The organism is Nocardiopsis moroccensis (assembly GCF_055763695.1).
The window spans coordinates 4,279,816-4,337,163 of record NZ_CP199747.1 but is presented as its reverse complement, the minus strand read 5'-3'; the positions used below and the strand labels follow the sequence as shown (position 1 = coordinate 4,337,163).

Annotated in this window: 48 protein-coding genes (2 of these 48 cut by a window edge); 21 read left to right on the top strand and 27 right to left on the bottom strand. The window is 71.4% G+C overall.

Annotated features, from left to right (window positions below; translation table 11 throughout):
- The 5 genes from scpA to ACUKCB_RS19160 form a co-directional block, all read left to right on the top strand.
- Window positions 1-2,003, top strand: the 3' portion of a protein-coding gene (gene scpA, locus ACUKCB_RS19180; RefSeq protein ID WP_473036971.1) for a methylmalonyl-CoA mutase. 247 nt of this gene lie to the left of the window's left edge; 2,003 of the gene's 2,250 nt are visible here — the last part of the coding sequence; its start codon lies off the left edge, out of view; the stop codon is at window positions 2,001-2,003.
- A complete protein-coding gene (gene meaB / locus ACUKCB_RS19175) occupies window positions 2,000-3,022 on the top strand; it encodes a methylmalonyl Co-A mutase-associated GTPase MeaB (protein ID WP_473036970.1) in 1,023 nt (340 codons plus the stop codon). The genes scpA and meaB overlap by 4 nt, the downstream gene beginning before the upstream one ends.
- A 351-nt stretch (window positions 3,023-3,373) precedes the next feature.
- Window positions 3,374-3,745, top strand: a complete 372-nt coding sequence (locus ACUKCB_RS19170) for an STAS domain-containing protein (protein WP_191275438.1) — start codon at window positions 3,374-3,376, stop codon at window positions 3,743-3,745.
- A gap of 364 nt (window positions 3,746-4,109) precedes the next feature.
- Window positions 4,110-5,093, top strand: coding sequence for a LacI family DNA-binding transcriptional regulator (locus ACUKCB_RS19165; protein WP_473036969.1), 984 nt, complete (start codon window positions 4,110-4,112; stop codon window positions 5,091-5,093).
- A 112-nt stretch (window positions 5,094-5,205) separates the two neighbouring features.
- Window positions 5,206-7,173, top strand: coding sequence for a glycoside hydrolase family 31 protein (locus tag ACUKCB_RS19160; protein ID WP_473036968.1), 1,968 nt, complete (start codon window positions 5,206-5,208; stop codon window positions 7,171-7,173).
- On the opposite strand, the gene ACUKCB_RS19155 is transcribed toward ACUKCB_RS19160, so the two are convergent.
- Entirely contained in the window at window positions 7,163-9,199 is a 2,037-nt protein-coding gene (locus ACUKCB_RS19155) for a beta-galactosidase (RefSeq protein ID WP_473036967.1), read from the bottom strand. The two genes, ACUKCB_RS19160 and ACUKCB_RS19155, sit on opposite strands and share 11 nt — an antisense overlap.
- 48 nt (window positions 9,200-9,247) lie before the next feature.
- On the opposite strand from ACUKCB_RS19155, the gene ACUKCB_RS19150 reads away from it, so the two are divergent.
- The 3 genes from ACUKCB_RS19150 (at window position 9,248) to ACUKCB_RS19140 (ending at window position 14,895) form a co-directional block, all read left to right on the top strand.
- Window positions 9,248-11,473, top strand: a complete 2,226-nt coding sequence (locus tag ACUKCB_RS19150) for a glycosyl hydrolase family 95 catalytic domain-containing protein (RefSeq protein WP_473036966.1) — start codon at window positions 9,248-9,250, stop codon at window positions 11,471-11,473.
- Between the two features lie 148 nt (window positions 11,474-11,621).
- On the top strand, window positions 11,622-14,399 hold the full coding sequence (locus ACUKCB_RS19145; protein ID WP_473036965.1) for a cellulose binding domain-containing protein: 2,778 nt from the start codon (window positions 11,622-11,624) through the stop codon (window positions 14,397-14,399).
- A gap of 211 nt (window positions 14,400-14,610) precedes the next feature.
- Entirely contained in the window at window positions 14,611-14,895 is a 285-nt protein-coding gene (locus tag ACUKCB_RS19140; RefSeq protein ID WP_473036964.1) for a type II toxin-antitoxin system Phd/YefM family antitoxin, read from the top strand.
- A 5-nt stretch (window positions 14,896-14,900) separates the two neighbouring features.
- Here ACUKCB_RS19140 and ACUKCB_RS19135 read toward each other — a convergent pair whose 3' ends face one another.
- The 3 genes from ACUKCB_RS19135 to ACUKCB_RS19125 are packed head-to-tail and all read right to left on the bottom strand — an operon-like array spanning window position 14,901 to window position 18,488.
- Complete coding sequence (locus tag ACUKCB_RS19135) at window positions 14,901-15,812, bottom strand: carbohydrate ABC transporter permease (protein ID WP_473036962.1); 912 nt, start codon at window positions 15,810-15,812, stop codon at window positions 14,901-14,903.
- A complete protein-coding gene (locus ACUKCB_RS19130) occupies window positions 15,809-16,834 on the bottom strand; it encodes an ABC transporter permease (RefSeq protein WP_473036961.1) in 1,026 nt (341 codons plus the stop codon). The genes ACUKCB_RS19135 and ACUKCB_RS19130 overlap by 4 nt, the downstream gene beginning before the upstream one ends.
- The gene (locus ACUKCB_RS19125; RefSeq protein ID WP_473036960.1) at window positions 16,827-18,488 is read right to left on the bottom strand and encodes an extracellular solute-binding protein; all 1,662 of its coding nucleotides are present in this window, start codon (window positions 18,486-18,488) and stop codon (window positions 16,827-16,829) included. Before ACUKCB_RS19125 ends, ACUKCB_RS19130 begins: the two co-directional genes overlap by 8 nt.
- 201 nt (window positions 18,489-18,689) lie before the next feature.
- Here ACUKCB_RS19125 and ACUKCB_RS19120 point away from each other — a divergent pair, with 201 nt between their 5' ends.
- The 3 genes from ACUKCB_RS19120 to ACUKCB_RS19110 all read left to right on the top strand — a co-directional run bounded on the left by ACUKCB_RS19120 (window position 18,690) and on the right by ACUKCB_RS19110 (window position 24,882).
- Window positions 18,690-21,536, top strand: coding sequence for a glycoside hydrolase family 3 C-terminal domain-containing protein (locus ACUKCB_RS19120; RefSeq protein ID WP_473036959.1), 2,847 nt, complete (start codon window positions 18,690-18,692; stop codon window positions 21,534-21,536).
- A 144-nt stretch (window positions 21,537-21,680) separates the two neighbouring features.
- Entirely contained in the window at window positions 21,681-24,164 is a 2,484-nt protein-coding gene (locus tag ACUKCB_RS19115) for a PEP/pyruvate-binding domain-containing protein (protein WP_473036958.1), read from the top strand.
- 67 nt (window positions 24,165-24,231) lie between these two features.
- A complete protein-coding gene (locus ACUKCB_RS19110) occupies window positions 24,232-24,882 on the top strand; it encodes a hypothetical protein (RefSeq protein ID WP_473036956.1) in 651 nt (216 codons plus the stop codon).
- Between the two features lie 109 nt (window positions 24,883-24,991).
- Here ACUKCB_RS19110 and xylA read toward each other — a convergent pair whose 3' ends face one another.
- Together xylA and ACUKCB_RS19100 are read right to left on the bottom strand one after the other, a co-directional pair.
- The gene (gene xylA, locus ACUKCB_RS19105; protein ID WP_473036955.1) at window positions 24,992-26,149 is read right to left on the bottom strand and encodes a xylose isomerase; all 1,158 of its coding nucleotides are present in this window, start codon (window positions 26,147-26,149) and stop codon (window positions 24,992-24,994) included.
- A 109-nt stretch (window positions 26,150-26,258) separates the two neighbouring features.
- Complete coding sequence (locus ACUKCB_RS19100) at window positions 26,259-27,497, bottom strand: ROK family protein (RefSeq protein WP_473036954.1); 1,239 nt, start codon at window positions 27,495-27,497, stop codon at window positions 26,259-26,261.
- Window positions 27,498-27,572: 75 nt separating this feature from the next.
- On the opposite strand from ACUKCB_RS19100, the gene ACUKCB_RS19095 reads away from it, so the two are divergent.
- The 3 genes from ACUKCB_RS19095 to ACUKCB_RS19085 all read left to right on the top strand — a co-directional run bounded on the left by ACUKCB_RS19095 (window position 27,573) and on the right by ACUKCB_RS19085 (window position 30,101).
- A complete protein-coding gene (locus ACUKCB_RS19095; RefSeq protein ID WP_473036953.1) occupies window positions 27,573-28,154 on the top strand; it encodes a GNAT family N-acetyltransferase in 582 nt (193 codons plus the stop codon).
- Between the two features lie 25 nt (window positions 28,155-28,179).
- Window positions 28,180-28,650, top strand: coding sequence for an NUDIX hydrolase (locus tag ACUKCB_RS19090; RefSeq protein ID WP_473036952.1), 471 nt, complete (start codon window positions 28,180-28,182; stop codon window positions 28,648-28,650).
- Window positions 28,651-29,036: 386 nt separating this feature from the next.
- Entirely contained in the window at window positions 29,037-30,101 is a 1,065-nt protein-coding gene (locus ACUKCB_RS19085; protein WP_473036352.1) for an IS110 family RNA-guided transposase, read from the top strand.
- A 58-nt stretch (window positions 30,102-30,159) separates the two neighbouring features.
- Here ACUKCB_RS19085 and ACUKCB_RS19080 read toward each other — a convergent pair whose 3' ends face one another.
- The 4 genes from ACUKCB_RS19080 to ACUKCB_RS19065 form a co-directional block, all read right to left on the bottom strand.
- Complete coding sequence (locus ACUKCB_RS19080; protein ID WP_191275397.1) at window positions 30,160-30,420, bottom strand: DUF6504 family protein; 261 nt, start codon at window positions 30,418-30,420, stop codon at window positions 30,160-30,162.
- 117 nt (window positions 30,421-30,537) lie between these two features.
- Complete coding sequence (locus ACUKCB_RS19075; protein ID WP_473036951.1) at window positions 30,538-31,464, bottom strand: M48 family metallopeptidase; 927 nt, start codon at window positions 31,462-31,464, stop codon at window positions 30,538-30,540.
- A gap of 107 nt (window positions 31,465-31,571) precedes the next feature.
- Entirely contained in the window at window positions 31,572-32,258 is a 687-nt protein-coding gene (locus ACUKCB_RS19070; protein ID WP_473036950.1) for a DivIVA domain-containing protein, read from the bottom strand.
- 32 nt (window positions 32,259-32,290) lie between these two features.
- Window positions 32,291-32,416 carry a hypothetical protein gene (locus tag ACUKCB_RS19065; RefSeq protein ID WP_473036949.1) on the bottom strand — a complete coding sequence of 42 codons (126 nt, stop codon included), beginning with the start codon at window positions 32,414-32,416 and terminating at the stop codon, window positions 32,291-32,293.
- Between the two features lie 505 nt (window positions 32,417-32,921).
- On the opposite strand from ACUKCB_RS19065, the gene ACUKCB_RS19060 reads away from it, so the two are divergent.
- Window positions 32,922-34,202, top strand: a complete 1,281-nt coding sequence (locus tag ACUKCB_RS19060) for an LPXTG cell wall anchor domain-containing protein (RefSeq protein WP_473036948.1) — start codon at window positions 32,922-32,924, stop codon at window positions 34,200-34,202.
- 105 nt (window positions 34,203-34,307) lie between these two features.
- On the opposite strand, the gene ACUKCB_RS19055 is transcribed toward ACUKCB_RS19060, so the two are convergent.
- The gene (locus tag ACUKCB_RS19055) at window positions 34,308-35,219 is read right to left on the bottom strand and encodes an N-acetylmuramoyl-L-alanine amidase (RefSeq protein WP_473036947.1); all 912 of its coding nucleotides are present in this window, start codon (window positions 35,217-35,219) and stop codon (window positions 34,308-34,310) included.
- 678 nt (window positions 35,220-35,897) lie between these two features.
- Here ACUKCB_RS19055 and ACUKCB_RS19050 point away from each other — a divergent pair.
- Window positions 35,898-37,085 carry a hypothetical protein gene (locus tag ACUKCB_RS19050; protein ID WP_473036946.1) on the top strand — a complete coding sequence of 396 codons (1,188 nt, stop codon included), beginning with the start codon at window positions 35,898-35,900 and terminating at the stop codon, window positions 37,083-37,085.
- Window positions 37,086-37,295: 210 nt separating this feature from the next.
- Here the strand turns inward: ACUKCB_RS19050 and bldC are convergent, their stop codons facing one another.
- Window positions 37,296-37,499, bottom strand: a complete 204-nt coding sequence (gene bldC / locus ACUKCB_RS19045; RefSeq protein ID WP_013155387.1) for a developmental transcriptional regulator BldC — start codon at window positions 37,497-37,499, stop codon at window positions 37,296-37,298.
- Between the two features lie 706 nt (window positions 37,500-38,205).
- Window positions 38,206-39,039: a DUF8083 family protein gene (locus tag ACUKCB_RS19040; protein WP_473036945.1), complete on the bottom strand. Its 834-nt coding sequence runs from the start codon at window positions 39,037-39,039 to the stop codon at window positions 38,206-38,208.
- A gap of 253 nt (window positions 39,040-39,292) precedes the next feature.
- On the opposite strand from ACUKCB_RS19040, the gene ACUKCB_RS19035 reads away from it, so the two are divergent.
- Window positions 39,293-39,520 (top strand): DUF3073 domain-containing protein, encoded by a 228-nt coding sequence (locus ACUKCB_RS19035; protein WP_191275385.1) that lies wholly within the window; start codon window positions 39,293-39,295, stop codon window positions 39,518-39,520.
- A 154-nt stretch (window positions 39,521-39,674) separates the two neighbouring features.
- Here the strand turns inward: ACUKCB_RS19035 and purM are convergent, their stop codons facing one another.
- From purM to ACUKCB_RS19020, 3 genes are all read right to left on the bottom strand, one after another.
- Window positions 39,675-40,739 (bottom strand): phosphoribosylformylglycinamidine cyclo-ligase, encoded by a 1,065-nt coding sequence (purM, locus tag ACUKCB_RS19030; protein ID WP_473036944.1) that lies wholly within the window; start codon window positions 40,737-40,739, stop codon window positions 39,675-39,677.
- 117 nt (window positions 40,740-40,856) lie between these two features.
- Window positions 40,857-42,353, bottom strand: a complete 1,497-nt coding sequence (gene purF, locus ACUKCB_RS19025) for an amidophosphoribosyltransferase (RefSeq protein ID WP_473036943.1) — start codon at window positions 42,351-42,353, stop codon at window positions 40,857-40,859.
- Window positions 42,354-42,418: 65 nt separating this feature from the next.
- The gene (locus tag ACUKCB_RS19020; RefSeq protein WP_473036942.1) at window positions 42,419-42,871 is read right to left on the bottom strand and encodes a sterol carrier family protein; all 453 of its coding nucleotides are present in this window, start codon (window positions 42,869-42,871) and stop codon (window positions 42,419-42,421) included.
- A 454-nt stretch (window positions 42,872-43,325) separates the two neighbouring features.
- Here ACUKCB_RS19020 and ACUKCB_RS19015 point away from each other — a divergent pair, with 454 nt between their 5' ends.
- Complete coding sequence (locus ACUKCB_RS19015) at window positions 43,326-43,943, top strand: DUF47 domain-containing protein (RefSeq protein ID WP_473036941.1); 618 nt, start codon at window positions 43,326-43,328, stop codon at window positions 43,941-43,943.
- A gap of 42 nt (window positions 43,944-43,985) precedes the next feature.
- On the opposite strand, the gene ACUKCB_RS19010 is transcribed toward ACUKCB_RS19015, so the two are convergent.
- The gene (locus ACUKCB_RS19010) at window positions 43,986-45,545 is read right to left on the bottom strand and encodes a PucR family transcriptional regulator (RefSeq protein ID WP_473036940.1); all 1,560 of its coding nucleotides are present in this window, start codon (window positions 45,543-45,545) and stop codon (window positions 43,986-43,988) included.
- Between the two features lie 169 nt (window positions 45,546-45,714).
- Here ACUKCB_RS19010 and ACUKCB_RS19005 point away from each other — a divergent pair, with 169 nt between their 5' ends.
- Window positions 45,715-46,971, top strand: coding sequence for an NAD(P)/FAD-dependent oxidoreductase (locus tag ACUKCB_RS19005; protein ID WP_473036939.1), 1,257 nt, complete (start codon window positions 45,715-45,717; stop codon window positions 46,969-46,971).
- A gap of 72 nt (window positions 46,972-47,043) precedes the next feature.
- Complete coding sequence (locus ACUKCB_RS19000) at window positions 47,044-47,502, top strand: GreA/GreB family elongation factor (protein ID WP_473036938.1); 459 nt, start codon at window positions 47,044-47,046, stop codon at window positions 47,500-47,502.
- Between the two features lie 64 nt (window positions 47,503-47,566).
- Here the strand turns inward: ACUKCB_RS19000 and ACUKCB_RS18995 are convergent, their stop codons facing one another.
- From ACUKCB_RS18995 to ACUKCB_RS18950, 10 genes are all read right to left on the bottom strand, one after another.
- The gene (locus ACUKCB_RS18995; RefSeq protein ID WP_473036937.1) at window positions 47,567-47,872 is read right to left on the bottom strand and encodes a helix-turn-helix domain-containing protein; all 306 of its coding nucleotides are present in this window, start codon (window positions 47,870-47,872) and stop codon (window positions 47,567-47,569) included.
- Window positions 47,869-48,219: a type II toxin-antitoxin system RelE/ParE family toxin gene (locus tag ACUKCB_RS18990; RefSeq protein WP_473036936.1), complete on the bottom strand. Its 351-nt coding sequence runs from the start codon at window positions 48,217-48,219 to the stop codon at window positions 47,869-47,871. The genes ACUKCB_RS18995 and ACUKCB_RS18990 overlap by 4 nt, the downstream gene beginning before the upstream one ends.
- Window positions 48,220-48,394: 175 nt before the next feature.
- Window positions 48,395-49,336: a hypothetical protein gene (locus ACUKCB_RS18985; protein ID WP_473036935.1), complete on the bottom strand. Its 942-nt coding sequence runs from the start codon at window positions 49,334-49,336 to the stop codon at window positions 48,395-48,397.
- Between the two features lie 314 nt (window positions 49,337-49,650).
- Entirely contained in the window at window positions 49,651-50,616 is a 966-nt protein-coding gene (locus ACUKCB_RS18980) for a nucleoside hydrolase (RefSeq protein ID WP_473036934.1), read from the bottom strand.
- Window positions 50,616-51,395: a phosphate ABC transporter ATP-binding protein PstB gene (gene pstB, locus ACUKCB_RS18975; RefSeq protein WP_452540680.1), complete on the bottom strand. Its 780-nt coding sequence runs from the start codon at window positions 51,393-51,395 to the stop codon at window positions 50,616-50,618. Before pstB ends, ACUKCB_RS18980 begins: the two co-directional genes overlap by 1 nt.
- Window positions 51,396-51,414: 19 nt before the next feature.
- Entirely contained in the window at window positions 51,415-52,494 is a 1,080-nt protein-coding gene (gene pstA, locus ACUKCB_RS18970; protein ID WP_473036933.1) for a phosphate ABC transporter permease PstA, read from the bottom strand.
- A complete protein-coding gene (pstC, locus tag ACUKCB_RS18965; protein ID WP_473036932.1) occupies window positions 52,491-53,456 on the bottom strand; it encodes a phosphate ABC transporter permease subunit PstC in 966 nt (321 codons plus the stop codon). Before pstC ends, pstA begins: the two co-directional genes overlap by 4 nt.
- 305 nt (window positions 53,457-53,761) lie before the next feature.
- A complete protein-coding gene (gene mshD / locus ACUKCB_RS18960) occupies window positions 53,762-54,739 on the bottom strand; it encodes a mycothiol synthase (RefSeq protein WP_473036931.1) in 978 nt (325 codons plus the stop codon).
- 140 nt (window positions 54,740-54,879) lie between these two features.
- Window positions 54,880-56,010 carry a hypothetical protein gene (locus ACUKCB_RS18955; RefSeq protein ID WP_473036930.1) on the bottom strand — a complete coding sequence of 377 codons (1,131 nt, stop codon included), beginning with the start codon at window positions 56,008-56,010 and terminating at the stop codon, window positions 54,880-54,882.
- 285 nt (window positions 56,011-56,295) lie between these two features.
- Window positions 56,296-57,066, bottom strand: coding sequence for a winged helix-turn-helix transcriptional regulator (locus ACUKCB_RS18950; protein ID WP_473036929.1), 771 nt, complete (start codon window positions 57,064-57,066; stop codon window positions 56,296-56,298).
- A gap of 108 nt (window positions 57,067-57,174) precedes the next feature.
- Here ACUKCB_RS18950 and ACUKCB_RS18945 point away from each other — a divergent pair, with 108 nt between their 5' ends.
- Window positions 57,175-57,348, top strand: the 5' portion of a protein-coding gene (locus ACUKCB_RS18945; protein WP_473036928.1) for a MoaD/ThiS family protein. It continues 84 nt past the right edge of the window; 174 of the gene's 258 nt are visible here — the first part of the coding sequence; it begins with the start codon at window positions 57,175-57,177; its stop codon lies beyond the right edge, outside the window.

Here is a 57,348-nt window from a genome sequence, read left to right as displayed (position 1 = left end):
TGTACGTCAACCAGCCCTGGACCATCCGGCAGTACGCCGGCTTCTCCACGGCGCAGGAGTCCAACGCCTTCTACCGCCGCAACCTGGCCGCCGGACAGAAGGGTCTGTCGGTCGCCTTCGACCTGGCCACCCACCGCGGCTACGACTCCGACCACCCCCGGGTGGCGGGCGATGTGGGCATGGCCGGAGTGGCGATCGACTCCATCTACGACATGCGCCAGCTGTTCGACGGGATCCCGCTGGACCGGATGAGCGTGTCCATGACCATGAACGGCGCGGTGCTGCCCGTCCTGGCGCTGTACATCGTGGCCGCCGAGGAGCAGGGGGTGCCGCCCGAGAAGCTGTCGGGGACCATCCAGAACGACATCCTCAAGGAGTTCATGGTCCGCAACACCTACATCTACCCGCCGCAGCCCTCGATGCGGATCATCTCCGACATCTTCGCCTACACCTCGCAGCGGATGCCGCGGTTCAACTCCATCTCGATCTCCGGCTACCACATGCAGGAGGCCGGGGCCACCGCAGACCTGGAACTGGCCTACACCCTGGCCGACGGGGTGGAGTACATCCGCGCGGGCCAGCGGTCCGGCCTGGACGTGGACGCGTTCGCGCCGCGGCTGTCGTTCTTCTGGGCGATCGGGATGAACTTCTTCATGGAGGTCGCCAAGCTCCGCGCCGCCCGCCTGCTGTGGGCGCGCCTGGTCAAGGACCTGGGCGCCGCCAAGGACAAGTCGCTGAGCCTGCGCACCCACTCCCAGACCTCGGGGTGGTCGCTGACCGCCCAGGACGTGTTCAACAACGTGGCCCGCACCTGTGTGGAGGCCATGGCCGCCACCCAGGGCCACACCCAGTCCCTGCACACCAACGCCCTGGACGAGGCGCTGGCCCTGCCCACGGACTTCTCCGCGCGCATCGCCCGCAACACCCAGCTGCTGTTGCAACAGGAGTCGGGGACCACCCGGGCGGTCGACCCCTGGGGCGGCAGCTACTACGTGGAGAGCCTCACCCAGCAGCTCGCCGAGAAGGCGTGGGCGCACATCCAGGAAGTGGAGAAGGCCGGGGGGATGGCCGCGGCGATCGACGCGGGGCTGCCCAAGATGCGCATCGAGGAGGCGGCCGCCCGCACCCAGGCGCGCATCGACTCGGGCCGCCAACCGGTGATCGGTGTCAACAAGTACCGGCCCGAGACGGCCGACGACATCGAGGTGCTCAAGGTCGACAACACCCGGGTGCGCGCCGAGCAGCTGGACAAGCTCCGCCGCCTGCGCGCCGAACGCGACGACCACCGGGTGCGGGCCGCCCTGGACGCCCTGACCGAGGCGGCCGGGCGGGAGTCCAGGGCCGACGCGGAGCTCACCGGCAACCTGCTGGCCGCGGCGGTGGACGCGGCCCGAGCCAAGGCCACGGTCGGGGAGATCTCCGACGCGATGGAGAAGGTGTTCAACCGCCACTCGGGTCAGATCCGTACCATTCAGGGTGTGTACAAGGACGAGGCGGCCGGGAACGCCGACGCCGCCGGGCTGATGGACCGGGTGGGCGCCCGGGTGGAGGAGTTCGCCGAGGCCGAGGGGCGCCGCCCCCGCATCCTGGTGGCGAAGATGGGCCAGGACGGCCACGACCGGGGGCAGAAGGTCATCGCGACCGCCTTCGCCGACCTGGGGTTCGACGTCGACGTGGGCCCGCTGTTCCAGACCCCGGCCGAGGTCGCCGCCCAGGCGGCGGAGGCCGACGTGCACGTGGTCGGGGTGTCCTCGCTGGCGGCCGGGCACCTGACCCTGGTGCCCGCGCTCCGGGAGGAGCTGGCCGCGCTGGACCGCGAGGACATCATGATCGTGGTGGGCGGGGTGATCCCGCCGGGGGACTTCGCCGAGCTCCGGGAGGCCGGTGCGGCCGCGATCTTCCCGCCGGGCACGGTGATCGCCGAGGCCGCGATCGACCTGCTCGACCAGTTGGAGGAACGTCTGGACCCGGAGCACCCGGGTTCCGCCCGGGAAGGGGAGTGAGCGTGGCGGTGCGCGGGAGGCGCCCGGTGGACGTGGACGCCCTGGCCGAGGGCGTCCTCTCCGGGCACCGGCCGACCCTGGCCAGGGCGATCACCCTGGTGGAGTCGCGCAGACCGGACCATGCGCGCGCCGCCCAGGAGCTCCTGGTGCGGCTGCTCCCGCACACCGGCAGGGCGCGGCGGGTCGGGATCACCGGGGTGCCGGGGGTGGGCAAGTCGACCTTCATCGACGCGCTCGGCACCCGGCTGACCTCCGCCGGGCACCGGGTCGCGGTGCTGGCGGTCGACCCCTCCTCGACCCGCACCGGCGGCAGCATCCTCGGGGACAAGACGCGCATGGCCGACCTCGCCGTGGACCCGAACGCGTTCATCCGGCCCTCGCCGACGGCGGGCACCCTCGGTGGGGTGGCGCGGGCGACCCGGGAGACCATGCTGCTCATGGAGGCGGCCGGGTTCGACGTGGTCCTGGTGGAGACCGTGGGCGTGGGCCAGTCCGAGGTCACGGTCGCGGCGATGGTCGACTGCTTCCTCTTCCTCACCCTGGCGCGTACCGGCGACCAGCTCCAGGGCATCAAGAAGGGGGTGCTGGAGCTGGTGGACGTGGTCGCGGTGAACAAGGCCGACGGGCCGCACGCCGACGACGCCCGCAAGGCCGCCCGGGAGCTGTCCCGGGCGCTGCGCCTGCTCCACCAGGTCCACCCCCGGTGGCGACCGCCGGTGCTCACCTGCAGCGGCCTGACCGGGGACGGGCTGGACGAGGTGTGGGAGACGGTGCTGGAGCACCGGCGGGTGCTGGAGGGGGACGGCTCCCTGGCCGAACGGCGCAGCGCCCAGGGGGTGAGCTGGATGTGGGACCAGGTCCGCGACCAGCTCATGGACACGTTCCTGCGGGACCCGGAAGTGGCCGGGCTCATCCCGCGGATGGAGGAGCAGGTGCGTTCGGGCGGGACCACGGCCACCCTGGCCGCGCGCACACTGTTGGATTCGTTCACCCGGGGTGACCGCCCCCGGGAGGGATGAACGGAACGTGACCGGTCCGGGGGTGACGGAACGGACGTGCGCGGGGCGATCGGTAGTACCGGGCGTCATGTCGTGAAATAACCCACGGTAAAAGGGTGATACCGGGGCATTGGACGGGGGTTCTTGCCCATGAGGCGAAAATTTCTTGCCCGATGGCATTCCCGTGGGGGCGGTTCGCTTATACCGTGTGTGTCCAACGACTTACCAGGCCGCTCGGGCGCGCAGGCGTTCCCCTCACCGGACCGGCTCTGTGGGAGTGGAGCCGGGTCCGGTAGTCGTTCCCGGCCGGGCTGCGTATGGTTAAGCGAAGGGGCCCCGCACCATCTGAACGTGGGGCCGGGAGGAGTGAACGTGCACAGGCTCGGGCTGAGCACGCGGTTCGAAAGCCGCAGCGTCATCGTCGCGATCGAGGGAGAACTCGACATCGCGACCGCCGCCGACCTCCAGGAACACATCAGGACCGCGATCGAGGACCACGGTCCGTGGCTGATCCTGGACCTGTCCGCCCTGGACTTCATGGACTCCAGTGGGCTGAACGTCATCATCAACGCCTACCGGAACGTCCGTGAGCTGGACGGGTCCCTGTCGTTGGCGGCTCTCAACGAACGCGTCACCAAGGTCGTCCGCCTGGTCGGCCTGCACCGTCAGGTTCCGGTCCACCAGACCGTCGCCACCGCCGTCGCGGCGATGGAGGCCCTGGAGGCCAAGCGCCAGGCCGGTTAGCCGCCGACCGTCTCCGCCAGCCGTTCCGAGCGCCCTGCCCCGGGGCGTCACAGCCACAGTCGAGCCCGCCTCCTCACCCGTGCGGACACGGGTCCCTCTCGCCTGCCCCGGTGCGCCCGGGTTCGTGACCCAGAACGGACACCGCGCCCGAGCCGACTCCCCGCCCCCTGCCCGACGCCCTGAGCCGCGTCCGGTCCGGCGCTGCGCTTGGCCGGGGCCTACGACGCCGGCACGGGCGGAGCCCGGAAGGGCCCGCAGATCCCGGGTAGGCTCGTTCCGGCCGGGGCCGCCCAGGGCATTGCGCCAGGGTGGCCGGGTGCGTAACATTCCATCGAATCGATTCGACAACTGACGGGACGGCACGGTGCGGATCTCCGATGTGGCCCGGCACGCCGGGGTTTCGCCGAGCACGGTCTCCTACGTCCTCAGCGGAAAGCGGTCGATCTCGGAGTCCACCACCCGCCGGGTCCGGGAGAGCATCGAGGCCCTGGGCTACCAGCCCCACGCGGGGGCGCGCTCCCTGGCCAGTCGCCGCACCAGCGTCATCGCCCTGGTCGTCCCGCTGCGGGACGACGTCCACGTCCCCGTGGCCATGCGGTTCGCGGTCTCCGTCGTCACCGCCGCCCGCACCCACGACCACGACGTCCTCCTGCTCACCCAGGGGGAGGGCCCGGACGGTCTGCGCAGGGTCGCGGGCAGCGCCATGGTGGACGGCGTCATCGTGATGGACGTGGAGGCCGACGACGCGCGCGTGCCGGTCCTGCGCTCCCTCGGCCTGCCCTCCGTGCTCATCGGGGTCCCCGAGGACACCGAGGCCCTGACCTGTATAGACCTCGACTTCTCCGCCGCGGGTGCGCTCTGCGTGGACCATCTGGCGGACCTCGGCCACACGGACGTCGCCTTCGTCGGCCAGCCCCCCTCGGTCTACGAGCGGCGCACCGGTTTCGCGGAGCGGACGCTCGCCGGCTTCGAGGCCGCCGTGGCGCGCCGGGGCCTGCGAGCCACCAGCCATCCCTGTACGCCCGAGTCCGCCCGCCACGTCGCGGACACCCTCCAGCGCGAGCGCCCGGACCTCACCGGCGTCATCGTGCACAACGAGCCCTCCGTCGGGCCGCTCCTGGACGCCTTCGCCGAGCACGGTCGGAGCGCTCCGGAGCTGTCCGCCCTGGTGATCGGCCCTTCGCCCCTCGTTCCCCAACCGCTGACCTCGGTGGACCTGCCCGCCGAGGAGCTCGGCGGACGCGCGGTCCGTCTGCTCGTGGACAAGATCGACGGCCTCGGAGAGCCCGGGGTCACCCTGCTCGAACCCGGTCTGACCGACCGGGGCAGCACCGCGCACCGGACCTGAGCCCCGACCGGGCCTTCCACCACCCGACCCGCCCACCGCCCCTCCCACCCCCGAGCCAGGCCCGTTGTCGAAGCGCTTCGACACTCCTGCCACCCCTACAGGAAGGACCGACGTGTTCAACGAGATCGAGGACGGCTTCGAGTGGCGCGGCAGCCACCAGGTCCTACGCGCCCAGGCGTGGGGGACCGACGGCATCCGTGTCCGCTCCGCCCTGTCCAACATCCGCGAGGACCTGCCCGGCGCACTGACGGAACGCCCCCCGGGGGCGGCCGAGGTGCGTATCGGTGACACCGCCGTCCTGGTCAGCGGATCCCTCACCCTGGAGGTGAGCGCCGACGGCATGCTCCGCTTCACCCGCGGTGACACGGAGCTGCTCGCCGAGGAGCGCGCCCACTTCTGGTGGCCCGGCCCCCGCGTCTACACCTCCACCGGCAACGGCTACTACCGGATCGAACAGCGCTTCCGCGCCTACGAGGACGAGCGCATCCACGGCCTCGGCCAGCACACCCACGGGTTGTTCGACCAGAAGGGCGCGGTCATCGACCTCGTCCAGCGCAACGCCGAGGTCACCATCCCCTTCCTGGTCTCCTCCCGCGGCTACGGGATGCTCTGGAACAGCCCGGCCACCGGAAGGGTCGAGCTCGCCGACAACGGGACCCGCTGGGTGAGCGACAGCGCCCGCCAGATCGACTACTGGGTCACCACGGGCGACGGCCCCGCCGACATCCTGTCCCGCTACGCCGACGCGACCGGTCACCCCCCGATGCTGCCGGAGTTCGCCTCCGGCTTCTGGCAGTCCAAGCTCCGCTACCGCACCCAGGACGAGCTCATGGCGGTGGCCCGCGAGTACCGGCGCCGCGGCCTGCCGCTGTCGGTGATCGTCAGCGACTTCTTCCACTGGACCCACCTGGGCGACTGGAGGTTCGACACCCGGGAGTGGCCCGACCCCGCGGCCATGGTGGCCGAACTCCGCGAGATGGGCGTGGAACTCATGGTGTCCGTGTGGCCCTCGGTGAGCCCGCTCAGCGAGAACCACGCCGAGATGCTCTCCAACGGCTACCTCGTCGCCACCGAACAAGGACCCCCCGTGCACGCGGACTGGGCCGACAAGGGGGTGGACTCCCAGGTGCAGGTGTCCTTCTACGACCCCACCAACCCCGAGGCGCGCAGGTACCTGTGGGAGCGGATCCGCCGCAACTACCACTCCCTGGGCATTCGGGTCTGGTGGCTCGACGCCTGCGAACCCGAGCTGAAACCGGGCCACCCGGAGAACCTGCGCTACCACGCCGGCCCCGGCACCGAGGTGGGCAACATCTACCCGCTCGAACACGCGCGCGCCTTCCACGAGGGGATGCTGGCCGCCGGCGAGGAGGAGGTGATCACCCTGTGCCGCTCGGCCTGGGCGGGCAGCCAGCGCCACGGCGCCGCCCTGTGGTCGGGCGACATCGCCCCCACGTTCGCCTCCCTGCGCACCCAGGTCCGGGCCGGGCTCAACGTCGCCATGTCCGGCCTCCCCTGGTGGACGACGGACATCGGCGGTTTCCACGGCGGTGACCAGGACTCGCCCGAGTACCGCGAGCTGATGGTCCGCTGGTTCCAGTACGGGGTCTTCTGCCCGCTGGCCCGGTTGCACGGATACCGGGAACCGTTCTCGCACGACCTCTACCCGCAGATGTCCGGCGGCCCCAACGAGGTGTGGTCCTACGGCGAGGAGGTCTACGGGATCCTGCGCGAACTGCTGTTCCTGCGCGAGCGGCTGCGCCCCTACGTGATGGAGCAGATGCGCGCCGCCCACGAGCGGGGGTTGCCGCCCATGCGCCCGGTGTTCGTCGACTTCCCCGAGGACCCGAACACCTGGGGCGAGGGCGACCAGTTCCTCCTGGGCCCGGACGTGCTGGTCGCCCCGGTCACCGAGTACGGGGCCCGGACCAGGGACGTCTACCTGCCGGCGGGGGCGTCCTGGACCGACCCGTGGACGGGGCACGTCCACCAGGGCGGCAGGGTGGTCACGATCGACGCGCCGCTGGACCGGGTTCCCGTACTGCTGAGGGAGGGGGCCGACCTCCCGATCACGGGCTGAGCCGACCGTGCAGCACCGCCACGCCGCCGCCCCGCACCGTCAGGCCCTCGGCCGCCGTGTCGGTCAACAGGTCCACGGCCCCGGGGGCGAGTCCCAGCCCGGCCGGGTCGACCCGGTACGGGGCGTCGGCGTGGTTGAGCACGAAGACCCAGGTGAGGGACCCTTCGACGCGCCGCACCAGCTCCACGCCCGGGTCCGAACCGAACGGGGACCCGGGCTCGGGCCGCAGGTCGGCGGCGGTGGCGTCCTGCCCGGCGCCCGCCGCCCCGACCCCGGCCAGCAGAGCGCCCAGGGCCGTGTCGTCCAACCGGACGGACAGGTACCAGGCGCTCCCCGCGCCCCGGCGGTTCCGGGTCAGGACGGGCTCCCCGGCGCAGGGGCCCGACCGGTGGACGGCCACCGCCTCGGCGCCGGTCGTGCGGACCGCCTCCGTCCAGCCGCGGACCGGGCCGAGGTCGGTGTCGAACAGCTCGGTGTCCGGGGCGGGGCGCAGCTCCTCCACCCGGACACCGAGCAGGTCGCGCAGCGCGCCCGGGTAGCCTCCGGTGCGCACGGTTCCCTGCGGGTCGGCGATACCGCTGAACGGGGTCACCACCAGGGTCCCGCCCCGCTCCACGTAGTCGGTCAGGTGTGCGGCGGCCTCGTCGGAGAGCAGGTAGAGCGAGGACACGACCAGCAGCGGCACCGACGGCAGCGGCCGGTCGGGGCGGACGAGGTCCACCGTGCGGCCCGACCGCCACAGCACGCGGTGGACCTGCCGTACCGCGCTCAGGTGGTCGAGTTCGGAGTCGGGCAGGGAGGCCGCGCCCATCGCCCACCAGGACTCCGGGTCCCAGGTCAGGGCGGCGTCGGCAGGGACGGGGGCCTCGGCCGCCCCGGAGACCCTGGGCAGCAGGGAACCGAGCTCGCACACCTCACGGAAGATCCGCGAATCGGGACCGGCGTGCGGGACCATCCCCGCATGCCACTGCTCGGAGCCTCCCCGGGAGGCCCGCCACTGGAAGAACATGGCGCCCCGGGAGCCCCTCGCCACGTGGGACAGGCTGTGCCGGACGATCTCCCCGGGGGCCTTGGCGACGGTCCGTCCGGGGGTGTACACGACCCCCGCGGCCTGCTCCATCAGCAGCCAGGGGCGGCGCCCTCCGGGGACGCGGGCGGCGTAGGAACGGGCGAGGTCGGCGGCGAAGGCGGTCTGGGCCGCGGCCTCGGTACCGGTCCCGGACGGGTAGTCGTCCACGGCCACCAGGTCCACGTGTTCGGCCCACTTCCACGGGTCCACCGGGACCCAGTCGCCGAAGGCCAGGTTGGTGGTGACCGGGACGGCCGGGTTCGCCGCCCTGAGCACCCCGCGCTGGGCCAGGTAGTGGTCGAGCATCGCGTCCGACAGGAAGCGCCGGAAGTCCAGTACGTGGGCCGGGTTGGCCAGGTACTGGGTCGCTCGCGGGGTCCGGACCTGTTCCCAGTCGGAGTAGTGCTGACCCCAGAACGCCGTCGTCCAGGCCTCGTTCAGTGCCGCCAGGTCGCCGTGCCGCCCGCGGAGCCACTCCCGGAACGCCCGGTCGGCGTGGACGGAGTGCGACCACGTGCCGTACTCGTTGTGTACGTGCCACAGCCGCAGGGCCGGGTGCGCGGAGTACCGCTCGGCGAGCGCCCCGACGATCCGCTCGCAGGCCGCCCGGTAGGCGGGCGCGGTCACGTCGTAGGTGTCCCGGCTGCCGTGGGTCAGGCGCACCCCCTCGGCGGTCACCGGCATGGCCTCGGGGTGGGCGGCGCTGAACCAGGGCGGCGGGGAGGCCGTGGGCGTGGCCAGGGCGACCCCCACTCCGGCCCCGGCCAGCCGGTCCATCTCGCGGTCCAGCCAACCGAAGTCGAACTCCCCCTCGCGGGGCTCCAGCAACGACCACGAGAAGACCCCGACCGTCACCAGGTTCACCCCGGCCCTGTGCATCAGTCCGATGTCCTGGGCACGTACCTCCTCCGGCCACTGCTCGGGGTTGTGGTCTCCGCCGAACCACAGCACGGACATGGCGCACGCTCCCTCGTACCCGCTGACACGACCCGGTAAGGATGCCCCGTGACACCGACCAGCGACAGCCCCCCAAGCCGAACGATTCGCACCCGCTCGCCCGTCCGCGACTGGGAGGACGCTCTGATCAGCGGGAACGGCAGCCAGGGTGCGCTCGTGCACTCCGGGCCGGACCGGACCCGGCTCACCCTCTGCCACGAACGCCTCTTCCTGCCGGTCCGGGAGCCGCTGCCCGCGCCGCACACGGCCCCGATCCTGCCCGAGCTCCGCGCGCTCCTGGGCCGGGGCGAGTCCCGGGCGGCGGCCGAGCGGATCACCGCGCTGGCGGCGGGGGAGGGGTACCGGGGCACCCACTGGATCGACCCCCTGGTCGGGGCGGCGGAGCTCGCCCTCGTTCCGGCCCGCCCGGTCCCCGGCCCCCTCACCAGGTCCTGCGACCTGGACACCGGGGTGGTCACCGAGGAACTGCCGGACGGGACCCTCCACCGGGTGTTCGCCTCCCGGGCCGACGACGTCGTGGTCTGTGAGTTCCTCCGGGCCCGGGGGCTGGAGGGCAGACTCACGCTGGGGACGCTCCCCGAGGAGCCGCCGGTGCCGCTGTCGGCCCGGGCGGACGCCGGGACCGATCGGCTCTCGCTCACCGTGACCCACCCGGACCGCCCGGCGGGCACCGCGCCCGGGTACACGGTGACCTGCGCGGTCACCTCCGAGGGTGGGACGGTCCGACCCGACGGGGGCGGGCTCGCCGTGCGCGGCGTCCGTCGGCTCACCCTGGTGCTCCGGACGGAGGTGGCCGCCCCGGGCGCCGAACGGCCCCCGGCACCTGCCGTCCTTCCGGGGAAGCGGACCGGTCCGCTGCTGGAGCGGCACCGGACCCTGCACGGGGAGCTCATGGGCCGGTTCCGCCTGCGCCTGGACGGCGCCGGCCCGGGCCACGGCCGCGGGGCCGACCCGGAGCGGATCGCCCGGCTGGTGGACGCGGGACGGTACGCGGTCGTCTCCGCCTGCGGGGACCTCCCGCCCACCCTCCAGGGGGTATGGAGCGGAACCTACGATCCGCCCTGGCGCTCGGGGTACACCTTCGACGGCAACCTGCCCTCGGCCCTGGCCGGCCTGCACCCCACCGGCACCCCCGAGCTCATGACCCCGCTCTTCGACCTGATGGACGCCTTCGCCGAGGACCTGCGGGAGAACGCCCGGCGCCTCTACGGGTGCGGGGGGATCCTGCTGCCCGCGCACGCCTCCACCAGCGGACGCCACAACCACTTCGGCCCCGAGTGGTGCCTGACCTGCTGGACCGCGGGAGCGGCCTGGGTCGCGCGCCTGTACTGGGACCACTACGCCTACACCCGGGACCGCGCCTTCCTGCGGGAGAGGGCCCTGCCCTTCCTCACCGAGGCAGCCGAGTTCTACGAGGACTTCCTCTGCGCGGACGGCTTCTCCCCCTCCTACTCGCCGGAGAACACTCCGGCCGACGGGGACGGGCAGGCCTGCGTCAACGCGACCATGGACATCGCCGCCGTCCGCGACCTGGCGCGCAATCTGGTGCGGGCGCACCGGGCCCTGGGGCTGCCCGGGGCCCGCAGGTGGGTCCGGCTGGCCGCCCGACTGCCCGGTTACCGGATCGGTCCCGACGGCTGCCTGTCCGAGTGGGCGGGGACGGCCGGGCCGGTGGCGCAGACCGACCGGCACGCGCACCGGCACGCCTCCCACCTGTATCCGCTCTGGTACGAGCGGGATCCGGCCTTCGCGGACCCGCGGCTGGCCGGGGCCGCGGCCCGGGCGGTACGCGCCCGCCTGGCCTGGTGGCGGGGGCAGGAGGCGGACGAGATGGCCTTCGGGCTGGTGCAACTGGGGCTGGCCGCGGCGGCGCTGGGGATGGCCGAGGAGGCCTGCGAGGCGGTGTCCCTGCTGGCCGAACGGTACTGGCGGCCGACGATGGTGCCCACGCACAACCGGGGGCGGATCCTCAACGTGGACATCGGCGGGGGTTTCCCGGCGCTGGTGGCGGCGATGCTGCTGGGTTCGGCCGAGGGCAGGATCGACGTCCTGCCGGCACTGCCCCGGGAGTGGGCCTCGGGGTGCGTGGAGGGGCTGCGGGCCCGCGGGGGCGTGGCGGTGGACCGGCTGGAGTGGGGGCCGGACGGGGTCCTGGTGGACCTGCGGGCCACGGCGGACGGCCCGCTGCTGGTCCGTATGCCGGACGGTGATCGGAGGGTTCGGCTGACGGAGGGGGGAGCGGTGCGTCTGCACGGGAAATTGCGGAACGGCTGAGCTCCGGTATCGAAGCGATTCGAAATAATCTCGGAAACCCCCGTTGACGTTCTGTCATCGCGAATACACACTGACAACCACAATTCCCGCCGGAGGCAGTCCCCCGTACGGGTCGGCGGGAGTACCCCCACACCGAGGAGTCCCGCTCATGCCCGGATCCAGGACATCCCCCGAACGACTATGGAAGCGCTCCCAGGATGCGAGGGGGCGAAGGGCGGCCACCGGTGCGGTCGCCGCCCTCTCCGCGGCCGCCGTCGCCGCGGCCCTCCTCGGTCCCGGAGGCGTCACGACCGCGGCCCCCGCCTCCGCTGCAGCCGCCGAAACCGACTACACCTGGGACAACGCCCAGATCGCCGGCGGCGGGTTCGTCCCCGGGATCGTCTTCAGCGAGACCGAACCCGACCTCGCCTACGCCCGCACCGACATCGGCGGCGCCTACCGCTGGGACCCCGGCACCGAGCGCTGGCAGCCCATGCTCGACTGGATCGGCTGGGACGAGTGGGGGTGGACCGGCATCGTCAGCCTGGCCACCGACCCGGTCGACCCCGACCGCGTCTACGCCGCCGCGGGGACCTACACCAACGACTGGGACCCCAACAACGGGGCCATCCTGCGCTCCGACGACCGGGGTGAGACCTGGGAGGTCACCGAGCTGCCCTTCAAACTCGGCGGCAACATGCCCGGCCGGGGCCTGGGCGAGCGCCTCATGGTCGACCCCAACGACAACAGCGTCGTGTACTTCGGCGCCCGCGGCGGCCACGGCCTGTGGCGCAGCACGGACCACGGTGCCACCTGGGCCGAGGTCGAGGAGTTCCCCAACCCCGGCGACTACGTCGAGGACCCCGACGACGAGTGGGGCGTGCACGACGACATCACCGGGGTGACCTGGGTGGAGTTCGATCCGCGGACGGGCTCGGCGGGTTCGGTCACGCAGGACGTCTACGTGGGCGTCGCCGACCTGGAGAACACCGTCTACCGGAGCCGGGACGGCGGACAGAGCTGGGAACCGGTCCCGGGGGCGCCCACGGGACACCTGCCCGCCCACGGTGTGCTCGACCACGAGGGCGGCCAGCTCTACGTGGCCACCACGTCCACCCCCGGACCCTACGACGGGGACTCCGGCGACCTGTGGCGCTACGACACCGCCGAGGAGGAGTGGGCCAGGATCAGCCCGGTCCCCTCCGACTCCGAGGACAACTACTTCGGCTACGGCGGCCTGACCATCGACCGGCAGAACCCGGACACCCTCATGGTCGCCACCCAGATCTCCTGGTGGCCGGACATCCAGATCTTCCGCAGCACCGACCGCGGCCAGACCTGGTCCCAGGCCTGGGATTACGGCGCCTATCCGGAGCGGGTGAACCGCTACGAGATGGACATCTCCACCGCGCCCTGGCTGGACTTCGGCGGCGGCGGAGAACCGCCCGAGACCCAGCCCAAACTCGGCTGGATGACCCAGGCCATGGCGATCGACCCGTTCGACTCCGACCGGTTCATGTACGGCACCGGGGCCACCGTCTACGGCAGCGACAACCTCACCAACTGGGACTCCGACACCACGTTCGACATCGAGGTGAAGGTCCACGGCCTGGAGGAGACCGCCATCCACGACCTGGCGAGCCTGCCCGGCGGCCCGCTGGTGTCGGTGATGGCCGACATCGGCGGCTTCACCCACCACGACCTCGACGAGGTCCCCGGCCGGATGCACCAGCAGCCCTACTGGGGCAACGGCACCAGCGTGGACTTCGCCGAACTCGAACCCTCGCTCGTGGTGCGCACCGGTGACGCCGAGGACGACGCCACCTCCCACATCGGGATCTCCGACGACGGCGGCGACAGCTGGTGGCAGGGCTCCGAGCCCGGCGGGGTGACCGGCGGCGGGACCGTCGCCGTCGCCGCCGACGGTTCCTCGGTGGTCTGGAGCCCGCAGGGCACCGGGGTGCACGTCTCCACCAGCCGGGGTTCGTCCTGGACCGCATCGACCGGCGTCCCCGAGGGGGCGCGGGTGGAGGCCGACCGGGTCGACCCGGACGTGTTCTACGCCGTCGCCGACGGGGTCTTCCACACCAGCACCGACGGCGGGGCCACCTTCACCGCCTCCGGCTTCGACGGCCTGCCCGCGGAGGGCAACGTCCGCTTCGGCGCGGTTCCGGGCCACACCGGCGACGTGTGGGTCGCGGGCGGGGCCGAGGACGGCACCTACGGGATGTGGCGCACCACGGACGCCGGCGCCACCTTCGAGCGGATCGAGGCCGTGGACGAGGGCGACGCGGTCGGCTTCGGCGCGCCGCCGCCCGGCGCGGACTACCCGGCCGTCTACACCAGCTCCCGGATCGACGGGGTCCGCGGGATCTTCCGTTCGGACGACGCGGGCGCCACCTGGGTCCGGGTCAACGACGACCGCAACCAGTGGGGCTGGACCGGGTCCGTGGTCACCGGTGACCCGGACGTCTACGGGCGGGTCTACGTCGGTACCAACGGCCGCGGCATCGTCTACGGCGACCCCGTGGAGGGGGACGGCGGGCCCGGCCCCGACCCGACCCCGTCGCCCTCGCCCACCGCGGACCCCGACCCCTCGCCCAGCCCTTCGCCGGAGCCCACTGCGGGTCCGGGCACGTGCGAGGTCGGTTACGACGTCGGCGCCACCTGGCCCGGCGGTTTCCGGGCCGACGTGGCGGTGACCAACACCGGCTCGGAGGCCGTCGAGGGCTGGGAGCTGGCCTGGGACTTCACCGCGGGCGAGGAGGTGACCAGCCTCTGGAACGGTTCCCACACCCAGACGGGCAGCACCGTCACGGTGACCGGCTCCGAGTGGAACGGCCGGATCGCCCCGGGTGAGGCGGTGTCGGTGGGCTTCAACGGGTTCGTGGACGGCGAACCCGCCGTGCCCGAGGGGTTCACGCTGAACGGTCAGGCGTGCGACTGACCCGCTGACCTGGAGCATCCGGCACACGGGGCCGGGAACCGGACGCACGGTTCCCGGCCCTTGACGCGACCCCGCCCCCGCCCGTGGGCCGTGGACCGTGGTCACCGGTGGCCCGGACGTCCGCGGCAGTACCCGACGGCCGCGGGACCGTCCACGGCGGCCCGGCCCGAAACTCCCACGGCAACGGATGTACATCCGGCACCCTGGAGACATGAACGAGCCCCTGACGGCGACCGTGTCCGAGGTGCGACTCCGCCTCGCCGACACCATCGAACGCGCACGTCGTGATCACACCCCGACCTTCATCACCCAGAGGGGGAGGACCACGGCCGTCCTCATCGATGCCGACGAGTACCGGCGTCTCCTGCGGATCGAGCGGGCCGCCGAGAACGCATGGCTCAACCGCCTCGCCGACGAGTCGGAGCAGGAAGGGCGTGCGGATTCCGTCTCCCTGGAGGAGATGGTCCGTGAACTCGCCCGGGGGCAGGGGGCCTGACGGCCTCAGCCCTTGACGGCGCCGATGATGACCCCCTTGGTGAAGTGCTTCTGGACCAGCGGGTAGACGAACGTGACCGGCACCAGGGCCACCACCACGATCGCCATCTGGATGGCCAGGTTCGGCGCGGAGGCGGTGCCCTGGACCGCCTCGCCCACCACCGAGCTGGAGCTGATCTGCTGCCCCTGCTGCACGTACTGGCGCAGCACCAGCTGCAGGGGCCACTTGGAGTTGTCGTTGATGTACAGAACCGCGTTGAAGAAGGCGTTCCAGTAGCCGACCGCGTAGAACAGGCCGATCACCGCGGTCACGCCCTTGGACATGGGCAGGACGAGCCTGGTCAGGATCGTCCACTCACCGGCCCCGTCCACCCGGGCGCTGTCGGAGATCTCCCCCGGCAGGTTCATGAAGAACGCGCGCATCACCACCAGGTTGAACGCGTTCACCGCCGTCGGCAGGATCAGCGACCAGTAGCTGTCGATCAGACCCAGGTCGCTGACCAGCAGGTACAGCGGGATCATGCCGGGGGCGAACAGGAAGGTCAGCAGCACGGCGAACAGGAGCGGCCGGTGCCACAGCGAGCCCGGCCGGGAGAGCCCGTAGGCGGCCAGGATGGTCGCGGCCAGGCTCACGGCCGTGCCGACCAGGGTCACCCCCAGGCTCACCAGTACGGCACGGGTGACCACGCCCCCGCTGAAGAGGTCGGCGTAGGCCTGGAACGAGATCCCGGCCGGGACCACCACCAGGCCGCCCGCCGCGTTCACCGCGGACGCGGGCGACAGGCTGGTCAGGACCACGACGTACAGGGGCAGGATCACGACCGTCGCGATCGCGGCCAGGGCGGCGTTCTTCGTGAGCCGCGTCGGTAGGCCCGGGCGCTCCGCCCACACGGGGCGGTCCTTGAAGAGAGTGCTCATACTCGCCTGTAGATTCCGTTCTCACCCATCCGGTGGGCCGTCTTGTTGGCGATCAGGATGAGCACGAGGCCGATCAGGCCCTTGGTCAGGCCCGCCACCGCCCCCGCGCTGAAGTTCCCGGTGACCAGGGTCTGGTGGTAGATGAAGGTGTCGAGCACCTCGGACACACCGGAGCCGAAGGCGTCCCGCTGGAGGAAGAACTGCTCGAAGCCGACGTTGAGGATGTCGCCGAGCTTGAGGATGAGCAGCAGGACGATCACCGGGCGCAGCCCGGGCAGGGTGATGTGCCACATCCGCCGCCACCGCCCCGCGCCGTCCACCGCGGCCGACTCGTAGAGGTTCGGGTTGATCGCGGCCAGGGCGGCCAGGAAGATGATCGTCCCCCAGCCGGCGTCCTTCCAGATCATCTGGGAGGTGACCACGAACAGGAACGCGTCCGGGTCGGACATGATCTCCAGGGGCGCGTGCCCGTTCTGCCGCAGCATCTGTGAGAACAGCCCGGCCCCGCCCAGGATCTGCTGGAACAGCGTCACCACCAGCACCCAGGAGAAGAAGTGCGGCATGTACACGATGCTCTGCAGCAGCAGCCGCAGCCGGGGGCTGAGCACGCTGTCGAGCAGGATGGCCAGCGCGATCGGGATGGGGAAGAAGAACACCAGCTGCACGGTGGCGATGATCAGCGTGTTGCCGACCGCGTTCCAGAACCGGGGGTCGCCGAAGAGCCGCTCGAACTGGGCCAGCCCCACCCACGGGCTGCCGAGGACGCCGTCCCAGGGGTTGTAGTTCTGGAACGCGATGACGTTGCCCAGGGTCGGCGCGTAGTGGAAGACGGCCAGCAGCCCGATGGCCGGGAGGGTCATCAGCAGCAGCTGCCAGTCCCGGCGCAGTCTGGCCCCGAGGGAGGGGCGGTTCCTGGGCCGGGGCCGCAGCCGGGGGCGGTGTGCGGGTCGGCGGTCGTCCCGCCCGCCCTCGGGGGCCGGTGCCCCGAGGGTGGTCGCGGGCCCGCCGGAGCGGTCAGTCACGGCCGTGTTCCTGGAGGACCTCCAGGTAGAACTCCCGGCCCTCTTCGCCGCCGTCCCGCCGCCAGTCGTCGATGGCGGTGTCCAGCGAGGACAGGTCCTCGCGTCCCCGGATGATGTCCTCCACCCGGTCGGTCAGCGGCAGTTCGGCGGCGGAGAAGCGGTCGGGCCGCTGGATGCGGATCCCCGCGAAGGGGTCGTCCTCGGCGTAGGCGATCGCGTCGTTGTACCAGGTGGTCTTCCAGTCCACGAAGTCCGGGTACTGGCTCTCGGTGATGGCCGGCGGACGGCCGCTGATGAAGTAGTAGCCGTCGTTGACCTCGGAGTTTCCGAGGTCGGTGAGCTCGGGGGCGCCGTGCTCGTTACGCTCGTGGTGCACGCCCTCCTCCCCGTACCGGTAGTCCATGTACTCCTGGGTGCCGAAGGGCGCCGCGCAGAAGTTCACGATGGCGAGGATTTCCTCGATCTGCTCCGGTTCCATGCCCTTGCGGACGAACACCGACTGGCTGGACGGGTCGTTGCGGTGCAGTACCGGGTCGCCGCCGTCGTGGCCGAGGGCCGGCAGCAGGTCCAGACGGAAGTCGGGGTTGTCTCCGAGGATCTGGCCGTAGGCCTCGTGCCAGGCGCCGAGGCCGTCCTGGTTGAAGAGGATCTGGCCGGAGTTGAGCAGCTCCTTGGCGTTGTCGCCCTGGGCCACCAGGTCGGGGTGCACGAGTCCGGCGTCGAAGACGCGCCGCATGAACTCCACGCTGGCGCGCCACTCCTCGGTCTCGAACATGTGGACCAGCTCGCCGTTCTCGTACCGCCACTGTTTGGGGGCGCCGAAGATCTGCCGGGCGGTCAGGCTGATGTCGCCGAAGGCCCAGCGGTTGTTGTCGGGGTCGTTGACCTCCTTCCCGAGTTCGAAGAGCTCCTCGGAGTCGGCGGGGACCGCGAGCCCGTACTCCTCCAGGAGGTCGCGCCGGTACAGGATCCAGTTGCTGAAGGGTTCGGAGGGCCAGGGGACCCCCTGGAGCTGCCCGTTGAAGACGTTGGCACGCCAGGCGTCGCTGTCCAGGTTGGCCAGCAGCGGGTAGGCCAGCGCCGCGTCCCCGGCCAGGTAGGGGGTCAGGTCCTCGAAGAGTTCTCCGACGGCCCGGTTGAACTGGGGGATCAGGTTGATCACCCAGTCCGGGAACATCGTGATGTCGGCGACGTCGCGTCCGGCGACGACGGCGTTCATCTTGTCGATGATCGTGTTCCCGTCCTGGAAGTTGAACTCGACCGTGGCGCCGATCCGATCGTTGACGTGGTCGTAGAAGGAGTTGTTGCCGAGCCCGGGCGGCACCGGGCCCCACATGGGGGTCATCGCCGTGTAGTGGCCGCCCGAGCCCCGCACGTCCGCGGCGGCCCGGACGAAGCTGTCGGGGTAGGCGGTGAAACCGTCGGGGGCGCCCGCGACCCCGGGGATGTCGGGGACGACCGCCTCGAAGGGCTGGAAGGTGGGGATCAGGTCGTTCAGGTCGGTGGCGGCGGAGGCCGAACCCCCGCCGCCGGTCTCGCCGGCCCCGCCGGAGCAGCCGGAGAGCATGCCGGCGGAGAGTGCGGTGGCGCCGGTGGCGCCCATCAGACTGAGGAAGCGACGGCGGCTCGGAGCCGGAGTCGGGGGGAGTGACATCACGGTCGTTCCTTTGGTCGGCCGGGTCGCCAACGCCCGGGGGTAGGAAACGCTAGGCCATTTTGCTATGAATTGTCTTGGCCGATTAGAGAGTCAAATTACTGCAATGTGATCTAGCACACAAGGCCTCTGTGGTCCAAAGTCGAAGCGGTTCGATTTTGGTACGACGCGGCTCGGTCCCGACTGGGAGAAACGCCCCTGATGAGCACCACGAACCCCACCCGACAGACCACCGAGGACCGAGTCGAGGACCTGATCCGGAGCCTGACCCCCGAGGAACGGCTGGGTCTGCTGCACCAGTACCAGGCCCCCGTCGAACGGCTGGGCCTCGCCGCGTTCCGGACCGGCACCGAGGCGCTCCATGGCCTGGCCTGGCTCGGTGAGGCCACGGTCTTCCCCCAGGCCGTCGGCCTGGCCGCCAGCTGGGATCCGGCACTGCTCCGCCGGGTCGGCGAGGCCACCGCCACCGAACTCCTGGCCGTCCGCCGCCGGGACCCCCGGGCCGGGCGCAACGTGTGGGCCCCGGTGACCAACCCGCTCCGGGACCCCCGGTGGGGACGGAACGAGGAGGGCTACTCCGAGGACCCGTGGCTCACCGGGCTCCTCGCCGCCGCCTACGCCAGGGGCCTGGCCGGGGACGGGCCGCGCCCGCGCACGGCACCCACGGTCAAGCACTTCCTCGGCTACAACAACGAGACCGACCGCTGCACCACCTCCAGCGACCTGCCGCCCCGGGTCCTGCGCGAGTACGAGCTCCCCGCCCACCTGCCCGCCCTCAGCCAGGGCGCCGCACTCGCGGTCATGCCCTCCTACAACCTGGTCAACGGCAGGCCGGCGCACCTGAGCCCGCTCATCAACCGGGTGCTGCGCCGTGCCGCGCCCGGACGGATCCTCGTGGTCAGCGACGCCCACGCACCCGCCAACCTCTTCGGGCTCCAGGGGTTCCACCCCGACGGGCCCACCGCCTACGCGCACGCCCTGCGCGCCGGACTGGACAGCTTCACCCAGGACGACGACCGCCCCGAGGCCACCCTCGCCCACCTGCGGGAGGCCCTCGACCGCGGGCTGATCAGCCAGGAGGACGTCGACGAGGCGGCCCGCAACGTGCTCTCCGTCCGGGTCCGCCTCGGCGAGTTCGACCCCGAACCCCGCCACGAGCAGGTCCCGGAGGAGGTCGTGAACTGCCCCGGGCACCGGTCCCTGGCCAGGGAGGCCGCCACCCGCTCACTCACCCTGCTCCGCAACGACGGCCTCCTGCCGCTGCGGGCACCGCTGCGGATCGCCGTGATCGGACAGCTCGGCGACACCGTCCTGGAGGACTGGTACAGCGGGACCCTCCCCTACGCCGTCACCGCGCGCCAGGGCCTGGCCGAGCACTGCGAGGTGGAGTTCGTCGAGGGCACCGACCGGATCACCCTGGAGACCGGCCAGGGCCAGGTGGTCCTCGGCGCCGACGGGCGGCTCCGCCTGTCCGGGGCCCCGCACGGACAGGGGGAGGAGCGGTCGGATGAGGACGCCGACCTGTCCGGCCTCTTCGACCTCCTCGACTGGGGTGGCGGGGCGCACGCCCTGCGCTCGGCGGCCAACGGGCTCCACGTGGACGAGGCCCCCGGCGACGCCCTGGCCTGCACCGCTCCGGGGCCGGGCACCTGGGAGGTCCGGCAGACCTTCCTGCTGACCCGGTCGGCGGACGGGGTCCGGCTCACCCAGGTGCACACCGGCCGTCACGTCACCGTCGCGGAGGACGGCGCCCTCCGGCTCGGCCCCGAGGGCGCCGAGGGCACCTTCTTCCGGGTCGGGGGACTGGGGTCGGGAGCCCGGGCGGCCGCGGAGGCGGCGGCCCGGGCCGATGCCGCGGTGGTGGTCGCGGGCGACCACCCCATGGTCAACGGTCGGGAGACGCAGGACCGTACCGACCTGGACCTGCCCGCCGCGCAGGAGCGGGTGCTGCGGGCCGTGCACGAGGCGAACCCGGACACCGCCCTGGTCCTGTGCAGCGGGTATCCGTACGCCGTGAACTGGGCGGACGCCCACATCCCGGCGATCGTGTGGTCGGCGCACGGCGGCCAGGAGTACGGGCGGGCGCTGGCCGACGTCCTGCTGGGCCGGGCCGAGCCCGCGGGGCGCCTCACCCAGACCTGGTACCGGGACACCGCCGACCTCCCGGACCTGTTGGAGTACGACGTCATCGGCGCGGGCGGAACCTACCTGTACTTCGGAGGGACCCCGCTCTACCCCTTCGGGCACGGCCTCGGCTACGCCACGGTCGAGTACGGCCGGGCCCGGGTGCGGGTCTGTGACGATCGGGTCACCGTCGAGGTGCCCGTCACCAACACCGGCGACCGCACCGCCGAGGAGGTCGTGCAGGTCTACACCCGGCAGACGGACTCCCGGGTGCGGCAGCCCTTCCGGACCCTGCGGGGCTTCGCCCGGCTGCGGGTCGCCGCGGGGCGGACCGAGGTCGCCTCGGTCTCCTTCGAGGTGGACCGACTGGCGGTCTGGGACACCATCGGGGACCGCTTCGTGGTGGAGGAGGCGCCCCGGGAGGTCCAGGTGGGGCGCTCGGCGTCGGACGTGGTCGCCACCGTGCCCCTGGACGTCCCGGGGGAGCCGATCCCGCCCCGGGACGCCTTCACCGCCTGGTCGGCGGACCGGTACGACGAGGCTCGCGGGGTCCGGCTGTGCCCCGTCGCCCCGGAGCCCGGACCGGTGGAGCCGGACGCGTCCGAAACCGCGGTCCCGGGGGACGCGGTGCGCGCCCAGGCCGCCGGCGCGTGGGTGGCCTACCGGGACGTGGACCTGGGGGCCGGCGCCGCCGAACTCCGGGTGGGCGCCAACGCGCCCCGGGCGGCCACCGTCCGGTTGCGACTGGGCGATCCGATCACCGGGGAGGTCCTCGCGCAGGTGCCGGTCCCCGCTGGCGACGGCGCCCACGACTTCACCGAGGTCCGCACCCCGGTCCGCGGCGCCTCCGGGGTGTGCGACCTGTACCTGGTCCTGGAGGACGCCGACACCGCGGTATCCGAGCTGGTCCTGGTCGCTTCCTGAACCGTCCGGCGCCTCCGGCCCCGCCCCGGGCGGGTCCCGCTCTCCCCTTCCGCCGCTCCGTGCCGCACGGCCCCTGTCCGTACCCGCCTTCCGGGATGCAGGATGGTCCGTGTGCCACGGAGTGACGAGCGAGGGCGGGAACCTGTGCGGGTACTGACACTGGACCGGATCGACCCGGACCTGACCGGCCTGGTCGGGGGCAAGGCCGCCGGTCTCGCGGCGGCGCTCCGGGCGGGCGAGCGGGTGCCGCCGGGGTTCTGCGTCACCACCGAGGCCCACGGTTCGGGCGAGGTGCCCAGGGACGAGGTGGCGGCGGCCTACGAGGCGCTCGGCGGCGGCCCGGTCGCGGTGCGCTCCAGCGCCACCGCCGAGGACCTGCCCGACGCCTCCTTCGCCGGGCAGCAGGACACCCACCTGAACGTGGAGGGGGTGGACGACCTGGTCGGAGCGGTGCGCCGCTGCTGGGACTCCCTCTGGACCGACCGCGCCGCCGCCTACCGCCGGGACCGCGGGATCGACGACCGGTCCGTCCGGATGGCGGTGGTCGTGCAGCGCATGGTCGACCCCCGGGCGGCCGGAGTGCTCTTCACCGCCAACCCGGTCACCGGCACCCGCGGGGAGACGGTTCTGGACGCGGTCCCCGGCCTCGGTACCGCCGTCGTCGACGGCACGGCCGAACCCGACCGCTACCTGGTGCGGCCGGACGGGGGCACCGAAGGCCCCGCCGACGGCTGCCTGCGCCCGGAGGAGGTGGCGACCCTCCACGCCCTGGGGCGGCGGCTGCAGAGCCACTTCGGTGCGCCCCAGGACGTCGAGTGGGCCATCGACCGGGACGGGGTTCCCTGGGTCCTGCAGTCCAGGGCGGTCACCACGCTCTTCCCGTTGCCGCCGGCCCGCGCGGACGGGCCCGGGGTCTATCTGGAGGGCGGTCACATGCAGGGCATGCTCAGGCCCTTCACCCCGTTGGGCTTCGCCGCACTCATGGAGGTCTCCCGGGACTGGTTCGCCGCCTTCACGGCAGGTGAGGGGGCGGGGCTGGAGTCGTGGATGGTGAACGTGGGCGGGCGGCTCTACCTGGACCTGACCGGCCTGGTCCGGGACCGCAGGACACGCGACAGCCTGCCCGGGGCCCTGGCCCTCTACGGTCCCGGGGCCGGCCGGGCGGTCCGGGGCCTTCTGCGGGATCCGCGGTTCGCCCCGCGGCCGGGCCGTCCCCTCCGGGCCGGGGCGGTCCTGCGCGGTGTGCGGGCGGCGGCGCCGCTGCTGGCGGGCTTCGCCGCGGACGCCGCCCTCGCCCTCTGGAATCCGGCCCGGACCAGGGAAAGGGTGTTCGGCCTCGGGGAACAGGCACGGCTCGGCGCGAGGCGCACACCGGAGTGGGTGGTGACGGTCCGGGACCGGCTGGAGTACGCCCGGCACCTCCAGGCCCCGGTGATGTCCGGGCAGATGATCGCCATGCTGGGCCCCCTGTACGCGGGTCTTGTGGCGGCGAAGCTGCCCGAGTACCTGCTCAGCGGGGTCGCGGAGCCGTCGGAGGTCGCGGTGGTCCTCGGTGGGATGCCGCACAACGTCACCACCGGGATGGACCTGGAGCTGTGGCGGCTGGCCGAACGCGCCCGGGAGCACCGGGAGCTGCTGACGCGGACGCCGCCGGAGGAACTGGCCGAACGCCACCTGGCCGGGGACCTGCCGGACATCGGACTCACCGGCTTCCTGGACCGGTACGGGCACCGGAGCGCCGCCGAGATCGACATGGGGGTGCCCCGGTGGGCCGAGAACCCGGCGCCGGTGTTCTCCGCGGTCGCCAACTACCTCCGGGTGAGCGACCCGGAACAGTCGCCCGAACGCCGGTTCGGGGCGGCGGCCGAACGGGCCGTCCGGACGCGGGACGAACTCGTGCGCAGGCTCGCCCGGACCAGCCCGCTGCGCGCCCGGCTGACCGCTTTTCTGCTCGACCGGGCGCGCGAGCTGTCGGGGCTGCGGGAGTACCCCAAGTTCGTGTGGCTGTACGCGCTGGCCGAGGTGCGCCGTCAGATGCTGTCGGTGGGCGGGGAACTGGTCGCGTTGGGCAGGCTCGACCGGGCCGAGGACGTGGTCTTCCTGGACTTCGACGAGGTCGGTGAGTTGCTGGACGGGGCCGAACTCCGGGCTCTGGTGGCGGAGCGCAGGGCCGAGTACCGGCGTGAGCTCGGCCGCCGCAGGGTGCCGCCGCTCCTGCTCTCGGACGGCACCGACCTGGAGGCGGCCCTGCCCGCGCTCCCCCCTGCCGAGGGTTCCGAGGGGGAGCTGACGGGTGTCGCGGCCTCCCCGGGAACCGCCACCGGGGTGGCGCGGGTGGTGCGTGATCCGGCGGGCGCCTCGCTGGCGCCCGGGGAGATCCTCGTCGCGCCGACCACCGACCCCGGATGGACCCCGTTGTTCATGACCGCGGGAGGGCTGGTGGTGGAGACCGGGTCGACGGTGGCGCACGGCCCCACGGTCGCCCGTGAGTACGGCATCCCCTGTGTGATCTGTGTTCCCGGGGTGACCGAACTGGTCCGCGACGGCCAGACGGTCACCGTCGACGGGTCCGCGGGCACGGTCCGGGTGGAGGAGCCGGGGGAGCAGGAGGGAACTGGGAACCCCTGAACCGAGTCATAGGGGGACCATGCTGCGGTTTCGTATGGGTAACGGGCATCTCGGGTAGAGGGCGGACATGAACGAGCAAATGACACACCCCCGGTCCGCTCAGCGACATCCCGGGGCCCTGTTCGGCCGGATGCAGGTCTACGCGCAGAACAACCCGCGTTCCTACGCCGTCAGGGCCCTTCTCGTCCTCCTCTCCCTGGCCGTGCTCCCGCCGCCGGCGTTCTCCGTGATCCTGTTCGACGACTGGTCGGTCCTCATGCCGGTCCTCGTCGGGGCCGCGGTCCCCGTGGTGGTCATGGGTACCTTCATGGTCCTGCTCATGCCGTGGTTCACCCGCCGGACGCTGGGCGCGTGGACCCTGCCCCCGGACACCGACCCGGTGCACCTGCTGGAGGCCAAGCGCCAGCTGCGCCGGGGCGGACTCCACGGGAACGAGGACGTCAACCGGATCGCGCGCGTGGTCGCGGCCCAAGCCGCGATCAAGATCAACTCACCGCGGACCATCAACGTCCTGGGCCTGGTCGCGGCACTGTTCTTCGGCTCCCTCACGGCCCTGACCTACCTGCTCTCGGGGCCGGGCCCCGACTTCTGGTCCCAGGCGGTCATCACGCTGGTCTTCCTGTCGTACCCGCTCCTCCTCGGGCCGTGGGCCAAGCGCTACCGCCGGCGCGCCCGTGACTTCGCCAGGCTCTACGACGCCCGGCGGCGCCAGGACTGATCGCCGCTCCGGCACTCCGGGAGGCCGGTGCGCCTCCCGGACACGAAGGCCCCGCCCCGGGCACACCGGCATGCGGCCCGGGACGGGGGGTTCCGAAGGGGTTCCGGGGTCAGCGGGTGCCGAGCAGGTGCTCCAGGGCGAGCTGGTCCAACCGCTCGAAGTGGTAGCCCCTCTGGCCCACGGTCTCCAGGTCGATCTCCTCCTTGAGCAGGTCCGCGACGCCCTCGCCCGGGGAGAGGGTGGGCTCGGCCAGCTCGGGGACCCGGGCCTCGGCCAGGGCGGTGGCCACCTCCGGGTCGGCACGGAAGGCGGCGGCCCTGTCCCGCAGGATCAGGTAGTTGCGCATGCAGCCCGCCGCGGACTCCCAGACCCCGGACATGTCCTCGGTCCGGGGCGGTTTGAAGTCGAAGTGCCGGGGGCCCTCGTAGCCGGACCGCTCCAACAGGTCGACCAGGAAGAACGCCTCCTTGACGTCCCCGGCGCCGAAGCGCAGGTCCTGGTCGTACTTGACGCCGCGCTGGCCGTTGAGGTCGATGTGGAAGAGCTTGCCCGCCCACAGGGCCTGGGCGACGCCGTGCGCGAAGTTGAGCCCGGCCATCTGCTCGTGCCCGACCTCCGGGTTGACCCCCACCATCTCGGGGTGTTCGAGCTCGTTGATGAAGGCCAGGGCGTGGCCGACGGTGGGCAGCAGTACGTCGCCGCGCGGCTCGTTGGGTTTGGGCTCGATCGCGAAGCGCAGATCGTAGCCCTGCTCCAGGACGTAGGAGCACAGCAGGTCGAAGGCCTCGCGCAGCCGGTCCAGGGCGGCGTGGTCGTCCTTGCCCGCCTCGGTCTCGGCGCCGTCCTGGCCGCCCCAGCACACGTAGGTCCTTGCCCCGAGGGAGACCGCGAGGTCGATGTTGCGGATGACCTTGCGCAGTGCGTACCGGCGCACGTCGCGGCTGTTGGACGTGAAGCCGCCGTCGCGGAAGACGGGGTGGGTGAACAGGTTGGTGGTGACCATCGGCACCGCCATGCCCGTTTCGTCCAGCACCCCACGGAAGCGCTGGAGGATCCGGTCGCGTTCGGAGGGTGAACTGCCGGGTGGGACGAGGTCGTCGTCGTGGAAGGTGACGCCGTAGGCGCCGAGGTCGGCGAGGCGGCTGACCGCGTCCACCGGGTCGAGCGGGGGGCGGACCGGGTCGCCGAAGGTGTTGACGCCTCGCCAGCCCACGGTCCACAGGCCGAAGGTGAAGCGGTCCTCGGGGGTGGGCCGGTAGTCGGTCATGCGCGCTCCTGGAGGGGTCGGTCCGTGGACGGTGCCGGACCCGATTAGTTTGTCTAGAGACACAACTAATTGTCAACGGGGTGGGCCGCGCCACACCGCGCCCGGGCTCCTACGGCGGGGGCAGCGGTAGGGCACCCGATTCCAGACCGTGGATCATCACGGCCGCACCGCCCCGGGAGGCGGCGCTCATCCCCAGGTCCGAGGGCTCCACCCGACAGCCGCCCGCCTCCGGGGCGAAGGAACCGGCCCGTGCGGCCTCGCGACAGCGGGGGACCAGCCACCGCGCCATCGGCACGAAGTAGCCGCCCAGCACCACGGCACCCGGGTTGACCACGTTCACCAGGGTCGCCACCCCGCGGCCCAGCCACGTCCCGGCCCGCTCCAGCGCGGCGACGGCCGTGGGCTCACCCGCCGAGGCGCGGTCCACCGCGACCGCGACCAGTTCGGCGACCTCCGCGCCGGACAGCGGGCGTCCCGGCACCAGGTCGGGCAGGGCGGTGCGCAGGATCGCCCCGATTCCGGCCAGCGCCTCCAGGCAGCCCCTGCGGCCGCACGAGCACTCGGGGCCTTCGGTGTCCAGTTCCAGATGCCCGATCTCCCCCGCGAACCCGCCCGCCCCGCGCAACAGCTCGCCGCCGACCAGCACACCCGCGCCGATCCCCACCTCACCGGTCACGTACACCAGGTCCGGTAGCCCGGCCAGCGGTCCGAACCGGTACTCGGCCATGGCGCCGAGGTTGGCGTCGTTGTCGACCAGCACCGTCGCCCCGGACAGCGCAGAGTCGGCCAGGCGGGAACACAGCAGTTCCCGGAGCGGGACGTCCCGCCAGCCCAGGTTGGGAGCGCGCGTCACCGTGCCGGAGGGGGCGTCGATCAGCCCCGGGACCGCCACGCTCACCCCCACCACCGAGCGCCCCCGCAGCTCGGGGCCCTCGGTGATCTCCCGCAGGATGTCCGCGATCCGGTGCGCGCAGTCCAGGGACCCGGCCGACCGGGCGTCCAGCGGCACGTGCCGCTGCACCAGTTCCCGGTGCAGCAGGTCCACGGCCACCACCGACAGGTAGTCGACGTTGACCTCCAGACCGATCGCGGCCACCGACCGGTCGTCCAGGGCCAGCAGGACCCCCGGTCGGCCCACCCGGCGCTGCGAGGTCTCGCCGGTCTCCCGGATCAGACCGCGCGCCATGAGATCGGAGACCAGGCTGGAAACGGTGGTCTTGTTCAGTCCGGTGGCGGCGGCGACGGCGGCGCGGGAGCACGGGGCGTGTTCGCGGACGGTGCGCAGCACGGTGCGCAGGTTGCTCTCCCGGACGGTCTGGAAGTTCACCGTTCCCGTACCGGTCGCCACCCCGTACCCCCCCTGCCGCCGACTGCCGCGGAAAACCTGTTGCCCGTGTGTGGGGGCGCTGATTGGATTCCCATCATGGTGCCTTCAGACGTGTTCCGCGACCAGCCCGTCCTCGTCGGGGACCGGGTGCGGTTGGAGCCGCTGGGCGTCGCCAACGCGGGCGAGGTGATCCCGGGGATCGTGGACATGGACCCGCAGGTGCGCAGGCTCACCGGAACCCACCAGGAGTTCACCGCCGAACAGCTGCTCAGGGTTTTCGCGGCCTGGGAGCAGCGGCACGACCGGGCCGACTGGGTCGTCCGGGAACAGCGGGGCGGTGCGGCCGTCGGTGACTGCGCGCTCATCGACCTGGACCCGGACAACGCCGAGGCGCACTACCGGATCGCGCTCAGCTCCATGGAGCACACCGGCAGGGGCTACGGCACCGAGGCCACCGACCTGGTCCTGGAGTACGCCTTCGAGACCGCGGGGCTGCACCGGGTGGCACTGGAGGTGTTCGCCTTCAACACCAACGCGGAGAGGTCCTACGCCAGGTCCGGCTTCGTCCGTGAGGGCGTGTGGCGCCAACACCTGCGCTGGGACGGGGAGTGGCACGACGCGGTCCTGATGTCGATCCTCGCCGACGAGTACGCCGAACTCCGCCGCCGGCGAGGCTGACCGGACCGGCGTTAGTGTCGGTGGTATGCCCGTTCCCGAGTTCCTCCGGAAGCTGCGCCGGCACGTCGGCCACGACCTCCTCCCCCTGGTGGGTGTGACCGCCGTGGTTCTCGATGACGGCGGCCGGGTGCTGCTGCACCGGCGCTCCGACGACGGTCGCTGGGCCACCCCGGGCGGCATCCTCGAACCCGGGGAGCAGCCCGCCCGGGCGGTGGTCCGCGAGGTGCGCGAGGAGACCGGGGTGCTGGTGGAGGTGGAGCGCCTCGCCACCGTGATCGGCCAGGAACCGCACACCTACCCCAACGGTGATCAGGTGCAGTTCCTCGACCTCGCCTTCCGCTGCCGTCCCGTGGGCGGTGAGCTCGGGGTCGACGGCGACGAGAGCCTCGACGTGGGCTGGTTCGCCCCGGACGGACTGCCGCGGATGGCTGATCGGATCCTCGAACGCATCCGCTGCGCCCGCGAGCCCGAGGGCGAGCCCCACTACGAGCGCTGACCTCCGCTTCCGGCCCCCGCTCCCCGCTCTCCTGTGCCCACTTCGCCCTGGCCGCTTCGGCCCCCTCCTCCACCGTGATCTTGCTACCAGAAGCGAAATGGGCGCCGAAGTTGCCCCTGGTAGCAAGATCTACTGGTTCATCCTGGTGTGTGTCGGGAGGGTTTCGACGGGAGCCGCCCGACAGCGGGGCTGGGGTGACTCCAGCAAGATCTGTCCCACGTGGACCTTGTCGTGACCTGTCCACCAGCACCCGCAGGCCAAGACCCTGGCCGCGGGAGTGACCTCATAGAAGCCTGTGCAGCCGATAACTCACAGTAGATCTGTCCCCCGGGCCAGGGCCCTGGTAGTCGTCCCGTTCCTGAACAAAGGAAAGACAGGACACCACCATGGTGACAGTGGGCATCGATCCGCACAAGAACATGCACCAGGCCCTCGCGCTGGCCGATGACGGCACCCGGCTGGGCACTGCCAAGAAGGTCACCGCGGGCCCGCAGGCCCTGGGCGAGCTCCTGGCCTGGATCCGCCCTCTGGCGGGCGATGCCCCGGTGTTGTGGGCGATCGAGGGCGGCCCCGGGCTGGGCCGGGCCATCGCTGACGCCTTGTTGGGGGCGGGCCAGGAAGTGGTGTGGGTGCCGGCGCGCGCGATGGCCGCCCACCGCCGCCTGAGCGGGGCGGTGGGCGCCAAGTCCGACGTGATCGACGCGGTGGCGGTGGCCCGCGCGGCGATGGCCGACCCTGATCTGGCCCGCCACCGTCTCGATCCGCTGGTGCGGCAGGTGCGTGTGCTGGTGGATCTGCGCCAGGACCTGGTGCGGCGGCGGGTGGCCCTGACCAACCGGGTGCTGGCGATGCTGCACCGGGAACTGGACCACAACCTGGGCAAGGGTGCGTTGGCCACCCGGGCCAAGGTGGGACGGGTGCGTGCGCTGGTGGAGGGGGCCGAGCTGGGTGAGGTGGTGCGATGGGCGCTGGCCGAGCAGCTGGGTGAGGTGCACACGCTGTTGGTGCGTATCGCTGGGGTGGAGCGGCGGCTCAAGGAGTTGGTGGAGCCGTTGGCGCCGAACCTGTTGGGGATTCGTGGTGTGGGTGTGGTCTGGGCTGCGGTGTTGCTTTCGCAGGTAGGGGACGTGTCGCGGTTCAAGACCTCGGCGAGGATGGCCCGGTGGGCGGGGTGCGCGCCGATCCCGGTGTTCTCCTCGGGGCGCCAGCGGCACCGGTTGCATCGGGGTGGGAACCGGCAGGTGAACCGGGCGCTGCACTCGATCGCTGTGGTGCAGGCCCGGTTCCATGGGCCGGCCCGGGAGTTCGTGCGTTCCCGGCAGGAGGCCAAGGGCACCAAGGGTGCGTATCGGGCGTTGAAGCGGCATTTGATGGATGTGGTGTATCGGGCGATGGTCGCTGATCAAGTGGTGAGAGAGCGGGCTGTTGTCTCTCTTCAGCCCGCCACTTGACATAGAAGCGTCACGGCGGGTGGGCCGTGCTAGCCGGGCTGCGGAGTCGGCTCCGTGCCTAGTTCCACTGGCGCCGCATGGTCCAGCGGTCCGAGGCGACGTCCCGGGTGATGTCGATGATGCTGGGCACGCCCGACTCCGACTCGGCCGAGACGCGGAGCAGGTGAATCTGTGTTGCCGGGACACCCGGGGCCTCGGGGCGGGCGGGCCAGTCGCCGATGATCCTGCGCACCCGGAAGGTGTGGCCGCGCCAGGTGAACTGGGCGGGGTTGCCACGGTCGGTGGAACGGACGTCGATCTGTTCGTTCAGGAGACTCACTCGAACACCATATCGAACACACGTTCGACAGAGTCAAGTCCTTCGGGGATCGGCGCGGTCCGTGTCCCCACGGGGGCGCGGGCTGGTGTGCCGGTCCGCCCGTGTGCCGGGGCGGAACTACAGGAACACCCGGCCGCGGCGGGTGCGGTCGCGCAGCGCGGCCATTCGCCTGGTGTTGCTCGGACGCCGCGAGAGCAGGTGGTAGAGCAGCAGCGAGCATCCCCGGTCGGTACGCGCCCGGGCGGCCATCTCGCCCATGTTCACCCGTGTGTACAGGTTCGGGCCCCCGGCGAACAGGTGTACCGCGTGCACCCCCTCGGGCAGGTGCGCGTGGGCGTGGTTGTCGGCCGTGTACTCGGCGGCACGGGACAGCGCGGAGCCCAGACCCGGAACCAGGTCGGCGCCGACGGTGGCCAACCGGCGCCAGTACCCGGTGTGCCCGGCGACCACATGGCCCACCTGGTGGGCGATGAGGAAGGCCAGGGCGTCCGGGTCGCGCAGGCGGCCGTCCCCGTCGAACAGGGCGTCGGGCAGCACCAGGTAGCGACGGAGCCCGTGCGCGGCGGCGTCGGTGCTGGTGGAGACCGGACCGACCCGCACGTACGCCTCCGGGGTCCGGGACAGCCCCATGTCCGTGGCCAGGGACACCAACATCCGGTGGGCCTCGGGGAACTGCGTCGGCGAGATCCGGACCGACTCCGCGCACTCGCGGGCGTAGCGCATACCGCGCACCGACCAGCACGCCAGGGGTGCCGCGGTCAGTGCCAGTGCGGTCCACAGCACCGACCCGGAAAAGGACCACACCAGCCTCAGCAGAACCGCGGTGAGCGCCAGGGACACCGTCGCGCACAGTACGAACAGCGGTTTTTCCCAGGGGTGCGCGGACGCCGGAACGATCTCCTCGTCGGGGTCCAGCCCGCACGGCTCCCGCCTGGGCCCGTGCGGGGAGGGCCGGTGCGCGGTCAGCCGCCCGGGGGTGGCGGTACAGCCGGGAACCCCGTGGACCGCACAGGCCGGAGAGTGCCCTGGCGTCGCGTGTGGCATGCTGCTCCCCCCTCAGAACGCCCGTGACTCAGGGTGATTACTCCCTGTGTCCAAATATTACTTTCCGCTTTCCTTTGTGCGGGGTGGCGGAGGCGGCGTGTCCGGTGTCAGGAGCGCTCGTAGTGGCGCAACTCCTCGGCGAGCACGTCCAGGAACCGGTCGACCTGGGCCGGGTCGTACCCGGGGCGTGCCCGGGTGGTGGCGAACTGGACCCGCTCCACCTCCTCGGAGGTGAGGGTGGCCCGCTCCGGCCGGCCCTGTTGGAGGACGTCCAGTGTGTACTCGGCGCGGTCCAGGAACTCGTCGACCTCCTGCTCGTTGTAGCCGGTGGTCAACCGGGTGGTGGCGAAGCGCTGCTCGCGGATGTCCTGGGGGGTCATCCGCGGTCCGGGCGGCGGTGGACCGGTCGGCGGTAGGTCCTGGGGGCGCGGTCCCTGTGGCCCCCGGCCGGTTTGCGCGGGGCCGGTCTGGCCGGGGTGCGGCGGCAGGGGCGGGGGCGGGGCGGGCTGGCCCAGGCCGCGCCCGGCGAGATCGGCCACGACGAGGTCGAGGAAGTCGTCCACCTCGTCCTCGCGGTATCCGGGGCTCATCCGGGTGGTGCGGAAGCGGGAGTTGCGGATCTCGTCCGCGGTGAGCAGCGGGCCCTTGCGCGGTCCGCCCTCCAGCGCCACCAGGGTCGCCTCGATCCGGTCGAGGAGTGCGTCCACGTCCTCCTCGTTGTAGCCCGGGCGCAGGCGCACCGTGTGGAACTTCTTGTTGCGGATGTCCGCCGGTGTCAGAGGCATGGTCCCCATTGTGCAGTTCACGGGGTTCTCGGGGGGCGCTGTCACAGGTCCGCGTGTGGCTCGGCGGCGGAGCCGTCACCGGTGGTGTCCCGGGCGGTGCGGGCCCGGGAGCGGCCGTCCCCGTGCGGTGCCGCGACGGGGACGGGGGAAGGGGCGGGGGAACTCATGGACGGCATTATGCCGATGGTGAGTGGCGTACGCCACAAATGCCAGTGGTTCTGGCCGGGTGCGGACACGTGTGCTGCCTGCCCGGAGGGTCTGCTCGCCTGGGACGTATTCCCTATAAGACGCCTGAGGCCTATTGGGGTTTACCGGAATCCAAAAGATTCACCCATTTTATTGGACGCCGTTACCCAGGGCATTCGCATGGCTATCGTGATCTTTTTGATATAGAAAGTCCGATGGTTTGACATTTGTTGGCGTGTGCTCTCGTTCTGGCGAATGGAAAGCAGTCAGGCCGGTTCTTCCGGCCCTTGCCCTCTGCGGGCCGAAATCGCGCGAGCTTTCTGTTTTTGCAGTTCATGGGCTTCTGTGTGCCCCGACCGTCCCCCATGCGACCCTGGTCCGTGCTCCACACTCCGAGAATCCCCACCTCTGTTGTTCCGGTGGTGGAAAGCGCGGCCAGGCCCGGCCCAGACACATATGGGCTCGGACGACCCAAACGAGGATGACTTGAAGAACGCTCCCCGAATCACGGCGCGCCGCGTCCTCCAGGGCGGTGCTGCCTTCGCCGCGCTGGGTGCTCTCAGCCTGGCCACCGCGATGCCCGCCCACGCCGACACCTATGGCTGGGCCTACGCCTCCGCTGTTGGCGGTCAGGGCTCCTCGGAGACCTACATCACCCAGGAGCAGACGGTTTCCAACCCGTTCTCCACCACCATCGGTGACTGGCTGGTCGTCAATGGCACCACCACCGCCACGGTGAACGCCGACGGCGCCACCGCCACCACCGTCATCGACTCGGCCAAGATCTCCGTCACCGCCGAGAATGTCGAGGACATCCTCGACCCCGAGGACGACGAGGACGAGGACGACGACGAGGACGAGACCCCCGAGGACAACGAGGGTGGCGACCCCGAGGGCGGCGACGGCGAGGGTGGCGACCCCGAGAGCGGCGACCCCGAGGACGGTAACGGCGAGGGTGGCGACCCCGAGGGCTCCGTCGACCCGTCGGAGGAGCCCACCGTCGACCCGACCGAGGCCCCCGTCGAGGACCCCTCCCAGGCCCCCACCGAGGAGCCCACCGGGACTCCTTCGGACTCCGCCGAGGAAAGTGGCGCGAACAGCGCCGAGGAGTCCCCGGCGCCCGCCTCCGCCGAGGTCATCGAGCTCGACGAGGAGAACTCCGAGCTGGTCGACGGCAGCGAGACCGTCATCATCGAGGGGACCATCTCCGGGATCACCGTCACCACCACCCAGAGCTGGGACGGCGAGGTCAGCCACCACGCTGACGCCGGTACCTTCAAGTCGGAGCCCGTCATGCTGTCGGGTGAGGACGGCGGTGAGGAGCTGGTGCTCAACATCCAGCCCTCCGTGGACGAGGGCGTCGTGCAGACCGAGGACGCCGGCTTCCACTGGAACGACGCGTACACCAACCTGTACATGAACTTCCTGGTCGACGACGAGTTCGTTGCCGGATACTCCATCGCCGAGAGCGCCGCGGGCATCACCACCGGCGCGGTCGACGACGGTGATGACGGCACCGGCGACGACGGCGACAAGGGCGACGGCGACAAGGGCGACGACAAGAACCCGCCGCAGAAGGAGCGCGACGAGGACACGCTCCCGAAGACGGACCCCAAGGACGCCCAGCCCCTCGCCCAGACCGGTTCGCCGGTCGCCGGCCTGATCGCGGCCGGTGCGGCGATTGCCGCCGGCGGTGGCGCTGCCGCCTACCTGGCGCGTCGCAAGAAGAAGAACGACGAGGTCGCCGAGACCAACGAGGACCAGTAGCGCCTCCGAGCCGCCCGCACGGGCGGCCGTCGTGACAGAGGGCCCCGGGTCCGCCGCTCAGGCGTGCGGACCCGGGGCCCTCTGCGTGCGTTCGAAGGCCCGCGCCTACTCGCGCATGAGGTAGGTGGCCAGACCGCGGGCGATGGCGTCCGCGGCGTGCTCACGCCACTCGGGGTCCTCCAGGAGTTCGGCGTCCTCGGCGTTGCGCATGTTCCCGGCCTCCAGGAACACCTTCGGCACGGTGGAGAGGTTCAGCCCGCCCAGGTCGGTGCGCTCGTCCAGTCCTTCCTCGGCGAGGTAGTCGGCGTAGGGGACGTCGCTGCCCTCGAGGTACTCGCGGCGGATGTCCTCGGCCAGGAGGGCGGAGGGCTCCACGATCTCCTCGGTGAGACCGGGCACCTCCCCGGGGGTGATGACGTGGAAGCCCCGACCCGACTCCGGTCCGCCGTCGGCGTGGATGGACAGGGCGGCGTCCGCCTCGTTCTCGTTACCGATCTCCGCGCGCTCGTCGATGCAGGGACCCACGCCTTCGTTGTCCTCCCGGGTGAGGATCACCGTGGCGCCGTCGGCCTCCAGGCGTTCCTGGACGAGCAGGGACAGCTCCCAGTTGAACTCGTGCTCGGAGTAGCCGTTCACGCTCTGGGCCCCGACGGTGTCACAGGCCTTCTCTCCGTTGCCCACGGACACCTGGGTGTTGATCTCGCTCGGGGCGGACGCGTTGCCACCGTTGTGGCCGGGGTCGATGACCACGACACGGTCGCCGAGCGGGCCGTCACCGGGAGGGATGGCCCCGTCCTCGGCCGGAGCGCCGCCCTCTTCGGCCGGGACGCTGCTCTCGGCGCCGGTGCCGTTCGCTCCGTCCTCGGGGCCGGGTAGCGGCGGTGCCGCGGTGGGGTCGGCTCCGGGTGCGCCTCCGGCCGGGACCGAGCAGGCCGTGGTCCAGAGCGCGGCGAACGAGAGCAGGGCCAGGGCGCGTGCGGCGCGGCTCCGGCGCCCCGGTGGTGCGGAGACGGGCATGTCCACAACCTAGCCGGTGCCCGTGACTCCGACGTACCCGCACAGAGCGGGGCGGAGGCCGCATAGCGGAAGTCCAGGAGCGGACAAAGGGCGTTTCGGGGCTGTCGGCACGGTGTGCGCCCGGGCATGTCCTGCACTGGTGGCCATCCCGGACCGTGATGCGGGTTCCGGGATCCCCCCGTCCGGTTCTCCGGCGGTGCAACGCGTGACCGGGTCCGTCCGATCCCCGGGCGGGCAGGAAGAAGGACAACGTCACCGACGGGTTCGACGAGGCCGACGGAATCTGGTCGGTCCGTTCGGTCACACTCGGGCACCGTGCCCGGTTGACGGCGGTGTGCGTGCGTTGAGGGCTTCGGGGCCACATCTCCCGGGCCCTTGGTGTTCTCCCAGCTCCAGGCGGTTCACCGACAGGTGACCAGCACCTCAGGGCCACCGTTTGGTCGTCACCGGGGCGGTTTCCGTTTTGTGATCAACGCGTTAGGCTCACCGTGTGGAACGCCTTGTACACGCAACTCCACAGCGATCAGCATCTCGACCGGCCGGAGGGGCACCGAGCCCACCCGCCCGGAACACCGCGCCCGGCCAGCCAGGTCGGCCAGAAGCTCCCGGACCGCCGTTGCAGCGGGACGGGAGCGGCCCCAGAGCCGGGCATCCCCCAGATACAACAGGAGTGTTGTGGTGACTCCCGCCGAATCGTCCGCCCGTCGCATCGTCGCGGGCGGCACCCTCTTCCTCGCGCTCGGCGCGCTGGGTGTCGCCTCCGCGGTCCCGGCCGGGGCGAATCAGTTGCTCTGGGCCAACGCCCAGGCCTGGGCCGCCGACGGCGACCTCGTCGCGGGTTACTCCACCGCCGTCAGCGTCGGCGGGGAGACGGAGGACGACGCGGGAACAGAGCAGCTCCTGGGCCCTCTGGCCGAGTACGCACAGGTCGAGGGGGAGAGCCGCACCCTGGTCAACGCCAGCGGGGCGCTGTCCGAGGCGGTGGTCGAACAGGCGACGGTCCGGCTCGGCGTCAACGACCTGATCGATCTGGGCATGATCGATCTGGCCGACGAGACCGGCGAGGCCGGGGACCCGCCCGCCCGTGCGCCCGAGGATGAGCCGCAGGGGAGCGATCCGGAGAACGGCCCGGCTGAACGCACCCCCGGGGAGCGGGAACCGGAACGGGAGTCCCAGCAGGCGGAGGAGCCGCTCCCGCGGACACCACCGCAGTTCCCCACCCAGGGGCCCAGCACCGCACCCGAGGAGGACGTCGTCATCCTCGGGGAGGAGGAATCCGAAACAGTCTCCGCTGACGGCAACGCGGTCGAGTTCACCCTCGCCGATGTGCGGGCCAGCTCCGCCGCGGCCTACACCGGGGAGACCGAGGCGAGCCTCGCACACGGAGAGTTGACCGCCTTCGGTGAGCCCGTGGCGGACTTCGACGGTGACCACCTGGTCGAGGAGACCCTGGAGGTCCTCGACGAGGAGGGCGGGACCCTGACCGAGGTGCCCGTCAGCGTTCGCTTCCTGGCCAACGAGGAAGTCTTCGATGACGAGGAGTACGCCTGGGACGGCAAGGGGGTCCAGGCCTCGCTCACCGTCTGGGTCCAGGTGGGCGACCCCGAGCTGGAGAACGGTTTCGTCGTGGACTTCGCCGACACCTGGGCGGTCGGCTCCACCCACGGTTCGGCCACGCCTCCGGGGGCGGACGAGCCGGACGAGGGCCGGCAGGAGGTCACGGCACCGAGCAAACGGCTGGCCACGACCGGGGGGTCGCTCGCCGCACTGGTCGCCGCCGCGGTGGTCGCGGTCGGCGGCGGTACCGCCGCCACGTTCCTGGCCCGCAAGCGCACCACCGCCATGGACGACCGGATCGAGGACTGATCCGCGACCGGATCGCTCCAGGGCCCGTGGCACCGCCTGCCCCCCGATGGGGGTTCCGGTCCCCTTCCGGGGTGGGGCCGATCGGGCGGCGGGTGCGGGAGGCGGTGAGGGAGGGCGGACCACCCTGTCTGGGTGGCCCGCCCTGGAATTTTCGTCAGCAGCCGGAGTTCGTCCAGCCGTTCCCCCCGGAATCGGCACAGACCGGGGAGATCACTCCGTACGCTGGCTGGGGATTCCGGCCAGCAGGGCGCGGACCTCAGTCTCGCGGTAGCGGCGGTGGCCGCCCAAGGTGCGGATCGAGGTCAGCTTTCCCGCCTTCGCCCAGCGTGTCACGGTCTTGGGGTCAACGCGGAACATGGTGGCAACCTCAGCGGGGGTCAACAGGGGCTCCGCCTCGGGCGTGCGAGTTGACATGTGTACGGCCTCTCCTCCTGGATCTGTGTGCCGATCCTTGAGCCTTATTCCTGGCACTTGGCCCGGATGTCCAATATTTCCACTAGGTCCATATTGGCACCACCCGAGGTGATTGCGCGACCACTCCAAGCAACTTTGCACGTGGGAGGCCATTGAAAGCCGCCCGTGGCCGCGTCACGCTAAGTGATTCTAGCGACACGTTTAGTGGCATGTGGCGTATTCGGTCAAAACTTCGTTCTCGGGCCTCGTTTTTCTCGATCCGGAGAGCCTGAAGTGCTACGGCAGGCTGACCGAAAATCGGGGGTCAAGGCCGGGGGAAGGTTGCGCAAGCCCTGGTCGGCTGCTGTCCGGAGGGGGCGGGGCGGGGGTGGCGCGCCGGGCGCCGGTTTGCTTCGGTTGGCGGGTCGGGCCACGCGGATCCTCGGCGTGGCGGGGGTTTCACGATTACGTAGAGTGCACTCAGTGACCGGCTGGCTACAGTCTATGTCGATCCCTATCGGGCGTTATGCCCAGTTTCACGATGCTTGATGTCGCGCCTCGGCCGGCCAGCCGTCCGCACCGCTGCCACGTGCACAAAGAGGGGCGCTTCTGGTCGAGAAACCTGGTGTACCAGGTTGTCCCACGGCGTGGCGCGAACCCGTGCCGGTGCTCGGATGACGACATTCGGGGTCCGGATGCCCGCGAAACCTGGGGGAGGAAGTGACCGTCAGTTGGCGTGCCCGAGGGCGCGCACCGACCTCCAGCGCAGGGTGATCCGCTTGCGGAGCTCCGTCACGCGGGCCCCGTCACCCTTCGCGAGCGCCTCGACGGCCTCGGCCACCTCGGCCACCGAGTGGTCCTCGCTCAGGTGGTCGTCGCTCAGCAGGTGGGGAAGCCCTCCGTAGTCCAGCTCGAGGAGGGAGTCGGGGTGGGCGGTCGTGGACAGCCAGTCCAGAAGTTCCTCGGTGGAGGAGGACACCGCGTGCTCACCGATGTGCTCGCGCAGTACCGCCGCCGTGTGCTCCAGGCGCCGCGTCGCCAGCGCGGTCCTGGTCAGGTACAGCAGGGTCCTGGTGTTCCCGGCCGACAGGACGAGACAGCGCTCCTGGGGCTCGAAGGGGACGAACCAGGGGACCGGGACCGTCCAGGTGCTGGACAGGATCCCCGGCTGGACCCGGGCGCCGGATTCGCGCCACTGCCGGTAGCCGGCCTCGGCCCGCTCGATCTCCCGGGCCGGTACGCACGCTTCGACCAGTGGCCGCGGCACGGAGCCGGTGAACTCGTCGAAGGCGCGCCAGGAGCGCAGCCGGGTCTGCCACGGGCACACGTACAATCGCTCGTTCACCCTGCGCAGGTAGGCGTGCCCGCTCTCCTCGACGGGGGCGACCACCGGCGGTGTGGTGATGAGTCTGCCCAGGCTCTCGGTGTGCTCGGCGGCCAGGGCGTTGACACGCCTGGGACGGTCGGCGGACTCCGCGTACCCTTCCCAGTACCGGCGGTCACGGGGAGAGAAGGCCGTGACCGGCTGGTAGACGCGGAGATAGGCGGTGTAGGGCAGCACGATCGCATCGTGGCACAGATCGTTCCGTCTGGCACTCACCGTGAGAAGCCCCAGGCCGGGAAGGGTTTCGTGCGTACGCCGCATCCGTCACACCCGGGTGGCGTAGGCACGGCGGGGTCCGACCAGGTACGGTTGTATGTGTACGTAAGCTGACGCCTGTCGTCAGTCGCGTTTGACGGCCGTCAGCCTGGTAGTGCGGGTTAGTAAGTGATCTGGGGTTCGTCGGAACCCAATCGTTGAGGGGGTCGAGCCAATGGGGCGCGGCCGAGCCAAGGCCAAGCAGCAGAAGGTCGCACGGAAGCTCAAGTACAGCTCCGGTGGGACCGACCTTGATCGGCTGCGGTCGGAGCTGGGTGTCGCTGAGGACGAGGGGTCTCCCTCCGGGCCGTTGGGTCCGGACGATCCCTACACGGAACCTCAGGACGACCTGGTCGACCGTTACGCGGATCTTGCCGACAAGTACTCGGAGTCCGACAAGTAGGCGTCGGATTCGGCCGAGTCTTTCAGGTCGCTCGGATAACAACCGCTGACCTGTAGCGGCCACGGTCTCCCAGCCGGAGACCGTCGCGGACAGGTGGATATAGCCGGTGCGAACCACTGTGGTGGTTCGCACCGGCTATGTTCGCGTCCCTGCCTCACGCGTTCCGGTACTCGCCGTTCAGCACGGCCCGGCCGGAGCCGTTCTTCACCACGCCGAGGCACCAGGCCTGCACACCGCGGTCGGCGAGCACACCCAGGGCGCGCTCCGCGTCGTCCGCGGCGACGACCGCCACCATGCCCACGCCCATGTTGAACGTGGCCTCCATGTCCTCCCGACCGATCCCGCCCTTCTCGGCCAGATAGCCGAAGACCGGCAGCGGGGCCCAGGTGGAGCGGTCCAGCTCGGCGTCCAGGCCCTCCGGCAGTGACCGGGACAGGTTCGCGGCGAGGCCGCCCCCGGTGACGTGCGAGTAGGCGTGCACCTCGACGGCCGCGGTCAGGGCCACGCAGTCCTTGGCGTAGACGCGGGTCGGGGTCAGCAGCACCTCGCCGAGGACCCCGCCCAGCTCCGGGACCTGCGAGTACAGGTCCAGGTCTGCCTCGTCCACGATGTGCCGGACCAGCGAGTAACCGTTGGAGTGCGGGCCGGAGGAGGCCATCGCGATCACGGCGTCGCCCTCGCGCACCCGGTCCGGGCCCAGGATGGCGTCACCCTCGACCACACCGGTTCCGGCCCCCGCCAGGTCGTACTCCTCGGGGTCCATCGCTCCGGGGTGCTCGGCGGTCTCGCCCCCGATCAGCGCGCACCCCGCCTGGTGGCAGCCCTCCGCGATACCGCCGACGATCTCCGCCACACGTTCGGGCACCACGGCGCCGGTCGCGATGTAGTCGGTCATGAAGAGGGGCTCGGCACCGCTGACCACCAGGTCGTCGACGACCATCCCGACCAGGTCGATACCGATGGTGTCGTGCTTGTCCATCTGCTGGGCGAGCATGACCTTGGTGCCCACCCCGTCGGTGGAGGTGGCCAGGACCGGGTCCCTGTACTTGGCCGTGTCCAGGCGGAACAGGCCGGCGAAGCCGCTGGCGTCGGTGACCTGCTCGGGTCGGCGGGTGCGCGCGACGTGACGCTTCATCAGGTCGACGGCGCGCTCACCGGCGGCGATGTCGACGCCCGCGGCCGCGTACGCGCCCGTCGTCCCTGTGCTGTCGGCTGCCACGCGAGTTCTCCTCGTGTTCGGTGGTGTACGGGTGTCCGCGGCCCTGTTCCAGGGCACGCCGGAGGATCCGGAAGGCGCTTCCGGGCGCGGTGGACCGGGACGGTCCGCCGCGTGGTCTCACTTGGGGCTGGTCGCCAGAGTGGAGCCCTCAGGGGTGCCGCAGGCCTTCTCCAGCAGGTACTTGCCCTGGGAGTCGGCGTCCACCTCCAACGGGTACACCCCGTCGAAGCAGGCGCGGCACAGCTGGTCCTTGGGCTGCTCGGAGGCGGCCACGAGCTCGTCCAGGTCCACGTAGGCCAGCGAGTCCGCGTTCACCGACTCGGCGATCTCGTCCACCGACAGGTTCGCGGCGATGAGCTCGGCACGGGTGGCGAAGTCGATGCCGTAGTAGCAGGGCCACAGCACCGGCGGGCTGGAGATCCGCACGTGCACCTCGGCGGCGCCCGCGTCGCGGAGCATCCGGACCAGGGCGCGCTGGGTGTTGCCGCGCACGATCGAGTCGTCCACGACCACCAGGCGGCGGCCCTCGATGACCTCGCGCAGCGGGTTCAGCTTGAGCCGGATACCCAGCTGGCGCAGGGTCTGGCTGGGCTGGATGAACGTGCGGCCCACGTAGGAGTTCTTCACCAGGCCCTGGGCGAAGGGGATCCCGCTCGCCTCGGCGTACCCCACCGCGGCGGGGGTGCCGGACTCGGGAACCGGGATGACCAGATCGGCCTCGACCGGGTGCTCCCTGGCCAGGCGGCGGCCGACCTCCACCCGGGTGGAGTTCACGTTGCGCCCGTTCATGGTGGTGTCCGGGCGCGCCAGGTAGACGTACTCGAACAGGCAGCCCTTGCGGCGGGCCGGGGCGAAACTGCGGGAACGGACACCGTCGCCGTCGATCACCAGGAGCTCGCCCGGCTCGATCTCGCGGACGACCGTGGCGCCCACGATGTCCAGGGCCGCGGTCTCACTGGCGACCACCCAGCCGCCGGCGCCGGAGGTCTCCCCGAGACGGCCGAGCACGAACGGGCGGATGCCCTGCGGGTCGCGCGCGGCGTAGAGGGTGTTCTCGTCCATGAAGACGAGGGAGAACGCACCCTGCACCTTGGGGAGGAGCTCCATGGCCGCGTCCTCGAGGGCCTGGCCGTCCTTGGCCCTGGCCGCGAGGAGATTGGTGAGGACCTCGGTGTCGGTCGTGGCGCCGCGCCGTTGGTCGGGCAGCAGCGCGGCCAGTTCCGGCGTGTTGATCAGGTTGCCGTTGTGGCCGAGCGCCAACCCCCCCTCACGCGCGGTGTAGAAGGTCGGCTGGGCGTTCTCCCACACCGGTGAACCGGTGGTGGAGTAACGGCAGTGGCCGATCGCGAGGTGGCCTCCCAGGGAGTCGAGCGTCGCCTCGTTGAAGACCTGGGAGACCAGTCCCATGTCCTTGTAGACGACGATCCGCTCCCCATCGCTTGTGGCGATGCCCGCGGATTCCTGGCCGCGGTGCTGGAGCGCGTAGAGGCCGAAGTAGGTGAGCTTGCTGACTTCTTCGCCGGGTGCCCAGACCCCGAAAACGCCGCAGGCGTCCTGCGGGCCGCGTTCGAGCGGATCGAGGTCCATGGAGAGCCGGCCGTCGGAGTACGACACAGGCACAGCTTAGCCGCTGGCCGAAGGCGGGGTGCCAACCGGGGTCGGAGGTCACCGCGGCGGGCTCACGCCGACGGCTCATCCGGCCACAGCGGAAGGTGCTCGGACAGGTCGGAGCGCACCCCGCTCGCCCGCACGTCGTGCCCCCCGACCGCGCTCTCCCAGTCGGTCCGGCCCCCGGCCAACCGCAGCCAGGTGAGGGGGTCGGCCTCGACGACCCCGGGCGGGGTGCCGCGCGTGTGCCTGGGCCCCTCGATCACCTGGACCGCCCCGTACGGGGGCACGCGCACCTCCAGGCTGTGCCCCGGGACCCGGTCGGCCAGGACCGCGAGGCTGCACCGGACCGCGGCCTTCATCAGCGGCCGCAGCGGTTCCTCGGCGCGCAGGGCCGCCCGCACGGACGCGGCCACCGCCTCCTCGTCGGTGCCCTCGAAGGCGGGTTCGCCCAGGGCGGAGAGCTGTTCGTCCAACGCGGCGCGCAGGCGCCGCACGGCGCCCGGGGTCAGAGCGGAAGGCATGCGCAGATCCTAGACCGGGCGAAGGGCCCGGTGCAGGTCCGCCGGGGCCGGAGACCACTGGCCCGGGTGATCGGAAGGATGAACACCGGGGATACTTGTCTTTGCGAAGGAATGGCCCGAAGGTGGACATCGGGGTATTCCGGTGCGGCTGTCCACCGGTCTCCGCTCGATTGGGTGATTCCTGTCTCAGCGCCCCGCTGGCCAGCGGGAGCAGGACACGGTAGCGTCCCGAACCGTCCCGGTGTCGTCCGAGATTGGGAGGATTGCGAGGGAACCCGCGCCCCGCGGCGTTCCACGCGTCGACACAGACAGATGAACGAGGGGTGACCGCACCCGGACCCGCCTCCCCCAGTACGGGGCCGGCGCGTGGGAAGCCCACGCTGTCGCGCTGAAGCAGCTGGTCAGCGCCCTTAACATCCACCAAGGAAGACCACCGCACCATCGGGAGAACGACGTGCGCCTGCGCTTGCGCCCGCGTGATGACAGCTACTACGAGATGTTCACCGACTCGGCGAACAACCTGGTCATCGGGGCCCGCCTGCTGGTGGAACTGATGAGTGACGGGGCCGATCGAGAGGCCATCACCGAGAAGATGCGTGCCTGCGAGCACGCCGGTGACGACGCCACCCACGCGATCATGCGTCGGCTCAACAAGAGCTCCGCACCCCCGCTGCACCGCGAGGACATCTACCGACTCGCCTCCAACCTGGACGACGTCATGGACTCCATGGAGGCCGCCGTCGACCTCATCGGCCTGTACGGGCTGGAACGGCTCCCCAAGGGCATCATCGACCAGATCGAGGTGCTCGAACGGGCCGCCGAACTCACCGCGGAGGCCATGCCCAGACTCCGGTCCATGAGGGACCTCACCCGTTACTGGATCGAGATCAACCAGCTGGAGAACCAGGCGGACCGCATCTACCGCAAACTCCTCGCCAAGCTGTTCAGCGGAGAGTACGAGGCGCTGACCGTACTCAAACTCAAGGACGTCATCGAGGAGCTGGAGACCGCCGCCGACGCCTTCGAGCACGTCGCCAACACGGTGGAGACCATCGTCGTCAAGCACGGGTAGGGGGAGGACGCACCTTCCGGCCGAGGTGCCCCCCGGGCGCTCTCAGGGAGCTTGCCCGCCGGGTGCGTGGACCTCCAGCGCGATGGCCAGGGCCAGCCGCATCCTGGGCTGGTCCAGGCCGAGCGGGGTGACCTCGGCCATCCTCCGCATCCGGTGCCGGACCGTGTTGGGGTGCACGCCCAGCTCCTCAGCGGCCCTGTTCGGATCGCCCTGCGCCCGGAGCCAGGCGCGCAGCGTCCGCGTGTGGTGCGTGCCGTGCGCGGCGTCGTGGCGCGTGAGTTCGGCCACGGGGCCGTCGGCCGGGCGCCGACCGGACGCTGAGGCCATCCGCAGGCGGTGGACCAGCACCTCGTCCCAGGACTCGTCGTAGGCCACCGCTGCCCTCCCCGGCCGGGAGGCGTGCAGGGTGAGGCTCTCGTCGGCCTCCCTGCGGCTCGCCGAGAGCCCGGCCAGGTCCGCGGGGGCGCCGATCCCCGCGTTGACCACCACGTGCCCGGGCAGGGAGCGGGTGGTCTGCGCCACCCACTCCCGGGCCGGGGCGGGATCGGCCCCGCAGGGCAACACCGTGTAGACGGTGCTGCCGAACACGGTGCTCCGCCCCGGGCGCGACCAGCCGAACCCGGTGGTGGCCCGCTCGAAGGTCATCAGGGTGGCGGAGTGCCGTTCGTCGGGGGTGTGGGCCTGGAGGGCGACCACCCGGTGCGGTGTCGCTGCCAACCCCAGGCGCCCGGCGGCCTCGGTCGGGTCCATCGCCCCCTCCAACAGGCGGCTCACCAGGTCTGACTCCACCTGCCGCTCCAGGTCCGCGCTGACCCTGGTGCGCAACAGGTGCAGGGCGACGGTGCGGGCGCCCTCGGCCAGCAACACCGAGCGTTCCTCGTCCAGCGGGCCCTCGCAGGCGGCCCAGACCGACCCCAGGAACTCCCTCCCGACCCGCACCGCCGCCGCGGTGCGCCCGCCCAGGCCCAGGGCCGGTTCGGGCGGCAGGAACACCGGCTCCGCGGACGAGGCCAGGTGCGCGACGACCCCTGTGCGTTCGAGGTGGTGCTGGACCGCCTCGGGGACCCTGCGGCCCAGGATGGTGTCCCACCGGGCCCGGTCGGCCTCGGTCTGGCGGTCCGAGTAGGCCAGCACGCGCAGGCTCGGGTCCTCGATGGTGACCGGCCCGCCGACCCGGGCGGCGATCGTGTCCGCCAGCGCGGGCAGGTCCGCCGGGCCCCTCCCGGCCTCGGTCTCACCGCCCTCCAGCACCAGCCCGTACACCACGCCGGCGGCCTGCCCCCAGGACACCGCCGGGTCCACGACCAGGAGTGCGATCCCGCCCGCCCGGGCCCGGGCGGCGGCTTCCCCGTGCGGGTCGGCCGCGTCCTCCCGCGCGGTCCGCACCACGACGGCCAGGGCCCGGGACCGCTCGGCGAGCTCGACCGCCAGGAGCGGGTCCTGGACGCCCACGGCGAGGAGGACGTCGGCCTCCTCCGGCCCCTGCGCGGCGGGATCGTGCACGGCCACACCGCGCAGCACCGTCTCCGCGGCGGGGCGCGGGCCCACCAGCCGAGTGCCGTACGTGCCGAGGATCGTCACCAACCGGTCCAGCAGCACCATCGAAACCGTTCCTTCGATCTCTGGTCCCGGCTCTGTCCGTTGTCGGGATCCCACATGAGCGTACGTCGAGATTGTTCCGCTGGGACAAAGGGCACGTCCTGCTTCCGGGGGAGACTCTGGTCGGGTGCGGTTCCGTACCCGTCAGTCAGCATGCACAGGAGAACTCGCCATGTCCGGGAAGGGCGCGGACGCACCGCGTACCGTCATCGTCGTCGGGGCCGGGATCGTCGGTCTGTCGACCGCCTGGTTCCTCCAGAAGTACGGGGTCGGGGTAACCGTGGTCGAACGCGACACGGTGGCCTCGGGCTCGTCCTGGGGCAACGCGGGCTGGATCGCACCCGGCCTGGCCATTCCGCTGAACGAGCCGGGTGTGCTGGGCAACGGGCTGAAGGCGCTGTTCGACCCGAAGGCTCCGCTGTCCGTGCCTCCCACCACGGACACCGGTCTCCTGCGCTTCCTGGCGTCGTTCGCCCTGCACAGCGGGCAGGCGGCCTGGGAACGGGCGCTGCGCGGCAACGTCCCGCTCAGCTCGGCCTGTCTGGACGCCTTCGAGGAGCTGTCCGAGGGCGGGGTGGCCGCCAGAGTCGAATCCTCCCCGGTCACCGCGCTGTTCACCGCGCACAAGCACGCGGCCCGGCTGCTCATGGAGCTGGACGCGGCCCGTGAGGCAGGGCTGCCGCTGACCTACACCGCCCTGGAGGGGGAGGCGGCTCGCGCGCAGGTGCCGCTCGCCTCGGAGGCGGTGCGGGCCGGTGTGCGGATCGACGGGCAGCGTTACGTCAACCCCGGCGTGTACACGCACGCGCTCGCGGACTCCGTGCGCGAGCGCGGCGGGAGCGTGGTCGAGGGGTTCCGGGTGACCGGGGTGGAGGCTCGTGACGGCGGCTTCCGGTTGCGCTCGGCGCACGGGGAGACGGAGTCGGCGGACGCGGTCGTGGTGGCCACGGGGGCCTGGCTCGGCCGGCAGGCACGCCCCTGGGGCGTCAACGTGCCGCTGCGGCCGGGGAGGGGCTACAGCTTCATGGTCCCGACCGCGAGACCCGTGCCCGGGCCCGTGTACCTGCCCGAGGTGCGGGTGGCCTGCACACCGCACGGCGAGGGGCTGCGGGTCGCCGGGACGATGGAGTTCCGCGACGTCGACGCGCCCCTGCGCACCGAGCGGGTCCGGGCCATCACGGAGTCGGCCGAACCCTATCTGGCCGGTGCCGACCTGCGTAGACGTACCGACGAGTGGGTGGGCTCCAGGCCCGTCACCTCGGACGGCCTCCCCCTGGTCGGCCCCACCCGGATCCCGGGGCTGTACGTGGCGGGCGGGCACGGCATGTGGGGACTCACCCACGGTCCGATCACCGGCCGCCTGCTCGCCCGGACGGTCGCCACCGGGGTCCCGTCACCGGTGCTGCGGCCCTTCGACCCCCTCCGCTGACCCAGCCCCGCACCCGTTCCAGCAGCGCCCCGCCGAACCCCGGCGGGGCGCCATGCGTACAAGGAGGATTCCATGGCCGAGAACAACCGCACCTGGCTCACCCCGGGGACGTACGAACGGCTCACCGCAGAACTGGCCGTCCTCACCGGCATGGCTGACCCCGAGGAGTACGGCTTCACCGGCATCGAGGACAGGGACGCCCGTGAGGCGCGCGTCAACCGGATCCAGGACCTGTTGAAGGACGCGGTCGTCGGGGAGGCGCCGCCGGACGACGGCATCGCCGAGCCCGGCATGGTGGTCACCGTCCGCTACGGGGACGACCCCGAGCCCGAGACCTTCCTGTTGGGTGTGCGCGACCGCGCCGACTCCGACGGGATCCCGGTCTGCTCGCCCGACTCGCCGCTGGGCCGGGCCCTGATCGGGGCCGCCCAGGGGGAGGAGCGCACCTACACGGCGCCCCACGGGCGGACCTTGGGGGTCAGCCTGGTGCGCGCCGTGCCGTACGGATCGGAGGCCGCGCAGGTGCCCTGAACCGTGGCGGGGCCGCCGGTGCCGGTGGCGGCCCCGCCACGGGGCGTCCCGTGGCCGGGTGTGTTCAGGCTGCGTTCGGAGACTCCAGGCGCACGTTCAGTACCAGCCCCAGAGCTTCGGCGAGTCGTTCCAGGGTGGTCAGGGTTGGTTGTGTGCCACCGTGCTCGAACCTGGCGATGCTGGACTGCGGCATCCCGCATCGGCGCCCCAGCTCGGCCTGGGACCAGCCGAGTTCCTCCCTGCGCAGCCTGACCGCCTCACCGAGCTCGAACCGCAGCCGGGTCGTCTCGTAGGCTTCCTGAACCTCGGGGCGTTCGAAGCGCTCGGAGGCTCTGAGGTCGTCAAGGGTCACTCGGTCGGGGATGCTCACGCTTCCTCCTCGTCGGTGGTGTGGCCAGCTTCCACACACGTGTCCATCGCGCGTTTCGCCCGCCGTACCTCGGCGGATTCACGGCGGCGGGTCTTGTGGAACACGGTCAGCATGATGATGCGACGCATTCCGGTGATGAAGTAGGTGATGCGGACCTGGCGTCCGCCGCAGTAGAACCGGAGTTCCCGAAGCTTGCCGTCGAGTTGGCTCGTGTACGGGAAACCGAGGTTCACCCCCCGGGACTCCAGAAGGTCCAGATGGAAAAGTGCCTGTGCCCATTCCTCTTCGGTGAGTCCTGCCAACCATGCGCTGACTTCCGTCTCCAGTTCGATCTTACCCCAGGGCATAGCATTTATGCTATAAGCGGGAAGTGTGCTCACGGAGGTGTTCCAGGAATCGGTCAGGATACGTCGGGGAGCGGGCCCCGGTCCGGTCGACTGCTTCACGTCGAGCGGTGTTCCGGGAGGGCGGGGCCGCCGGTACCGGCGGCCCCGCCACGGGGCGTCCCGTGGCCGGGTGTGTTCAGGCCACGTCGCCGGAGAAGTGCAGCGGGGCGTAGAGCCTGTTCCCGTCCTCGTCGAAGAACTCCAGGGTCCAGGACAGGTAGGTGTCCTCCTCGTTGACCCAGCAGTCCGCCTCCCAGCTGCCGCTCTGGCCCGGTTCCAGGTTCTGCGGCGGGTTGACGGTCTCTCCCAGGACCGGAGCGGAGGACTCCTCCAGCGGGTCGCCCACCGCGCACGTGCTGGTGATCGAACCGGTGTGGACCGTCTGGTCCGTGCCGTTGGTGATCTCCACCGTCCAGGCGAAGTAGTCGTCGCCCTCCTCCGCCGCACCCTCCGTGGCCTCCCCGGAGGGCTCCTGCGTCGGCTCCTCCGTGGCCTCGTCCGAAGGCTCCTCGGTGGCCTCCTCTGTGGGGTCCTCCGTGGCCTCCCCGGTGGCCTCGTCCTCCGCCGGAGACCCGGGCGCCCCGGTGGTCTCGTCGGTGGGCTCCCCCGTGGTGTCCTCGGTGGCCTCCGCCCCCTCGTCACCCTCCTCGGACTCCTCCCCGGTGGGAGCGGCGGGTTCCTCGGGAGTCTCCTCGGAGGTTCCCTCCTCCTCCGGCCCGGTGTCCTCCCCGGTGGTGCCGTACTCCTCCACGGACTCGGTCCGGCGCTCCACGGGGCCCATCGAGACGGTGAAGCCGTCCTCGAACTCGTGGCTCTCCCCGAGGCCGAGCGAGACCGGTTCGTCGGGGAGGTATGGGGGCTCCTCCTCCCCGCCACGGGGCGGCGGGGTCCGGGTGGGCTCCTGGCCGCCGGGGTCCCGTTCCTCGGGGCTCTGCGTGGTCTCTTCGGGGGCCTGTGTGGTCTCGGTGTTGTTCTCCGTGTTCTGTTCCTGGTCGCTCGTGGTGGTCGCGGTCTCGGGCCCGCAACCGACGAGGGCGACCAGGAGAACGGCGGCTGGTACCGACGTGAAGCTACGCACCACCATCATCCTCCCTTGCTCAAGGGGGACCCTAGGTGACATAGGCCCAAAAAAAGGGGCAATTTGCCAGAGTCGAACGAAACACATCCCGGACAGTGACCTCGTAGAGCGGCGGTCCGGGCGCGCACGGTATCCGGACGGGCGCGCACCGGGAGGCCGGCCGGGCCGGGTCCTAGGGGGCGGTACCGCGCACAGGAAGGACACCCCGTGGCCGAGGAGATCACCCCGGAGCTCGCCGCCCTCGTCCCGGAGGCCCAGCCCTTCAGCAGGCTGGTCCAGGCCGGAATCACCGTGTTCGAGCCCGGCCGTCCGGCTCACAGGCCGGTGACCGCCCGGGGCGGCTCGGTGTCGCGGGACAGCAGCTCCAGCACGTACCCGAAGAAGCCCTCCGCGTCGATCTCCTCGACCACCCGGGCGTTGGGCTCCAGCCCGTGGACGCCCCAGGACATCGCCGCGTAGCCGCGGGTCAGCTCCCCGGCGGTCTCCACGTCCACGTGGTAGCGCGAAGACGCACGAACGAGCTCGGGACGGAGCAGCACCGCGGCGGTCAGGGAGTCGGGGTGGGTGGTGCCGTCGATGCCGACGCTGCGGTCGAACTCCAGGGTCGGGCCGCAGATCCTCGTGAAGAACCGGGCCAGCGGGGTGCCCAGGGCGGCGATCTCGTCCAGCCGCTCCTGCCCGAACACGGCCTGCCGCAGCGTGAGCGGGTCCCAGGGCACCACGGTGATGTCGAACCCGGCGGCGAACACCGCCTTGGCGGCCTCGGGATCCACGTAGAAGTTGAACTCGGCGGCGGCCGTGATGTTGCCCCGCCCGTTGTTCGACCCGCCCATCACGTACAGCGACTTCACGTTGCCCGCGAAAGCCGGGTCCTTGACCACTGCGGCGGCGATGTTGGTGAGCGGCCCGATCGCCACGACCGACAGCTCCCCGGGGTTCTCCGCGGCCATCCGCACCAGGGCGTCCACGGCGTGCTCGCCGCTCGGCTCCAGCCCGTCCTGGTCCATCCGGAGCCCGCCGGACCCGTCCCCGTGCACGTTCTCCGCGCTCACCCACTCGCGGACGAGGGGGCGGCGGCAGCCCAGGTGGACGGGCACCCCGGTGCGCCCGCCGGCGACGTTGAGCGTCATGAAGGCGTTGCGCACCTGCTGGTCGAAGCCCACGTTCCCGGCGACCATGGTGATCGCCCGCAGGTCCGCGGCGGGGTCCAGCAGCCCCACCAGCAGGGCGACGCAGTCGTCCTGGGCGGTGTCGGTGTCGATCACCAGGGGAGTGCTCATCACCCGAACCGGCCGGTGATGTAGTTCTCGGTGTCCTTCTGCTCCGGGCGGGTGAAGATCTGGTTGGTCTCGCCCATCTCGATCAGCCTGCCGGGCTTGCCGGGGGCCGACAGGTTGAAGAAGGCGGTCCGGTCGGAGACCCGGGCTGCCTGCTGCATGTTGTGCGTGACGATCACGATCGTGTAGTCCTCCTTCAGGTTGTGAATGAGGTCCTCGATCGCCAGCGTCGAGATGGGGTCCAGGGCGGAGCAGGGCTCGTCCATCAGCAGCACGGACGGCCTGACCGCCGTGGCGCGGGCGATGCACAGGCGCTGCTGCTGGCCGCCGGACAGGCCCGCACCCGGTTTGTTCAGGCGGTCCTTGACCTCGCCCCAGAGGTTGGCGCCGCGCAGCGACTCCTCCACCAGGTCGTCGGCCTCGGACTTGCTCATCCGCTTGTTGTTGAGCCTGGCCCCGGCGATCACGTTGTCGTAGATCGACATCGTGGGGAACGGGTTGGCCTTCTGGAAGACCATGCCGATCTCGCTCCGGACCATCACCGGGTCGACCTCGCGGCCGTAGATGTCGAGGTCGTCGAGGAGGACCTTGCCCTCGGCCCGGGCACCGGGGGTGACCTCGTGCATCCGGTTGAGGGTGCGCAGGAAGGTGGACTTGCCGCAGCCGGAGGACCCGATGAACGCCGTCACCGACCGGGGCTCGATGGTCATGGACACGTCCTCCACGGCGAGGAAGTCGCCGTAGTAGACATGGAGTCCGGAGACGTCGATTCGTTTCGCCACAGGATGTACCTCGAGTGCTCTAGCGGGACTTGGGTGCGAACAGGCGGCCGATCAGGCGTGCCAGGAAGAACAGCAGCATGACCGTCAGGACCAGCGTCAGCGCCGCTGCCCAGGCCCTCTCGTAGTTGACGGCCCCACCCATGCGGAACTGCGAGTAGATGAACACCGGGAGGTTCATCATCTGGCCGTCGAACAGGTTCCAGTTGATGGCGACCGCCGAGGATCCCGCGGTGAGGACCAGAGGTGCCGTCTCTCCGATAACACGCGCGATGGCGAGCATGATTCCGGTGGTCAGGCCAGCGGCCGAGGTGGGCAGCACCACCTTGGTGATCGTGCGCCACTTGGGCACGCCCAGGGCGTAGGAGGCCTCGCGCAGGTCGCGGGGGACCAGGCGCAGCATCTCCTCGCTGGAGCGGACCACCACGGGGATCATCAGCACGGCCAGGGAGACGGCGCCCGCGGCACCGTTGGTCCTGCCCGGACCGAAGAGCATCATCCACAGCGCCACCACGAACAGACCCGCGACGATGGAGGGGATGCCCGTCATGACGTCCACGAAGAACGTGATGACCTTCTTCAGGCGGCCCTGGGCGTACTCGACCAGGTAGACGGCGGTCAGCACACCGATCGGCACCGAGATGAGCGTCGCCATGCCGGTGATCGCCAGGGTGCCGACGATCGCGTGGTAGACGCCGCCCGCGTCCATGCTCGGCAGGACGCCGTTCATCGACACGGTGAGGAAGTACCAGTCGAAGCGGTCCAGGCCGTAGCTGACGACCGTGTACAGCAGGGACACCAGCGGGACCATCGCGAGCAGGAACGCCGAGTAGACCAGCGAGGTGACCAGGCGGTCCTTGGCCTTGCGGCCGCCCTCCACCCTGGCCGAGGCGGTCACGGCGATGACCACGTAGGAGACGCCGGTCAGCAGGGCCCACAGGATCAGGCCGAAGGAGGCGAACGCGGCCAGTACGCCCGCGACCACCGCGGCGCAGACGAGAAGCAGGACGGCGGGGAAACGGTTCGGCAGGGCGCCGGCGCGCAGTTCGCTCTTACCCGGTCCCGCTTCGGGCCCGGGGGGTTGCGTGGTCGTCATGCTCATGCGGACTCCTTGTTGCCCCGGGCCACGACGTAGCGGGCGCCCATGTTGACGGCCAGGGTGATCGCGAACAGGACCAGACCGGCGGCGATCAGCGCGGACACGCCGTAGCCGGTGGCCTCCGGGTACTGGAGCGCGATGTGCGCGGCGATGGTCTGGTTGCCGCTCTGGAGCAGGTTGAAGGAGATCGCCAGGGACGGGGAGAGGATCATGGCGACCGCCATGGTCTCGCCCAGGGCGCGGCCCATGCCGAGCATGGCGCCGCCGACGATGCCGGACTTGCCGAAGGGCAGGACGGCGAGGCGGATCATCTCCCAGCGGGTGGCGCCCATGGCGAGCGCGGCCTCGCGGTGGCCCTGCGGGACCTGGTGGAACACGTCCCGCGACATCGCGGTGATGATCGGCAGGATCATGACGGCCAGGACGATGCCCGCGGTGAGCAGGGTCCTGGCGGAGGTGGAGGCGGGCCCGGCGAAGAGCGGGATCCAGCCCAGGTACTCGGTCATGCCGTCGTAGACCGGTACCAGTTCCGGGGCGAGCACCATCATGCCCCAGAGGCCGTAGACGACGCTGGGGATCGCGGCGAGCAGGTCCACCAGGTAGCCGAGCGTCGTGGCCAGCTTGCGGGGCGCGTAGTAGACGATGAACAGCGCGATGCCGATCGCCACCGGGGTGGCGAGCAGGAGCGCGATCGCGGCGGCCATGACCGTACCGAACGCCAGCGCGGCCACACCGAACGACGGGTTCTCCCGGACGTTGGCTTCCCATGACTGGCTGGTCAGGAAGTTCGAGGTGTTGGCCGCCAGCGAGGGCCAGGCCTGGATCAGCAGGAAGGCGGCCACACCCGCGAGGATCAGCAGGATCAGGAGGCCCGAGCCTCGGGCGAGCCCGGCGAAAACGACATCGCCGATCCGGCGCTTGCCCGTGGGCGGCGGTGCCGCCTGGGGCGCGTCCGTGGTCGTCATGGGTTCTCCGGTTCGGAAGGGTTGCGGGTCCGGTCGCTCGGTCCGTGTCCCACCGGGACGGCCGCGCGTCGCACGGGGGACGACCGCCGTGTCGCGGTCGACGCGAGGACGACAGCCGAACCGCGCCGAATGCGAAGGTAGGCGTAGGAGGTGACCAGTTGTCCCAGGAAAGGTGAACGGGAGGTGAACGCGGTGTCGCACTCCCGTGGCGCAAAGGAGTTCGGTCGGTGAATGTGACAAGACGCACCCGGAAAACGGTCCGCCTCGCACGTCGAATCCGCTTCGGACGGGTGGCTGCCGGCCGCTCAGTCCCGGTCGCCGGACGGGGCGAACATCACGTCCGTGTCCCACATGGAGAAACCGAGGGACTCGTACAGGCGCACCGCCGCCTCGTTGTCCCCGTCCACGTACAGGTGCACCCAGGGCAGCCCGGCGTCGCGCAGGTGGGCCAGCCCGGCCAGGGTCAGGGCGCGGCCCAGGCCGGTGCCCTGCCAGTCGGGGTCCACACCGACCACGTAGACCTCACCCACGGTCTCGCTGTCGCTGAGCCCCGCTCCGTCCGCGTGCGTCTTGGTCCAGTGGTAGGCGGCGATCGAACCGCTGTTGGTGACCGCGACGAAGAAGCCCCGCGGGTCGAACCAGTCCTCGACCTCCCGCTGGAGCAGGTCGTCCAGGGTCAGGGAACCCTGCTCGGGATGGTCGGCGAAGGCGCGCGCGTTCGCCTCCAGCCACGCCTGCTCGTCCTGGCCCACCACGAAGGGGCGGATCCGGACCTTCTCGGCCACCTCCGGACGCAGAGCGGGCTCGGGGATCTCGGGCGCGGTCCACGGCCCGCCGGGCACCTCGGGTCCCAGGTCGCGCAGGGGCATTCGCATCTTGTGGAGTTCGCGGGCGGGGACCCACCCTTCGGCCTCCGCCACCGAGACCGCTCCGGGCGTCCGTCCGTGCGCCCACACCCGGACCCCATCCGGGCCGGCGTCGGCGCGGACCGAACGCAGCAGCGCGGAGCCGTGCCCCCGGCCCCGGTGGGCGGGGTCGACCACGACCTCACCGGAGTCGGGTTCGCCCTCGACCCGTTCGACGAAAGCGAAGCCCACGGCCCGGCCGTCCTCGGAGAGCACGTGGAAGCGGCTGCTGCCGGCGGGGGCGCCGTGCCTGATCCGGAGCAGGGTGTGCTCGGACAGGGGCGGGACCCCGTCGGCGGCGCGCGCCGCCTCAGCCAGGTTGAGGACGGGTTCGGCCAGTTCGGGCGCGAGGTTGTCGGTGACTAGCGGGGTACTCATGAGCCAGAATCCTAGATCCTGTTGGCCGAACTCCTGGCCCCGACGCCCGCTTCCGGCGGTTTCCGGAGCGGGGGCGCGGAACCCGGCGCGGTTCCGGGTCCCGGAGCGACTCCCGAGACCCGGTTCGGTGCGGGTGCTGGTCAGCCCTTGCGGCGCCTGCCCTGGTAGCCGCCGCCGATCCGGACCCTGCGGGTGGGGGCGAGCGGGGTGGCCAGCAGCAGGGCGAGCAGGAACGCGGCGAGCAGGACCGCTGGCGTGACCGAGGGGCCGAGGTCCGTGTGATCCGCGGCGATCTCGGTCTCGGTGTCCTCGTCCTCCTCGGAGGTGGGGGTGACCAGCGGGAGTTCGGCGAGGTCCTCGGCCGGGCCCGGGGCGAGGTCGGGGAGCTCGGCCTCCTCGCGCGGGAGCGTGGGGATGCTCGCGCTGCTGGTGGGCGCACTGCTGACGTTCGAGCGCGGTGACCGGCCTGAGTCGTTCGAGGGGGTCCGGTCGTTGCCGGAGTTACCGCTACCGGAGTTCCTGTTGCCCGAACCCCCGTCGCCGGACCTGCCGCTCGAGTCCTTGTCGGTGGTGTCAGCGGTCGGTGACGGTTTTGGTGTGGGCGTCCCCGACTCCGACTCCGTGGGGGAGGTCGGGGACGGTGTGGGGTTGGAGGGCTTGATCGGTTTCTCGGTGGGGCTGGGACTGGGGGTCTTGGTGGGTTTCTCGGTGGGGCTCGGGCTGGGGGTTTTGGTCGGCGGGTCGGTCGGCGACGGGCTGGGGGTCCTGGTCGGCGGATCGGTGGGAGTCGGGGTCGGTGTGGGGGAAGGCGTGGGCTCGGTGACCTGGACCGACCAGGTGGCGGCGGCGTACTCGTCCGCCTCGGCGCCGACGCACCCGCTCTCGGCGTCGGCGAACGCGTAGGCCAGGGTCGCCACCACGTCGACCGTCTGGCGGGCCGATCCGTCCACCTTGCCGAGCGGGAGGCCGGCGCCCGGGGCGACCTCGGCCCCGGCCGGGAAGCCCTCGCTGCGGAAGTCGGAGGCCGCAACGTCCAGGCCGATGAGGCACAGGGTCAGTTCGCCGCTGTTGTTGGTCACCGTGAGGGGGTTGGGCGCGAGCTCGGTGCCCGCCTCGACCTTCTCGGTGGGGCGGTCGAAGGAGAGGGAGGCCGCGACCGGGTCGGCGTGCGCGGGCGCCATCACGGCGATCAGTGTGGAGCCGACGAAGGCGGCACCGATGACTCTGAGCAGGCGGGGTCTGTACGGGGCGGGGGTGGCGGGGGACGGCATCGGTGCGATCTCACTCCTCCGGTGACGCGCCATTGCGGCTCGGACCGCACCCGGACGCAGGGCTCCGCCGCGCCTGCCATGCCCCGTCCGTCGGGTGCGTCAACGATCTTAGAGCGTGTGAACGCGGAGTACGAGTGCGAGCGCGCTGGGTTTTGGAATCACCCGCCCGTCGGAGGCGAATCGGACTCTTCAGGAGGTAATGACTCGACGAAGGACTCCGGGGCGCCCTCGCGCGAACGCGGGCGCCCCGGGGTGGTCGTGACCGGCGGTGCCGGGCTCGGGCCGTTAGTTGGTCCCGGCCTCCGCGGAACGGGCCGCGGGCAGTTGCTCGGCCGGGTCGGCCGAAGCGTTCGCCGCCGATGCCGCCTTGGTGTCCGGTACGAAGCGGTAACCCACGTTGCGGACGGTTCCGATGAGCGACTCGTACTCCGAGCCCAGTTTGGCGCGCAGCCGTCGGACGTGGACGTCGATCGTCCGGGTGCCGCCGAAGTAGTCGTATCCCCAGACCTCCTGGAGCAGCTGCGCCCGGGTGAACACCCGGCCGGGGTGCTGCGCCAGGAACTTGAGCAGTTCGAACTCCTTGAAGGTGAGGTCGAGGATGCGTCCGCGCAGGCGGGCGATGTAGGTGGCCTCGTCGATCACGAGGTCGCCGCGGCGGATCTCGTCCGGGTCGTCGGCCCCGGCGTCGGCCGAACCGACGGCGAGGCGGAGGCGGGCCTCGACCTCGGCGGGTCCGGCGGTGGCCAGGACGAAGTCGTCGACCTGCCAGTCCGGGGTCAGTGCCGCGACGCCGCCCTCGGTGAGGACGACCAGCAGCGGACAGTCCAGTCCGGTGGTGTCGAGCAGACGGCAGAAGTTGCGGGCCGCCGCCAGGTCGGTCCGGGCATCGACCAGAATGGCGTCAACCGGGGTGCCCGAGTTTCCGCCGGCCCCGGATGCCAGCAGGGCTCCGGCCTCCGCGGGCGCCACCCGCACCGAGTGCAGGAGGAGTCCGAGGGCGGGAAGAACGTGGTCGGACGGTTCGTTCGAGTTCGTCAGTAGCAGCAGATGGCTCATGCGTCTCTTCTCGTCGGCCCGCGTGTAACGGGCGATCGAAGGCGCCATTGCCCCCGGTGAAGATTGTTTAATACGTCGCCTCCGAGCAACTCCAAGGATAATCAACAGATGGCGAAGTGCACTATCCGGTACTGGGCTTCCGCTAAGGAGGCCGCTGGAACAGCTGAGGAGACCGTCGATGCGCACACCCTCGCGGCGGCTCTCGAAGCGGCGTGTCACCTGCACCCCGACGACCGTTTCCTGCGCGTGCTGGGGGCTTCCTCCCTCCTGGTGGACGAGCAG

Bases quoted from the DNA above. Each gene is read 5' to 3' on its own strand.
- ACUKCB_RS19155 (WP_473036967.1), bottom strand. From the start codon at position 9,199: ATGTCCGTGCTGTGGTTCGGCGGAGACCACAACCCCGAGCAGTGGCCG.
- ACUKCB_RS19145 (WP_473036965.1), top strand. From the start codon at position 11,622: ATGCCCGGATCCAGGACATCCCCCGAACGACTATGGAAGCGCTCCCAG.
- ACUKCB_RS19140 (WP_473036964.1), top strand. From the start codon at position 14,611: ATGAACGAGCCCCTGACGGCGACCGTGTCCGAGGTGCGACTCCGCCTC.
- ACUKCB_RS19135 (WP_473036962.1), bottom strand. From the start codon at position 15,812: ATGAGCACTCTCTTCAAGGACCGCCCCGTGTGGGCGGAGCGCCCGGGC.
- ACUKCB_RS19125 (WP_473036960.1), bottom strand. From the start codon at position 18,488: ATGTCACTCCCCCCGACTCCGGCTCCGAGCCGCCGTCGCTTCCTCAGT.
- ACUKCB_RS19120 (WP_473036959.1), top strand. From the start codon at position 18,690: ATGAGCACCACGAACCCCACCCGACAGACCACCGAGGACCGAGTCGAG.
- ACUKCB_RS19110 (WP_473036956.1), top strand. From the start codon at position 24,232: ATGAACGAGCAAATGACACACCCCCGGTCCGCTCAGCGACATCCCGGG.
- xylA (WP_473036955.1), bottom strand. From the start codon at position 26,149: ATGACCGACTACCGGCCCACCCCCGAGGACCGCTTCACCTTCGGCCTG.
- ACUKCB_RS19095 (WP_473036953.1), top strand. From the start codon at position 27,573: ATGGTGCCTTCAGACGTGTTCCGCGACCAGCCCGTCCTCGTCGGGGAC.
- ACUKCB_RS19090 (WP_473036952.1), top strand. From the start codon at position 28,180: ATGCCCGTTCCCGAGTTCCTCCGGAAGCTGCGCCGGCACGTCGGCCAC.
- ACUKCB_RS19085 (WP_473036352.1), top strand. From the start codon at position 29,037: ATGGTGACAGTGGGCATCGATCCGCACAAGAACATGCACCAGGCCCTC.
- ACUKCB_RS19075 (WP_473036951.1), bottom strand. From the start codon at position 31,464: ATGCCACACGCGACGCCAGGGCACTCTCCGGCCTGTGCGGTCCACGGG.
- ACUKCB_RS19070 (WP_473036950.1), bottom strand. From the start codon at position 32,258: ATGGGGACCATGCCTCTGACACCGGCGGACATCCGCAACAAGAAGTTC.
- ACUKCB_RS19065 (WP_473036949.1), bottom strand. From the start codon at position 32,416: ATGAGTTCCCCCGCCCCTTCCCCCGTCCCCGTCGCGGCACCGCACGGG.
- ACUKCB_RS19055 (WP_473036947.1), bottom strand. From the start codon at position 35,219: ATGCCCGTCTCCGCACCACCGGGGCGCCGGAGCCGCGCCGCACGCGCC.
- bldC (WP_013155387.1), bottom strand. From the start codon at position 37,499: ATGTCAACTCGCACGCCCGAGGCGGAGCCCCTGTTGACCCCCGCTGAG.
- ACUKCB_RS19035 (WP_191275385.1), top strand. From the start codon at position 39,293: ATGGGGCGCGGCCGAGCCAAGGCCAAGCAGCAGAAGGTCGCACGGAAG.
- ACUKCB_RS19020 (WP_473036942.1), bottom strand. From the start codon at position 42,871: ATGCCTTCCGCTCTGACCCCGGGCGCCGTGCGGCGCCTGCGCGCCGCG.
- ACUKCB_RS19010 (WP_473036940.1), bottom strand. From the start codon at position 45,545: ATGGTGCTGCTGGACCGGTTGGTGACGATCCTCGGCACGTACGGCACT.
- ACUKCB_RS19005 (WP_473036939.1), top strand. From the start codon at position 45,715: ATGTCCGGGAAGGGCGCGGACGCACCGCGTACCGTCATCGTCGTCGGG.
- ACUKCB_RS19000 (WP_473036938.1), top strand. From the start codon at position 47,044: ATGGCCGAGAACAACCGCACCTGGCTCACCCCGGGGACGTACGAACGG.
- ACUKCB_RS18990 (WP_473036936.1), bottom strand. From the start codon at position 48,219: ATGCCCTGGGGTAAGATCGAACTGGAGACGGAAGTCAGCGCATGGTTG.
- ACUKCB_RS18980 (WP_473036934.1), bottom strand. From the start codon at position 50,616: ATGAGCACTCCCCTGGTGATCGACACCGACACCGCCCAGGACGACTGC.
- pstA (WP_473036933.1), bottom strand. From the start codon at position 52,494: ATGAGCATGACGACCACGCAACCCCCCGGGCCCGAAGCGGGACCGGGT.
- pstC (WP_473036932.1), bottom strand. From the start codon at position 53,456: ATGACGACCACGGACGCGCCCCAGGCGGCACCGCCGCCCACGGGCAAG.
- mshD (WP_473036931.1), bottom strand. From the start codon at position 54,739: ATGAGTACCCCGCTAGTCACCGACAACCTCGCGCCCGAACTGGCCGAA.
- ACUKCB_RS18955 (WP_473036930.1), bottom strand. From the start codon at position 56,010: ATGCCGTCCCCCGCCACCCCCGCCCCGTACAGACCCCGCCTGCTCAGA.
- ACUKCB_RS18950 (WP_473036929.1), bottom strand. From the start codon at position 57,066: ATGAGCCATCTGCTGCTACTGACGAACTCGAACGAACCGTCCGACCAC.